Here is a 57,671-nt window from a genome sequence, read left to right on the forward strand (position 1 = left end):
AAAATTAATTCCTCTTCTAACAATTCCTTGGCGGGAATTATATGTTGATGGTAGTGAGGCTAGTCATAGACCTTAATTGAGTTTCCACTCAACTCAACAAGTTTAGGGAAAAAGTTTGTATTTGTCAACATTTTCCGTAAATAGTCTTCTGTTGTAAATATATTTGATCGAACTTATTGACTGGGAGTATAGAAAGCCGATGCTACAACGCAAGATATATCAACTTTGTTGTGATGGTCGTGAAGTCTGTATTTTTTTGCGAGATCAGCAGCGTTGGATTGAAAAAGCAAAGATATTAGATATAGAGGGAGATTTAGTCACTATACGCTATGAAACAGATGAAGATGATGAAATCTGTTCTTGGGAAGAAATGGTACGCTTAGAAAGTATAGGGGCGATTACCCAAAAATTAGCATCTGTACCAAGGAGTAATATTGACCCTTTAGTATCTGAAGATTGTCCAGAAGCTGAACAAATTCGCGATCGCAACCCAGAATCAAATCAGTAGGAATAACGAAGTTAGAAGTCAGAAGTCAGAAGCGGTGCGACCCCGCGACAACGTCAGCTCGCTTGCGGAACGCGCCCCAAGAGAGTCAGAAGTGATTTTTGTAACGGGGATTTGAGCTTCGCTCCAAAAGTATTTCGCCATTTCCGGGCGGAGTGGCGCGACCCAATCCTGTTTGATAATATTTCAGCAGATCATATTAATATATATTTATTTAAACTGGTTTCCGGTCATTAAATACAATACTATATATATAATTTAGCTTGATGAATTAATCATTTCATTCTATTTCTTCAGTAGAAGGAAAATGAAGGGACTTAAACATAGGACAGTACCCATCAGATGTTACCCTAAATCCATATAGAGCTGAAGTAGGGTTTGAGCAACGCTGTCCTCGATAATATAAACAATTACCGCAACAATCTAACTCAGGAGAAATAAAGCGATCGCCAGTCTGATAAAGAAGTTGTCGTTGAGAAACTCCTCTCATAACCAACTCCTCTCCTTGCCAACGAACTTCCACAATACCTGTATCAGCAAAAATTGGCCAACGACTATCATTTGTAATACTCTGAGGTAAAGAAACTATTACCTCTGTGTCCAACTCAGTTAATTCTCCCTCATAATTAGTTTCAGGTAATGTCGGTACTATGAATGTATCACCAATTGGCAGCTCTACCAAAACACCATTACTTGGAGAGTGGAGTTGATAACGGTTGCGTAACTCTTCAAGATTAGTAAGGTCAGCTAAATAACTAGGACTGCCATGAACAAAAACTATATGTTGAGGACGTAGGTTGTGAATTAACTGTGTTGTTCCCAGTCCATCACAATGATCGGTCAGAAGATATGTTTCTGTATGAACAAAATTCAACTCTTGTGAAATTTTCCCTGGTGTTTCAGGTACTAACACAACAAAAGAATTATCTCGACCAATAATATATTGACTCAAATCAGTATCCCGGTCCGCAATAAGAATATAAGGCTTTTCTCCAGAAGGAAATTTTCCTGGTAACTGCCTCAGCACGCGCGGTCTTACCTTTTCGTCCCAAAATAAAGGTTGATGTTGAGCAAAATTTTTAACTGCTGGAGGAAATTCGGATAATAGTTGTAAATAAAGGTCACAAACATGGGCAACTTGTTCCTCTACCCAAATATCCAGATCGCGACCTGTGAAATAGTGATGACTGCGCAGAAGCATTAACAATTCTTGTGCTAACCCCAAAGCAGGAGTGGGCAAAATAACCGACATTCCAGAAGTAATAGCTTGATATATTCTTTCTGCAAGGTGATTTTCTAACTGTCGCCGATGTGGATAACGAGCTGTACCATAACTACCCTCAATTATTAACACATCTGGCCTTAGTCCTCGTAAATCTTCTAGAGGCAAACCTTCGACCAAACGACTATTGGATAAAAATAAATCTCCTGTGTATAAAAGCTTATAGGTTCGATGATCTTCAGCAGTATAAGTCAGAAGAAAAACTGTTGCTCCAGGTAAATGACCAGCAGGAAAAAGCTCTACAGTTAGACCAGTACAAAGTTCTATTGGTGAGTGCCAAGGCAAAGGTTGACAGAAGTCAGGGATTTCAGAGACAGGAAATTTGGACCAATTGAGAGGCAAAAGCTTCGTTGTTGCTTCACTAGCATATATATTGGTAACTGTGGAAAAGCTTGATTAAGTGCAAGTAGTCCTTGAGCATGGTCTGAATGTGCGTGAGTACATAGGACAATATCTGCTGGGACAACTTGTTTATTTTCATTAGTATTAGTTAATAATGAAATATCTGCAATACCACAATCTAATAAAATCCGGTGTGGACCTATCCGGGCGAGCAGACATATTCCATCATCTCCATGACCTACACTGTAAGCGAAACATTCTAAATTCATGACAAGGTTAACTGCTTACACTCAAGAATATTTTGATTATCAAGAATTTGAAAATTTGATTATCTTGAGCTGCAAGACTTATCAGTAGAGTACTTTATCAATACAAGCTAAATTAGCTTCGTCCTCAAGTCTTGTAGAGGAAATCATCAATAATTTTTATTGACTATTTTACTATAAAAAGCCTTTAAATATAGCTATATTTATTTTTATTTGAGGCAAATTAAAGAAAGAAAAAAAAGGCTTTTAGATATAGCTATATTTATTTTTATTTGAGGCAAATTCAATACATTTAAGATAAATTAGAGTTGAACTTGGCACGATATTGGCGAACATATAATCAGAATATTTTTTGACTTGATAATTGAAAAAAGTTTCTACAATAATCTATATTTTCACAAGTTTTTAAATATTGCATCGCCAAAAATCTAATACTTAAAAAGTTTTGATATATTTTCCTGAACATTTTTTGATGTTACAGCATTTTGAGGAAGCATGAAGTACAGTTATAAGACTATATTATTTCTGTATTCCCTGTTCCCTAAAACGATAAACTTTGTACCTCATCAACTCGATAATTGCTGTAATTGCTAGCTTAACTTTAATGAGAAAAATCTACTATATATTTCTATATATTTACAAAAGTTGATAATTCTTTATAATTAAAAGCTTCCTAGCAGTGTATATTCCAAAAAGTACAAAACTAAAAGAAATAAGCTCATAAGTTTATACAATCTAAGTTCCTGCTTCAGGAATAGATTGTAGCAATGAGTCAAAATTTTTCAGTTTTGTAACTAAAAATACATTTTTCAGCAAACCTAATTTTACCTAGGAGATAGTTCAAATGGTTTTTGGACCAGCATCTCAATTAGGGGTTAGCCTTTTTGAAGATACAGAACCTGTAGAACTTTGGCCTGGACGCTCATCAGAAGAAGTAGAATCTGTGATTCGAGCTGTCTATAGACAAGTTCTTGGTAATGCCTACGTCATGGAGAGTGAAAGACTCACTGTGCCTGAGTCCAAACTCAAAGAAGGCGAAATTACTGTCCGTGAATTTGTACGTCAAGTTGGAAAGTCTGACTTGTATCGTTCTCGGTTCTTTGAAAGTTGCCCCCGCTATCGTGCAATTGAATTAAACTTTAAGCACTTTTTAGGTCGAGCTCCCGATGGCTACGATGATATGAAGTTTCACAGCAATATCCTTGATGAAGGAAGTTTTGAAGCTGATATTGATTCCTACATTGATAGTGAGGAATATGATAGTGCTTATGGGGAAAATATAGTTCCTTATTATCGAGGCTATAAAACCCAAACAGGCAAAAAAATGGTTGGTTTTACTCATATGTTCCAACTATTGCGAGGTGCTTCCAGCAGCGATTTAAAAGGAAGTTTGTCTGGAAAAAGCCCTGCTTTGAATAAATATGTGATTCAAGAAACACCTTTAGCTGTAGTTCCTCCTTCTGGTGGTTCAGATGGTTGGTCATTCCAAGATACACCTTTAGGTGCCAGAAGTAGACATGGAGTAGGAGCTAGTTCTGATGGCAAAGTTTACCGCATTGAAGTAACAGCTTACCGCTCAAAAGTAGTAAATCGTGTTTCCAGATTCCGCCGTAGTAATCAAGTATTTTTGGTGCCTTTTGATAAACTTTCCCAAGAGTACCAAAGGATTCATCAGCAGGGTGGTGTAATTTCTAGTATTACTCCTGTAAGCTAGGGTAAAAATTAGAAAATTGTTTGCTCTTTTCCATGAATAGCTTTAGTAGCGAGATTCCTAATAAATAAAGTTTAAATTATCACAACTTTATTGTGTTAATTTAGCAATATATTAAGGATAAATAAAGGGCAAAAATTTTCAAATATTTTGCAGTAATTCATGGTTGATGGTTATGATGTTTGTACTTATTCAACTAATGGCTATCAACTATGAAAACTGCAATCATATAAATAGAAAAAATTAAAATCTTTTAATGAGAGGAATTTAAGAATGTCACTTTGGGTAGACACAATAGATCCAATAGAACTACGTTCTAATTCTACAGAAGATGAATTACAAGCAGTAATTAGAGCTGTTTATAAGCAAGTTTTGGGAAATATCCATGTAATGGAAAGTCAACGTCTAACTAGCGGGGAATCATTACTCAGAAATGGAGATATTTCTGTCCGTCAATTTGTGAGTATGGTTGCTAAGTCAGACCTATATTTCTCCTTGTTTTTTGAATCATCTTCTCCTTATGGATTCATAGAACTAAACTTTAAGCATTTATTAGGTCGCTCTCCTGAAGACCAAGCAGAAATTTCTGAACATATCCTTGTGTACAATGAACAAGGATATGAGGCAGAAATTGATTCCTATATAGACAGCGAAGAGTATACCCAAAACTTTGGGGAAAACATTGTTCCATACCCACGGGGTAATAGCACTCTAGTTGGAATGAAGAATGTCACATTCAATCGGACATTTGCTCTGGAAAGAGGATATGCTACAAGTGACAGAAATAAATCTTCCCGACTAACTTCAGATTTAGCTACTAACCTTGCTACGGAAATTGTTCCACCTCCATATTTAAGTGGACCTTATAGCAATACAGCCAAACGTTTCCAAATCTTAGTTACTAAGACTGGTATTGGTCCTACTGTAAAACTGAGTAAAACAAGTTATACAGTATCTTACGAGCAGCTAACTTCAAAAATTAACAGCATTCAGAGAACAGGTGGTAAAATTCTGAAAATTACTGAAGTTGGTTAACAAGCTATCAGTTATCAGCTATCAGTTAAAATCGGCGGGTTCGACGTCCCCCACGCTTATTTGAAAAATTAGTGGTGTGCGTGTTCTGGGGGTTTGTAGACGCGGAGTGGCAACTCTAGAGTATCTCCCATAATACGCCTTTAGAGCTGGCCGCTGACCGCTGACTGCTAACTGCTATTTTAAGAGGGACCTGTTTTAAACTAACAGGTTCCTGATTAAATATTATTCAAGATAGGAATAATGGATGTTGTAGAATTTGTTGAACGCTCTATAGGACGCTGGCGATCGCAACGTAGTGGCCATAATTTAGCATTTAGTCATTTTGAGGAAGTCCGGTCCACGATAGATATTGTCTCTTTACCAAAAACGGCTCCAGAAGTTATAGAATTGTGTAAGTCTAGTGAAGTAGATATTGCTCAAGCTGTTTCTCCTTTTCAGATGAGTTGGAAAGGAGAATCTGACTGGGATGATGATGAAGTTATTGAAGGTAGTTGTGTATTAGTGCCAATACCTGATGTAGATAATCTCAAAAAAGGAAAGTTATTACGTTCCCAAGGTTATGCAGAAACTATTGCTGCGGTGGGAGAATATCAAATTACTGAAGATGGTACTTTTATTCTACATACAGAATATGACCGTGCTGCTGCAGAAGAAAAAATTTGGTTTGGTACTCCCAATCTTAGGTTTCGAGTATCCTTGATTAAAACGAGTGATGGTAAAGGTGTATTAACTGCCTCTTTTTCATCAGAAATTCGTTCGTTGTCAAAGGAAGAAGAATCATGAGTCTTATCTATCACAGTTAAGTGGGGTTTGCGCTCAAAAGTCTTTTTGTTGAGGTAGGGAGTAGGGAGTAGTAAAGAATCAGGAAAATTTGAGATTTGCCAAAAAGTCATTTGTAATTCAATTTCCCCAAATACTTAATATTTGATATCTATACCAAGATTATACATACTCTAAAAAATATAATTTTACTCCTAAAAAATATAATTTTACCTAAATAACACGGGAGCATGAAAGCCATCGTCTTTTAAGCGATGGATGAAAGGCGAGGAGTCGGATTTTAATCCGATGTATTTGATTTTACCGAATAGAACAGGTAATAATTGGTGTGTGAATGCAGACTGTAATGGGGCTGCAAATATAATTGCAAAAGTAAGCCGCAAAGCTGTAGGGGCGTTAACGATAGTTATGCGCAAGCTTTCGGCCGTTCGCCTCTACTTAAGCCAACTGTGTAGGGGCACTTTGACTTGTCCCCAAAGAATATATCTTTGGTCAGCTAAGAACAGACGGAGCAACACGGATTTATCCTGTTGCGTAGTATCTGCGCTTGTTTCCCCGTGACTGACCTCCGGGGAGTAGTCAATTAGTTATTCAAGATTGGCGATCGAATAAAAAAAAGAATTATGAATCAAAAAAAGGGAAGGTAAAATATGACCGAAAATTTCTGGTCTTAAGCCTCCCCTTGTTAAGGGGATATCTGAAAAGTTTTTTGATACTGAATTTTGCCCCCTCACCCCCAACTTTGGGGGGACAAGAGTCAATTTGCTTGCTCTAGTCCCCCTTTTATCCCCCTCCCGTCCCCCTTTTTTATCCCCCTCCCGTCCCCCTTTTTATCCCCCTCCCGTCCCCCTTGGAAAGGGGAAGCCAGATGTTGCTGCGCTTTTTGTTGAATGGGGGAAGCCAGATGTTGCTGCGCTTTTTGTTGAATGGGGAAGCCAAATGTTGCTTCGCTGTTTGTTGAATGGGGGAAGCCAAATGTTGCTTCGCTGTTTGTTGCAAGGGGATGCGCGGGGGCTTGGATGTAGCAAATTGGACTTCTCAGACAACCTCTAAGGGGATAAAAAGCGGTCGAGAGATGGCGGAGCGCGGAGTGGCTCTGATAAGAGCAGATTTCGGAGCTATATCTAATCGACCAAGAGAAAATGGAACTCCGTATTTCAAGCCTTCTGTTTTCCTAGGTGATGCTGCGCAAACAGACTTGAGGTACTGATAACTGATAACTGATAACTGATAACTGAAATGACTATTTCCCATACAGAAAATCAGACAAAATCAAAAGACCTTATTACTCTAGCTAGTTGGATGGCAGGAGGCTTTAGTAACCAAAAACAAGCTTCTGCCAATCTAGTTCTTTATGCTCATATTAATATTTATTTCCGACCTTTGCCATATCAATTTTTTTCTGGCATAGGTTTTTATTCAGAGCAAGTTTATGACCATGACCTTTGGAGTCCATATCGTCAAGGAGTCCATCAACTTATAGATAAAGGCGACCATATTTACATAGAAAATTACAGTCTCAAAGACCCTATTCTCTATGCAGGTGCAGCAAGAGAACTTGATATTTTACATACTATTACTCCAGAAAATATAGAACGTCGTTATAATTGCTCAATGGTTTTTAAACGAGATGGAGAAAAATTTTTAGGGAGTGTTGAACCTGGAAATAAATGTTTAATTAATAAGAGAGGATGTGAGACTTATCTAGTTAGTGAAGTAGAATTAACTGAGCAAACATGGGAAAGTTTAGATAAAGGGATGGATATTAATACACACAAACAGGTTTGGGGTTCTACAGCAGGACGTTTAAAGTTTGAAAAAAAAATAAGTTTTGCTGATGAATTACCAATAAAAAATTGAAGGCAACAAATTATGGAAAAGTCTTGAAGGAGGACTAATAGAAAATGTTGCCACCAGTAGCAGAAAAAAAAATGCAAAGCTGGATTAGAACCAGACATTTAATCTGTTCAGGAAACTTTTTCTTGTTTGAGACAGTAGAATATTCTACAGTTGATAGGTTCACAGAATGTGTTGAAACATTGGGCGGGAGTTTGATATCTGTCAAAACTATTAAGAAAATTTGGATTGGTAATCATAGAAAAGTAGTTCTTTATCAAGCAAAAGCAAGTCTCCATACACCTCACCACGATTTGAAACAATACTGGGTCAAGAATGGCGGTTTCTATACAAGATTTGATGAGCGGGGCTAGGTTAAACAATTAATAATTAATAATTAATAATTAATAATTAATTATTACCTCTCCTTTAAAACAGATAGGATTGACTAATAATGAAAATTTTTCTTTTCTTGGTCGATGGTTGGCCAGCGCAGGTTTCCTCGCCATCCCACCCTAAGGGAAGCTCTGCTTTTTCCTAGGTCATACTGCGCAAAAATGACGGTGAATGCCGTTAGCGGAGCTTTGCGAAGTGCAAAACGACCGCTTTTTATCCTCTAGTTGACTATCCATAAGCAATTTTTCCTTCTGACTTCTGACTTCTGACTTCTGACTTCGTTAAGGGAATACCATTCAACGGTATACTAGAAGCAGTATGGTGGCCAAGGAGATTTGTAATGGCAAAAAAACGTAGTGGTGCCACCTCATATTCAGAAAGCAAGGTTAAAGTCGGTGTGTCTCTGACTCCCACTAGCGCTGAAAGGCTAAAGGACGTAGCAACTGAACTTGGTTTATCCAGGTCTGAGTTAATTGAGCGCATTGCTAGAGGAGACCTTGCAATTTTGAGAGAGGCGGCACAAATTCAAGCAAATTTGGACAATCAATCAGAGACAGTAAATAATGCTCTGAAGACAAATGAAGTATCTGATGAAAAATTGGATATAGTAACAGTCCCAGAACCATTAGTTGAGTCTGTAGAAACACAAAATCAGTTATCGGAAAGTTATCAAGCTTTACAACAAGAGCTGGAGTCTCAGATGGCACAGGTTAAACATTTGGAAGAGCAAATGACTGCCATGGTGTCAAGAGAAAGTTACGAGACTTTACAGAAGCAATTAGAAGAGGATAAAAAAGCAGTCTTAGAGTTTCAAGGACAACTAGCTCAACTCAAGCAATTAGAAGAGCAAGTTGCTTTGATGGTATCTCAGGAAAGTTATAAAACTCTCGAGCAAGAATCTCAAGGACAACTAGCTCAATTAAAAGAACTAGAAGAGCAAATTGCTTTGATGGTATCTAGGGAAGTTTATGATTCTTTGCAAGACCAATCACAGGAGCAAATTGCTCAAGTTGAGCAACTAGAATCTCAGATAGCTTCAATGGTGTCAAAGGAAGTTTATGAGAATCTTCAGCAAGAGTCACAAGAGCAAATGGCTCAATTAAAAGAGCAAATTGCTTTGATGGTATCTAGGGAAGTACATGATTCTTTGCAAGACCAATCACAGGAGCAAATTGCTCAAGTTGAGCAACTAGAATCTCAGATAGCTTCAATGGTGTCAAAGGAAGTTTATGAGAATCTTCAGCAAGAGTCACAAGAGCAAATGGCTCAATTAAAAGAGCAAATTGCTTTGATGGTATCAAGGGAAGTTTATGATTCTTTGCAAGACCAATCACAGGAGCAAATTGCTCAACTTGAGCAACTAAAATCTCAGATAGCTTCAATGGTGTCAAAGGAAGTTTATGAGAATCTTCAGCAAGAGTCACAAGAACAGCAAATTAAACTTCAAAAACTAGAGTCTCAGATAGCTTCAATGGTATTGCGGGAAAGTTATGAGACTTTGCAAAATCAGTCAGAAGAACAACAAGATAAGTTGCGAAATCTAGAAGCACAAATTACCACAATGGTTTCTAGAGAAGCTTATGAGACTTTGCAAAATCAGTCAGAAGAACAGCAAAATAAGTTGCAAAGTTTTGAAGAACAGACTGATTTAATGGTGTCAAAAGAAAATTATGAAGCTTTGCAGCACCAGTTACAGGAACAACTCAATAAGTTACAATATCTTGAATCTATAGTTGGTTCAATGGTATCAAAAGAAAATTATGAAGCTTTGGAAAAACAGTCAGAACTTCAGAAACAAATAATTGCAGATTACCAAAATAAACTGACTAAATTGCAACAAGAATTTCACAATCAAGTAGAGACAATACAGGCTTCAAGAAAGCAAATTTCTGAGTTGCAAACTACATCTATGATGGCAGAAAATCAGATTCTTAATAGATGGCAAAATCGTACTTTTTCCAGATAAAATCAAAGAAATTTAATTCTTTTGATAAATTCCAAAATTTGAAATTTTCAGTTGGGAAAATTCAGAGCAAATCAGGGAGAAGAAGGTAATTATTTATTTCCCAAGCGACAAATACTCTCCGCTAATTACCAATTGATGAATGTAGAGATTAAATCTTTAATATTCTACAAGGAAGAGCGGAGAGAACCTAAGTCGCATTATGGTTGATCGAGTCGGGTATAGCATCAGGAAGAATGTTTTAGTTGTCTAGGGGATTAGTTATACTATTTCTCAAAAACTTTTCAACCCTTATCTTGAGCAGGGGAGTAGGGAAGTGGAGGAGTGGGGGATCGAGGGAGTCAGGGGGAAGTAAACATAATAATTAATGCGCTCCTAGGGTGCTAATTATCAAAAATGCGATCCTGTTTGTGTTAATTAGTTAATAATCTGGAGTGCTGCCTAAGTTAAGCATTAATTTATGGTAATTGCTATGATCTAGGATAGAAGGAAAAATTTTGCTTTGTCTGGGTTTTAAGCTTTTGATATGTCCGCACCCTTTCCTTCGACTTCTATTCTATAAATAGTGAAATATTTAAAATGAAAAAAAAGGTATCAAAAAATAGATATAAATATTAAATACAGTTTGCTCGACTAATTATCTAGATGCCTAAATCATCTCTAGGCAGAAATCTTGACTTTCGTTTTTGAATATTATTTTAGTAAAGTGAATTTCTTACCGAAAAATTGTGGTATAAAGCCTCTCCTTTTAAGGGGATAAAAAGAAAAAATTTCCTTTGAGTCAATCCTCTTCCTTTAAAGGAGAGGTAATTCTAAATTCTTAATTCTTAATTCTAAATTATTGAAGATATGCCACCCAAAATAATTATCGAAAATCTAATTAAAATTTATGGCAAAAAACATCTTGCTGCTCTTAAGTTGTTTCGGGAAGGTAAAACAAGAGATTATATACTGCAATCTACAGGTAATGTATTAGGATTGGCCGATATATCTCTTGAGATTAATCAAGGGGAAATATTTGTATTAATGGGGTTATCCGGCTCAGGAAAATCTACCCTGGCTCGATGTATTAATCGTTTGATTCATCCCACTAGCGGACATATTTATATTGATGATGAAGATGTTGCTCATGCTAATGAGACACGAATGCGAGAAATACGACTGAATAAAGTCTCAATGGTATTTCAACGTTTTGGGTTGTTTCCTCACAAAACAGTTGTTGAAAATGTAGAGTATGGACTAAAGGTGCGGGGAGTTGAACGAATTAATCGTCGCCAGAAAGCACTAGAAACATTAGAAGTTGTGGGTTTAGATAAATGGGCAGATTATAAACCGACCTCTTTGAGTGGGGGAATGCAGCAACGAGTGGGTTTGGCCCGTGCTTTGGCTACTGATGCAGAAATTTTATTAATGGACGAAGCTTTTAGTGCCCTTGACCCATTGACTAGAGGAGAGATGCAGGATGAATTGTTGCGACTCCAGAAAGAATTACACAAAACTATTGTATTTATTAGTCATGATATTCAAGAGGCTTTGAAACTGGGCGATCGTATTGCTGTTATGAAAGATGGGGCAATTGTCCAATTGGGGACTCCTGAAGAATTAGTTACTAATCCTAAAAATGATTATGTTAAGGCTTTTATTGAAGAGGTAAATTCAGCTCAAGTTATTACAGTAGGGTCAATTATTAGTAAAAGAGTTTCCCTGAAAATTGGTCAATATTCTGTTAGCTCTGCTCTGGAGCAAATGTTAAACCAGAATCTCCAAGTTATGTATGTAGTCGATGAGTACAATAAACCTATTGGTTTAGTGAAAAAACAACGTTTGGAAGAGAGTCTCAAACAGAGAGAGGAAGATACTACGGTGACTATGGAAACTGACTTTCCGATAGTTGATAGTTATACTCACCTAGAGGATATTTTTGACCTTTACAAAAAAGGGTTTCCCCTAGCAGTAGTTAACCACAAAAAAGAATTTCAAGGTATGGTAGATGCAGTTGATGTATTAACAAGTTTAGGGCAACCAAATAGAAATTCTAATTAGACTAAGAGCTGATTTATAAAGTAAATATTAAGAGGATAAATGCTTTACAGTGTAAGGGTTCGACACTATCTAAGCCCCCAGGGCATAATTTTCCGCAAACCCACCCCGGGACAAAAATACCGATAAGCCAAGCTATTTGGCTGTGTCCGTGTGGTTTGGAATGATAGTCTAGCTTGCTGCCAACAGAAGTATAAATCAGGAGAAAAGAAACCTGACTTATCAGAACTACAAAAGCTTTTTATTACTCAAGCTAAAAAAACTGAATACAGAGAATGTGTCAGAGGTTTCTAACATACCATTGCAGCAATCTTTGAATGATTTAAACCAGGCTTATCAAAATTTCTTTACTTCAACCAAAGGTAAGAGAAAAGGTAGACCTGTCAAACCTCCGCGATTCAAAATTAGAAAGTCAAAACAAACAGCTAGGTTTACAAAAGGTGGATTTAAAGTTGGTCAGCATAAAGTCTATTTAGCTAAGATTGGAAAGCTGAAAATTGTTTGGTCAAGAAAACCACCTAATGTTCCATCATCAGTAACAGTAATCAAAGATGTAGGGGCGAACGGCCGTTCCCCCCTACATAGATATTTTCTGAGTTTCGTAGTAGAAACTTGTGCCAAAGTGTTGCCTAAAACTGATAATTCAGTAGGTATAGATTTAGGAATTAAAACTTTTGCTACTTTGAGTAATGGTCAAAAAATTGATGCTCCTAAACCTTTAAAGAAAAGGATTAAGAAGTATCGTAAGTTAAGTAAATCATTATCTAATAAAACTCAAGGGTCTAAGAGGTATGAAAAAGCTAGATTGAGAGTAGCTAAATTTAATGCCAAATTGAAAGATACAAGGACAGATTTTCTACATAAATTATCCACTAAAATAATTCGTGAAAACCAAACAATTGTTTTAGAAGTATGACAATGTATCTGGAATGGTTAAAAACCGTAAATTATCCAGAGCAATTAGTGATTTAGGTTGGCAAAAATTCCGAACACTTCTAGAAGGTAAAGCAGAAAAATACGGTCGTGATTTTAGAGTAATTAGTCGTTGGGAGCCAACGTCTCAAACTTGCTCATGTTGTGGATTTAAAGGTGGAAAATTAGACCTTCAGGTGCGAGAGTGGGAGTGTCTCAACTGTGGTGCCAAACATGATAGAGACGAGAACGCAGCAATAAACATATTAGTCGCGGGCGGGCAGTCCGAGACAAAAAACGGACGTGGAGGCAAGCGTAACCCACCCCCATCCCCTCCCGGGAGGGAGCAAGAGGGTGGGTGCAGCAGCCAATGAAAGGTCAACTCACCGAGGAGCTACGGCTCGGTAGGAATCCCCGCGCCTAAAGGCCGGGGAGGATGTCAAAGTTGGTTATGCTATACCAAATTCAGAAGACCCTAGAGAAGGTGAAGGTCTTTTTAATGATACTTATAGTGCATTTAGCCAGTTTAAGATTGACCCAAATGATAGGCTAGCTTTTCATGTAGGTTATGTGCGTAACTACTACGCCAAAGGAAATGTAAACCTGACTGGAAATACAGGTAGTTTTGAAGGCACAGACCCTTTTGATGGAGAACCAAGTAGCGCAGATCATATTAACATTGAAGCTCAATGGCGGATTACTGATAACTTTCAATTAGGTGGTTGGTTTGGTTCCACCTTTGCTCGTACTGAAGGTGATAGTGATGAAGATGTTACTCTTGTTTTTGGTGCTTTGACTTTAGCTTTTCCAGACCTAGTGAAAGAAGGTAGTTTGGGAGGTATTGTTTTTGGTGTGCCACCAGTTATTACTAATAGTAATGCTGGGGTGGATGATGATGATACTTCTATTCTTTTCGAGGTATTTTATCGCTTCCAAATGAACAATAATATTGCCATTACTCCTGGTTTATTCTTCGTTACTAATCCTAATCACGATAGTGATAATGATACTATCTGGGTTGGCCGCGTCAGAACTCAATTTAGGTTCTAGTGCCGCTACGCGGAAGTCAAAAGTATTGATTGGCAAGGCTTTTAGGATGGGTGCATCTCATATTTGCCAAAATACTTTTTTCCTATATATTCTCTGTTCCCTGTTCCCTGTTCCCTGTTCCCTAAAAGCGATAAATTTTTGGCTTGATTCAAAATAGAGATGCACCCTTTAGGATTTTGGGCATTGGTAATTTGAGGTATGATACCATGTCTGGATAAGAGCGCGATAGAACTATGTCACCTTTACGCGACCAAAAAACTTTCTCCTTCTACTCGGGGTTTCTTCTTCTTTCTCCCCTCCACCGGAGGGGTTGGGGGTGGGTTGATATCATGTCCGCACTTTATTGTTTGTGTAAAACCAAGGGTGAATATCTACAGGAAATTTAAGTTGTTTCAAGCTTTTAAGCCTTCTTCCCTCTTCCTTCTTCCTTCTTCCTTACTTTCGCTATACAATACCGATGCTACCGGACATGATATGACTCCTGACTCCTGAGTTCCCCTCCCCTCCACGGTCGGGGGAGGGGCGAGGGGTGGGTTGACTCCTAAAGAATTAAGATTAATATCATACACGCGCTTTACCAACGCCGGATTTTGTAACTGGTCACTTATTTCTGCCATCCTGCACTAGGTAAAAATTTGGATTAAACCAACATTACTAGGAGATAGTCAAGTTGATTTTGAATTATTTATTTCACTACTTCATAGCTGAAACTCAAGGAGGATTAGAAATTTTATTTAACCCATTTGAATCTTATACTTTACCCTTAGATGAATGGATTAATAATGTAGTTAACTTTCTGGTTGACAATTTTCGTCCTATATTTCAAACTATCAGCTCACCAATTAGCGGAACTCTAGAAATAGTAAAATCGACTTTTCTAGCAATTCCGCCCTTAATTTTTCTGATCGTCATCGGTGTTCTGGTTTGGCAACTAGCAGGCAGAAAAATAGCTATCTATAGTGTTATAGCTTTTTGTATTATTGGTCTTTGTGGCGCTTGGGAAGCAGCAATGGTTTCCCTATCTTTAATACTGACTGCCGTAGTATTCTGTATGCTGGTCGGTATTCCTTTAGGTATTGCTTGTGCAGTGAGCGATCGCTTTAATCAAGTATTGCGACCTCTCCTAGATGCTATGCAAACTCTTCCGACCTTTGTTTACTTAGTACCTGTAGTAATGTTGTTTGGAATTGGAGAAGTTTCTGGTATAATAGCAACTTTTGTTTTTGCAGTTCCTCCTCTAATTCGTCTGACTAACTTGGGTATTAGGCAAGTATCCCCAGAAGTGGTAGAAGCTGCACTTGCTTTTGGTTCAACTCGCCAACAAGTTTTATTGGAAGTGCAAATTCCTCTAGCTTTACCTACTATACTTGCTGGCACAAACCAAGCCATTTTATTAGCTTTATCAATGTCAGTTGTTACCTCAATGATTGGGGTAGAAGGATTAGGACAAATGGTATTGCAAGGTTTAGGTCGTTTAAATGTTGGACTAGCTGCGGTAGGGGGGTTAGGTATTGTTTTAATTGCTGTAATGCTTGACCGTATCACTCAAGGAGTTAGTCAAGGTAGTCTTCAGTCTTGGCAAGAGCGTGGTGTGATTGGATGGTGGCGGTCTCGTAAACCTTCCAAACGTAATGGTATAGCTTTAGGGATAGCTATCGTGCTTGCTTTGCTAGTAGGTGTGACAGGTTGGCAATTAATGTCTCAAACAAATACCAACTTAACAGAAGAACCATTGCCAGGGAAAGGAATAGTAGTTCATCCAGCTTCTAGTTTGTCAACCTATAGTGTATTTATCACAGACATTGTGAGTATGGGACTGGAAAAATTAGGCTATGAGCTCAAAGATCAAAAACAACTGAATTTTGCAGCAATGTACATCGCTCTTAGTAATGGAGATTTAGATTTTACTGCAGCTCATTGGGAAGTTGCCCACCAAGGTTTTTTCGACGACAATGGTGGGGAAGAAAAATTAGAACGGTTAGGAACTCTGATTTCTAATTCTACTCAGGGGTATCAAATAGATAAAAAAACTGCTGAGGAATACAACATTACTAATTTATCACAACTTCAAGACCCAGAAATTGCTAAACTTTTTGATTCGGATGGTGATGGTAAAGCAAATTTAATTGGTTGTACTTCTGGTTGGGTATGTGAAAAAACTATCACTCATCATTTACAGGTTTACGGACTTGAGGATACTGTTGAGCAAGTTCGAGGAGATTATTCTGCGATATTAGCAGATACTGTAGCTCGTTATCGTCAAGGAGAACCAATTCTATTTTTTGCCTGGAAACCCCATTGGTCTGCCTCTATTTTAAGAGAAGGAGAAGATGTAGAATGGTTGAATGTTCCTTTTACATCCTTATTAGGAACTATGGAAAATTTCACGGAAGAAGAGACTTCATGGGATGGTAAAAATCTTGGTTTTGCTATTGATAATATCAGGATATTAGCTAATAAGGAATTTTTGCAGGCTAACCCAGTTGCTCAACGTTTATTAGAACAAATTGAGATTCCTATGGAGGATGTTAATATTCAACAGGAAAAAGTTAAAAATGGGGAAAATAAACCTGAAGATATTCGTCGTCATGCTGAAGAATGGGTGACAAATCATCAAGAATTATTTGATAATTGGTTGTCAGTAGCAAAAAGTTAGGCGTTCAACAATTAATAATTAATAATTAATAATTAATAATTACCTATGTGTAAACCCAAGGGTGAATATCTACAGGAAATTTAGATTTTTTTCTTGCGAGGGTAGCCTTCTTCCCTCTTCTTTCCTCTTCCCTCTTCCCTCTTCCCTCTTCCCACTTCGGTCTTCCTTACCTTTGCTATACAATACCGATGCTACCGGACATGATATTACAAGTTTGGGAAAATTGAATAAAAATTATGATGAAACTGATAGTAAACACTTATATTTGGTAAGCATTTCCTAGGTCATGCTGCGCAAACAGCAGTCAGCCATCAGCTAGCCTCATAAGGTCGTAACTACGTTATCAGCTATGTGTTATACCAAATTGATAAATGTTTGCTACAAATAGTTAGGGTATTTATTCTAATTTATAATTTATAATTTAGAATGCACTTGGGGATAGATTTAATACCATTTTTGATATTGCCAATTACCTTTTTCGTGAAACAGACTTTATCTGAAAGTATTTTTATGGTGCTTATTATTCGTAACATTCTTTTTTCACGCTTGGTATTATAAACGTAAGCATTCAGCCGTCAGCAATCAGCTAGCCTCCTCCGGAGGAACTGCGAACTTCAGCTATTGCTTTTAGTTGACGATAAAAGCTTTATTAATTATATTACTAGAAAAGTTGGCTCCCTTGCCCTTAAAGTCTATATTAATTTAAACACTGCCCTTAAGGAGAAAGTATTGTTGCTGAGAGCTGACAGCTAATAGCTGAATGCTTACTTATAAACTCATTATCATACTAGAAGGGAATTATCCACCAAGGAGAATTAAAGTTCATTAATTAAATTGCCCATAACCTAACCTCAGTTATTGTTTGAATATTTTCATGCATCTGATTGCTGTTTGCGGACCATGACAAACGGAAATGCGAGCTAGCTCAATGCTTACTATATTTGCCTAAAGAATATTTTTGTTTGACTTTTATAAAGAAGGTTTCCCCTAGCAGTGGTTAAGCACAAAAAAAGAATTTCAAGTTATGGTAGAAGCAGTTGATATTCTTACAAGTTTGGGGCAACCAAATCAAAATTTGGATTAAACCAACATTACTAGGAGATAGTCGATTTTGTTGATTTTGAATTATTTGCCTCACCACTTCATAGCTGAAACTCAAGGAGGATTAGAAATTTTATTTAACCCATTTGAATCTTATACTTTACCCCTAGACGAATGGGTTAACACTGCCGTTAATTTTCTAGTTGATAACTTTCGTTTCCTATTTCAAGAGATCAGTTCACCCATAAAAGATACTCTGGAAATAATTAAATCTGGTTTTCTAGCTCTTCCTCCCTTAATCTTTCTCATAATTATCGGCCTGCTGGTCTGGCAAGTAGCAGGAAGGAAACTAGCCATTTACAGCATCATCGCTCTTTGTATAATTGGTTTTTGTGGAGCTTGGGAGGAAGCAATGGTTTCCCTGGCCCTGGTTCTAACCGCCGTAATATTTTGTATGTTAGTGGGTATTCCTCTAGGTATTCTTAGTGCCATTAGCGATCGCTTCAACAAAATATTACGTCCCCTCCTAGATGCTATGCAAACTCTTCCGAGTTTCGTCTACCTAGTACCTGTAGTAATGTTATTTGGAATTGGAGAAGTTTCCGGCATTATTGCCACATTTGTTTTTGCAGTCCCCCCTCTAATTCGTCTGACAAATCTGGGCATTAGGCAAGTATCTCCAGAAGCAGTAGAAGCAGCTTTAGCTTTTGGCTCAACTCGCCAACAAGTTTTATTGGAAGTGCAAATTCCTTTAGCTTTGCCTACTATTTTGGCTGGCACAAACCAAGCAATTTTATTGGCCTTATCAATGTCAGTTGTCACCTCAATGATTGGGGTAGAGGGATTAGGACAAATGGTATTACAAGGTCTGGGTCGTTTAAATGTTGGACTAGCTGCTGTAGGTGGTTTGGGTATTGTTTTAATTGCGGTGATGCTCGACCGTATCACTCAAGCTATTAGTCAGGGAAAAGTTCTTTCTTGGCAAGAGCGAGGTTTAATTGGATGGTGGCGGTCTCGTGGCTTTTCCAAACAGAAAGGTACAACTCTAGGGATAAGTATTTTGGTTGCTTTGCTGGTTGGTGTTACTGGCTGGCAATTAATGTCTCAAACTACTATAAATTCAAAAAATGAAGCATTGCCAGGGAATGGAATAATTGTCCGGTCTACTTCTGGCCTGGAAACATCCGGTATATTTATTACAGAGATTGTGAATATTGGGCTGGAGAAATTAGGCTATCAGGTGAAAGGACCAAAGCAATTGAATGTTCCAGCTATGCATATTGCTGTGAGTAATGATGATGTGGACTTTACTGGTGTCCATTGGCAAATTGCCCACAAAGAATTTTTTGACAAGAATGGTGGGGAAGATAAGTTAGAACGAGTTGGAACGCTTATTTCTGATTGTCAAGCGGGGTATCAGATAGATAAACAGACTGCTGAGAAATATAATATTACTGATTTATCGCAACTCAAAGATCCAAAAATTGCTAAACTTTTTGATTCAGATGGTGATGGTAAGGCAAATTTAATCGGTTGTACTGCTGGTTGGGTGTGTGAAAGAGTAATAAATCATCATTTACAGGTTTACGGACTTGAGGATACTGTTGAGCAAATTGAAGGAGATTATTCTTCTTTAATGGTAGATACTTTGACCCGTTATCGGCAAGGTAAACCTATTCTTTATTTTACTTGGACTCCTCATTGGTTAGCTTCGATTTTAAAAGTTGAGGAGGATGTGGAATGGTTGAGTGTTCCTTTTACATCCTTATTAGAAGCTCAGGGAAATTTCACTGAAAAAGATACTTCAGTTAATGGAAAAAAATCTTGGTATTCCAGTCGATCGAGTTCGGATATTAGCTAATAAGAATTTTTTTGCAGGATAATCCAGTTGTTCAAAGTTTATTTGAACAGATTGAAATTCCTCTAGAGGATGTCAACCTCCAACAGGAAAAAGTTAAAAATGGGGAGAATAAACCTGTAGATATTCGCCGTCATGCTGAAGAATGGGTTGCCGATCATCAAGATTTATTTGATAGTTGGTTGTCAGTAGCTTTGAATTGACATCCTCCCCGCGTTGAATCAATAGATAAAACCGGGATTCTTAACAATCACGGGTTAGGCTTTCTGCTGCCTCTTACAGAAGAGCTGCCCTAACAATGCACCTACCCTCCGGCAATTACCGAATTATTAATTATTAATAATTCGCCCCTTGAAGCCTCCCCTTTTAAGGGGAAAAAAGCGGTCGAGAGATGGCGAGGTCTCCTCGCTGTCCGACCATCGACCAAGAAAAGAAGGCGTTGCTGAATTGAAGTATGAATGCACGATTGCTTGGTTCTGCTCAAGCCCCCGCGCATCCCCCACGCATTGGGGGACTTTTAGAGTTTTATTCCCCCCAATTTTGGGGGGTTAGGGGCAAGGCTAATTCTTTGTCGTCAGAGAATATTCATAAGAAATACAAAAAATTATGCAAATATACAAATCTCTCCATCTCCCCATCCCCCCATCTCCCCATAAATTTTTCTAAGCGTGACAATAAATAGACCCTGGGGGTTAGGGTAGCTCTGCATCATACCCATAATCAGCAACGCCGAAAAGAAATAATATTTCCTTATATTCAATTCCGTAGCGGTTTTAAGCAGAGGTAATTATCAATTATCAATTAATCAGGACTTACGCAGAACCACCACATCTAGTAGGGGCGTTAACGATAGTTATGCGCAAGCTTTCGGCCGTTTGCCCCTACAAATGCTGTATAATATCATGTCCGTTTATATCGTTTGTATAAACCCAAGGGTGAATATCTACAGGAAATAATGGTTTTTTTCTTGCGAGGGTAGCCTTCGGACCTCTTTCCTGTTCTCTCTTCCAACTTCGGTCTTCCAACTTCGGTCTTCCTTATCTTTGCCATACAATACTGATGCTACCGGACATGATATGAATTAATAGCTGATAGCTGAATGCTGATAGCTGAATACTTACAAATTAATTTTGTTAAAATTTATACAAAAAGCGTTGGTAAATCAAAAGATGAAACCTTAAAGTTCATTCCTCTGTGATAGTTCTAAATATTCAACAAGAGTAGACAAGGGGTGTTGCCTCTAACAGAAAATCATCTTAGGAATTACCAGTCACCTACAAAGGTATCTTCTTAATAGTCGCAGTTTTATAGCAGTTTTTGATTATATCAATATGATTTACAATAATTATGAATAGTATTAGTTATTATGATTATGTCATTTTTCTAGATCTATATAGAATCTAGTAAAGTCTTCACAAACTTCATATATTTAGATGCTTTAAGAGGAGTTAAGATTTACTAAAAATGGAGCTTTATTGTTGCTATTTTTTTTGCTTAAGACTACTCTGAGTATGTAGAGTTACTTAGTTAAAAGTTTTTGAAACAAATAACATAGCTAACTCTAAATGGGTGATGAATCAGATCTCCCTTATTACCCTTTTTTTGAAAACTATCTATATCTAAGGATTCAACGATGAATTTACCGAACTTATTACAAAAGCTAGCTCCTGTTGGAGTAGCAGCTATCGGCGCGATCGCTATAACTGGCATTTCTACTGCTCCTGTTCAAGCTGGTGGAATATCTACTCTAGAATGGGATAATGGAGCAAGTAACTTCAATCAGGAAATGAAAGATGTTTTGGGTGCTGGTATGGGTAGTTTTGATGTTACCTTCAGTCCCCTAGAGTTGGGAGGATCGGCAGCTAGTTTTATCGCTACCAATCACTTTGCACCCTTCTTCGATACTCCTGGATTATTTGATATAATACCTGGTGATTCTGTCGTAGGAACTTTTGAACTGGATTCTATGGTTACTATTAACCCAAGTCCTGGTGTTGCTCTTGCGGGAATGTTCGAACTTACAAACGATCTGAAATTCACCTTTGATAATGATGGGAGTGGTGATGTTAGCGAAGGTGATGTAATGGCTACCATGAAAGCAGGAGCGATGTTCTTAGGTGAAGAGCTAGACAGTGGTGCTGTTGAAGTAGTTCTCACTGAAGGAGACTGGTGGTTCGACATACCTGAATCTGAAGACAAACCAGCCCTGACGATCAAATCAATCGACAGTGTACTTGTATTTGGAGATCTTGAGGGTCCTGATGGAGGAACCTATGCTGCACAAGGTGAAATAGTCAAAGCACCCGAACCTGCTTCGATGTTAGGTATTCTGGCCTTTGGTGGCTTGGGTTTGTCCATGGTTAAGCGCAAGCAAGAAACAAAATAGTTACCAGGGTCTGCCAAACACTGATAACTTGATATATTTTGATTTAGCAATTTTTAGTTTTGCTTAAGAGCTAAAGCTTATTTAAAATATTTTAAACAAGCAAAATCGCTCACTATAAATGGGTGATGAATCAGATCTCCCTTATTACCGTTGTCTTGAAAAGTATCTATATCTAAGGATTCAACGATGAATTTACCGAACTTCTTACAAAAGCTAGCTCCTGTTGGAGTAGCAGCTATCGGCGCGATCGCTATAACTGGCATTTCTACTGCTCCTGTTCAAGCTACTCCAGGTGAAGTATCTACCCTAGAATGGAGTAATGGAGCAACTAACTTCAATCAGGAAATGAAAGATGTTTTTGATGCTGGTATGGGTAATAGTTTTGATGTTACCTTCAGTCCCCTATCTTTGGGAGAACAAGCAGCTGTTTTTATCGCTACCAATCACTTTGCACCCTTCTTCGATACTCCTGGATTGTATGATATAATACCGTCTGATTCTGCCATGGGAACTTTTGAACTGGATTCTATGGTTACTATTAACCCAGGTCCTGGTGTTGATCGTGCGGGAATGTTTGAACTTACAAAGGATCTGAAATTCACCTTTGATACTGATGAGAACGGTGTCGTTAGCGATGGTGATGTAATGGCTACCATGAAAGCAGGAGCGATGTTCTTAGGTGAAGAGCTAGACAGTGGTGCTGTTGAAGTAGCTCTCACTCAAGGAGACTGGTGGTTCGACATACCTGAATCTGAAGACAAACCAGCCCTGACGATCAAATCACAGGACAGTGTACTTGCATTTGGAGATCTTGAGGGTCCTGATGGAGGAACCTATGCTGCTGAAGGTGAAATAGTCAAAACACCTGAACCTGCTTCGATGTTGGGTGTTCTTGCCTTTGGTGGCTTGGGTTTGTCCATGGTTAAGCGCAAGCAAGAAACAAAATAGTTACCAGGGTCTGCCAAACACTGATAACTTGATATAGTTTGATTTAGTCATTTTAGTGGGGTTAAGATTATAATGTTAACACAATCTTAACCTTACTATTTTAATCATACCACGACGATCAATATTAATTGAATAGGTCTGGATTACTAGACAACCCACTAAAACCGATAAAAGGTTGGAATAGTGGAGATTTAGCGTTGAATATTGAAACAGGGGAAGTAGGTAGAGTTAATCCTCGGTCAAAATCAAATAGTTTTAATTTCACAGTGCCAGGACACAAAGCAAAAAGTGTTCATGTAAGTAAATTAAAAGTTGTACATAAAAAAGACGGTTATACCTATACATTTTGTCCACAGTTGTCCATAAATGTCGAGGAAAATGCCGTCTAAAACTTAACAGTGCAAAGTTCTTGGAATAACTATTGCTAGCTAAGGCTTTCAGCGATCTAAGAGTTAAAAACTCATAATTCAAAGCTGTAAGTACTGTAAGCGTTTTCCAGTAATACTTTCAGCCTTTTAAGCAAATAGTTTTTTGGCATAACTTTGTACTCTCCAGCTGGATTATTTAAACCTATTAACTTAAACTTCTCGATTGACATCCTCCCGACGCTGCTCTACGACACAGCGCGGGATTCCTTAACATCACTCATCGGGGCTTTCTGTTTCTTAGCACCCGCCTTCCGGGATTTATTCCCTTCCGGTCTTACCGAATAATTAATAATTAAACAATATTTATGTCCATTTTTGTCTACCTTAAACCATCTATCAAAGGCAAGTTTTACCCGTTTTATGCAATCTTGGCATACCTGAGAATGAATTAGCTTGTAGGAAGGAAACTTGTCTTTGTTAGGTATTCTTGCCCTTGGTGGCTTGGGTTTGTCCATGATTAAGCGCAAGCAAGAAAAAAAATAGTTACCAGGGTCTGCCAAACACTGATAACTTGATATAGTTTGATTTAGTCATTTTAGTGAGGTTAAGATTATACTGTTGACACAATCTTAACCTTACTATCTTCATAATACCATGACGATCGATATTAATTCAATAGATTGGATTATTTCAGCATATTAACTGAAATCTAAAAAGCGTCCGGAGGAAGTACGCAGCGCCCGTTTTAACGGCTGGTTGAATAACGACACGCGGGTAATAAAGGGAATTAAAAGTCTGCTATACTAGATGAATAAGGAACAAGGTTTGTCGCCATGACATGACCGTGCTTTGCGGTGAAATTCCGGTGGACAGGAGACGGGGAATTAACTTCCTACGACGGCTGTTAGCTCCGCATTCGGCACCGAAAAGCAAGTAGGCAGCTAGAGCAGCGAGAAGATTGCTCCAACCAGTGCGAGTAAAACCACTCGTGAAAGCTAACAAAAAAAAAGTAAACTCACAGCTAGATTTCCGTCTATGCCGAGGAGTTTAGGAGTCTGGCCTTCAGGCTTTAAGCAAATGTGGATTTATGAGGGGCTGCGTGCGGAATTTACTTCCGCACATTTATTCGCCCCGTCCCAAATGGGGGTGGACTAACCACAGAATCCAGGGTGTTTCAACCCCTGGAGATGTCAATTCCAGCCATATTCTTCTCAATCATTGCTTCTAATTGTTTGCGAGTAATACAACGACGTTCGGAACAATAGGCCATCAAATTAACACCATTCATCATTCGCACTGTACTAACTCTGACTCGAAAATCATCTGTCAGAAACCAACAACGTTCTTGTCCTTGGTTTCTTTCATATTCTGTGTCAATTGTCAAGACTCCATCTGTGGCAAAATGATATCTACCCACTACAGGAATACCTTCAACATAGCCACGATTACGCAAAAATTTTCCAGTTAAGCCTATTTCTGAATCAGGAATATCTACTAAAATAGCAGCATAATTTGGATTAGGTTCATCATCATCTAAATTATCTTGCCAGTTAAAACTTGCACCACCTGTTGCTAAAGCTGGATTGACATTTTGTTGTTGGCAAACTTCCAAAACTTTAGGGTCATCTTTTGTTAAAACTTTGACGATCAAATTAGATTTCCCTGACTCATCTTGAACAGAATCAAAATGATGGACAGTACGTTGAGAAAACCATATTCCCTCACTTTTAAGAAAAAAATCCATCATTGTCATTGGTGGTGTGAATTTCATTTTTTTTGCCCCTAAAGTTTTGTTAACATCTAAAAGATTTTTAGCTAGAGCGTCGATTCATCTCACACCATAATTGAAAATTTGGTGTGAGATGAATCGACGGTAAATTCATGGGAGGAGATGTCCCATGAATTTACAAATTTTATGTTATGATAGACTCAAGTTGGTTTGAGTTAACAACCGCCAGCGATCAACCATGAAAATCAAATAAGATCAAATAAGATATGGGGTGATATCCCATCCATCCTAGTAATCCGTTGGGAATGTCAAATCTGATGGCGGCCCTAGGTGATCAGCTTTTTGATTGGCCAAAGGGCGGCGGGGCATCCCGTCCTTAAAGCACGCGCTTGTCCGACGGGATACCGGGACTGCGAAACGAGAAGCCCACACTATAGCTTTAGCTTAGTGTGGGAGTTTGTCACTTAAGAAAAATCAATAAAAATTATATTGAGAGTCTTAACAAAGTCAGAAGTCAGAAGTCAGTAGGGGCGTTAACGATAGTTATGCGAAGCAAACGGCCGTTCGCCCATACAGAAGTTAACCCACCCCTCGCCCCTCCTCCCAGGAGGGGAAGTAGGGCATTTGAGCAAGCCTCCAAAATATTTCGCCTTAAAAGGCGGGGTTGCGCGACCCAATTATTTTGATAAAATTTTCACACTCCCGACATCAAATCAAAGATTATAACGGGAGTCCTCTTTAAAGATTTTTTGATAGAATAGCTCAAATATATACTTTAATAGCGAACTCCCTTCAAACAAAATGCAGTTTCAATCAGCCACAGAAATTATTCAAGCTTATCAGCAAAACAAAAATCTGACAGGTAGTAACCTACAAAATATAGATATCAGTCAAATTGAACTATATCAAGTCAATCTGAGTCAAAGCAATTTACAACAGGCCAATCTAAATAATACAATCTTAATTGGAGCTAACTTGAGTGAAGCAAACTTAAGTGGAGCAAATCTCAAAGGCACCGATCTACGAGGAGCAAATCTTCAGGGAGCAAATTTGAGTGGAGCAGATTTAACTGATGCCTATCTTAATAGAGCTGAACTACAAAGGGCTAATTTGACTAATGCTAATTTGGCAGGAGCTAAATTACAAGTAGCTTACTATAATAGCGAAACAATTTGGCCCGAAGGATTTGCTTATAAAAAATCAGGAGCAGTTGGACCAGGAGCTGATTTAAGTGGAGCTTTCTTAAATACAGCTTACCTCCGAGGAGCTGACCTTCAAGGGGCAAATCTTCGGGGTTCTTATCTGAGTGGCACTGACTTGACAGGTGCTAACTTGCAAGGTGCAGCTCTCAGTGGTTCTAATATGAAGGGAGTTTTTTTAGTAGGTGCTAATTTGCGTGATGCTCGACTCAATGGGGTAGAGTTAGAGGGAGCTGATTTACGAGCTGCTGATTTAACAGGGGCGAGTTTAGATAATATTCCTAGTATTGCTGGAGTTGATTTTACTTTGGTGCAGGGATTAAGTGACTCTACTAGAGCTATGTTATGTGGATATTCTGGCAAAGATTTGGGAACCTGGAATTCTTTTACTCGTACTAATACTAAGAGTAGTTTATTCTCTAATTTGACTGATATTTGACTGAGAATAATTTGTATCGCAGAAGAAAGAGGAAAGAAGGAAGAAGAAAAAATCTGGCTTTGTATGTGAGGTACAAGTATTAATATTCAAACTTCAGTAGTGCGAGTATCTTGCTCGCTAGTAGTTTACCTAAGTGAGATGAAATTCACTATAAGTTTTTATATAATCTTGTTTTTGGCCAAAATTTTTTCATAAAATTAGTTTCAGGAGCGATCGCTACCTGGGAATTAGTATTTAATACTTGTTGTAACAAAGTTGTTCCGGAGCGCGGAGTACCGACTAATGAGTCAATCCTCTTCATTTTAAAGGAGAGGTAATTCTAAATTCGCGCATTCTAAATTCTAAATTCTTGAATTCTTTGGCACAACAAATCTCATTCCTCCCTTGACTCCTAAGCTATCTTCCTGATACCGAGGAATGACATGAATATTTGTGTGCATCATTTTTTGTCCTCCGGCACGATTAACATTTATCCCTACATTAAACCCATCCGGATTATACTTTTCCTGTAAAAGTTTCTGCACTTGATTTACCATTAACCAACATTCTAATTGTTCATCTACAGGTAACTCAAAATAATTTGCTAGATGACGCTTTGGTATAACTAAAGTATGCCCTTTTGTAACTGGATAGCCATCAAGTATTGCATAAATTTTTGCTGACTCTGTAATTAATTGTAAATTTTTACGCGGGTTACAAAATAAGCAATTGTTTGTCGAATTTTTTTGCTGATTATAATGAATATATTCATATATTTCACACAACTCATCTGTGTGGATAGATTTAAAAGGTAAGTTAACTAAACACTGATAAGTTGGTTTTTTGTGTATATAATGTTCTCGAAAACCCTCACGTTTCAAACCTCTTCTAACAGCATAATAAGCTTTACCTCCAGGTTTTAATAATTGTGAAACTTCCATCAAAACCTGAGTTTGTACTTGTTCAAATAAAACATTTAAAACATAAAAACAGAGAATAGTATCAAATTTTGCTTGGGGATATTTTGGAAAATAATAAGGGTCATAACCAGTGACTGAAAAGTTTTTTTGTAGTAGTAGTTTAACATCGTTTCCCAACCCACAGCCAAAGTCGAGAATTTTACCAACTAGCAGATTTTTATCTAGCAATAATTGAGCTGGAAATGAAATAAATTTACGTTCTTTAGCAGTAAGGTGGCTATATTGATTTAGTTGTTTATTGGTAAACAAGGAACTTTTGTGATGGATTAATGCAGAATACAATAATTGTAATTGGTAATGGGTAATTTCAGTTATCAGTTATCAGTTATCAGTTATCAGTTATCAGTTATCAGTTATCAGTAAATTTTGCAGCAAAAAGGTTTGAATGATGGAAAATGTTTAATTAATTTTGTGTAAGTTCTATGAATAATTGTCCTCAACTAAAAAATACAAATAACTTCTGAATGAATAAAAATTAATAACTAATTTTAATACTAACTTATACAGCAGATTCCACTTTAATGGTATAAATTAATCGCGGGCAAGATGCCCGCACTTGTATTCATTTAATTGTTAATCTCTATACTTCTTTATGCGAGTAATTTGGAGGTTGTCAAAGGATTGCCACAACCCCTATTCCAAAAGCTTATTCTATTCACTTAAAGCATTTATTACTAATCTATTGCTTTACTATTCCTGTTAAATTTTTTGCTAAATTAAGTTGGTGGACTATTCCTGTGGCAGGTATTATTTATTAGTTTTGCTTTATTAGGAAACGATCTTCCTTCCTATAGATAATATTGGCACGAAAATGACAGAGCATATTTTAGAACTAATCAACTCTGGTTCCTTCAATAATTCTGAATTATGGCAAAGTTGGATAAGTTTATAGGAAATAAGTTATACCAAATTCAAGAAAGATTGTTACAGTAAAATATAGATGCTTAACGGAATTGAAAAATCTTCACTTTTTATTTCTTATACCTACCACCTACCACCTAACACCTTGAATCGCCAATGTAGCAATATTTTTTGAAAATGGTATTAGATGATTTATTTGTAGGGAACAAGGAACGAAGATTTAATTTTTACATTTGGATAATAGTTAAAGACCAGAATCATTATTTTGCATAAAATGATGTAGCCATAACTACTAAAAACCTCATAAATAAAATTAACATAAATCGGAAACATCAGGATTTTAGGCTGGAGAGAGTGAAGTAAAATATAATTAATAACTCCCATACCAACTTAATTTGTGATTGGTTTTAGGAGTCAGGCAAAAAACAGTATTTATTATAGTTATTAATCACAGGTTAAGCCATGACTAACATCGTAAAATCTTCTCTAAACAAAGAACAAACTACTACCTGGTTAAGAGGACTAATGACCGTTGCTTATGCTGATGGAGAATTAGATGCTACAGAGAAAGATTTATTTGACCATTTTAGTCACGAAGAGTTTGCTTCTAAAATTGAAATATCAGAATTACAACCTATTAATCCAGATGATTTAGCTAGGGTACTTGGAGAAAATCCTACCATAGCAGAAAATTTTATGAGAACTGCTGTGATGGTAGCTTTGGCAGATGGAATTTATTCTATTACTGAAGATGACATACTTCATAGATATTGTGATGCTTTAGGACTAAAGGTTAAAGCTTTAGATGCACTGAGAAAAAATTTGGAAAAAGCTAAGGAACAAGCAAGAGAAGATGACTTAGACAGTTGGATTGAAGAAACTGAACATACTGGTACTTTCATTATTCCCCACGACCCCGAACATCATCAAACTGTACTTGCTCCCATTAAAGACTGGTTGGATGGATGGGATATCCATGACCCAAAAGTGGCTCACATGGTATGTAAGATGATTCCCCCTCAATGTCCATTTGAGCGAGATATTGTGATTTTTGGTAAGAAGGTAGCTCACATTCCAGCTATGTGCAAACTTAACCCACTGTACGACCAATTGGTTGGTATACGTTTCCGTGCTTTATCTTATTTGGCAGATGAATGTCAGGAGGATATTTCTAAATATTGTTAGGGAGTAGGGAGTAGGGAGTAGGGAAGAGTTGAGGATTAGAAGTTAAGTTAGAATGTCACATATTAATGACTTTTGAAAATGTCGGCTACTAATGATTTTTAAAGATTTAAAAATTTGGCAAAAAAGAATGGATATTGCTGAAAAATTCTACTTCCTGCACAAGAAACTCAGATGATTATTAGTCTTATTCTGTTCTTAGTTATCGTAAACCTTGGCTTTTGAGAAATCAAAAAATCAGGGTTTCCCCAATTCTCATTGTGTGAAGCTAAAAAAAAACAGTGGTATATTGTCTTGCAACCCCAAAAAAATGGTGATACAACCTACATTCCGCACTTCAAGAGCGTAATATTAAAAGTAGTATATAAATTCGTAGCTTGGTAGGTATTTATACTATGCAAATCATCTCATTTTCGTCGATCAAATTCCGAGTAAAAAGTTTACGCATAAATACTTGCTTGATTTGTTACTCAATTACAGCACCTATGGTTTTCTCCCAAATTCTGTCTCCTGACTCCTGAGTTCTGACTCCTTCTTCGGTTGCTACATTTTGTTGTGCGGAATGTGGGATACAATATAAGCGTTAGGGGTTGTTCGCTCCTAAGCATGACTTTTTATTCAATACAAAGACAGCATTTGCGCTCAATGATTATATATGAAGCGATCGCTCAACTGACAAACCAGCTCAGTTAAATCTCATTGTATGAAGCTCAAAAAAAATCGGTGATATATTGTGTTGCAACCCAAAAAAATTGCGATACAATATAAGCATTAGGGGTTGTTCGCCCCTACGCATGACTTTTTATTCAACGCAAGAACAGTATTTGCGATAAATGATTAATAGATATACAGAAGCGATCGCTAAACTGACAAACCAGCTCAGTTAAATCTCATTGTGTGAAGCTCAAAAAAAATCGGTGATATATTGTGTTGCATCTCCAAAAAAATTGCGATACAATATAATCATTAGGAGTTGTTCGCCCCTACGCATGACTTTTTATTCAACGCAAAAACAGTATTTGCGATAAATGATTAATAGATATAGAGAAGCGATCGCTAAACTGACAAACCAGCTTAGTTAAATCTCATTGTGTGAAGCTAAAAAAAAATCGGTGATATATTGTGTTGCAACCCCAAAAAAATTGCGATACAATATAAGCATTAGGGGTTGTTCGCCCCTACGCATGACTTTTTATTCAACGCAAAAACAGCATTTGCGATAAATGATTAATAGAGATAATGATTAATAGATATACAGAAGCGATCGCTAAACTGACAAACCAGCTCAGTCAAATCTCATTGTGTGAAGCTAAAAAAAAAACGGTGATATATTGTGTTGCATCTCCAAAAAAATTGCGATACAATATAAGCATTAGGAGTTGTTCGCCCCTACGCATGACTTTTTATTCAACTAAAAAAGAGCAGCATAGCACTAAATAGATATATAGTCATTCTGAATAAGACTGGAAAACTTTTTTAGCTGAAACTCTTTCAAGACAAGAAACCCTTGTCTCAATCTTGACTGGAATGAGTATATATGAAACGATCACTCAACCGACAAATCAAAAAAACTCATTGTGTGAAGCTCAAAAAAATTGGTGGAATTTTGTGTTGCATCTCCAAAAAAATTGCGATAGGATGTAATCATTGGGAGTTGTTCGCCCCTACACATGACTTTTTATTCAACTAAAAAAGAGCAGCATTTCGGATAAATATGCAATTTATTGACCAAGCAGAAATTCAAGTAGAAGCTGGTAAAGGTGGCGACGGTATGGTTGCCTTTCGCCGAGAAAAATATGTGCCTGCCGGAGGCCCATCTGGTGGAAATGGTGGCCGTGGTGGCTCCGTGATTTTAGTGGCAGTTGAAAATCTTCAAACTTTGCTCGATTTTAGATTTCAACGTATTTTTAAAGCAGAAAATGGTAAGCGTGGCGGTCCAAAAAATATGACTGGCGCTTCAGGGAGCGATCGCTTAATTGAAGTGCCCCCTGGTACGATGATTTATGATGCGGAAACTGAGGAATTATTGGGAGATTTAGTTACACCGGGACAAAGTTTTTGTGTTGCAAAAGGTGGCAAAGGTGGGTTAGGAAATAAACATTTTCTCAGTAATAGTAACCGCGCTCCTGAATATGCTTTGCCTGGGTTGGAGGGTGAGACTCGAATGTTAAGATTGGAGTTGAAACTGTTAGCTGAAGTGGGAATTATTGGGTTACCAAATGCGGGAAAATCTACTTTAATTGCTGCTCTTTCTGCTGCTCGTCCGAAAATTGCTGATTATCCTTTTACTACTTTAGTTCCAAATTTAGGAGTTGTCAGAAAACCTACGGGAGATGGTACTGTTTTTGCTGATATTCCAGGATTAATAGAGGGTGCTTCTGCTGGTTTGGGTTTGGGGCATGAATTTTTAAGGCATATTGAACGGACTAAATTATTATTGCATTTGGTCGATATTACAGATATTAATCCGGTGGAGAATTATCAGACTATTCAAAATGAGTTGAAAGTTTATGGGCGAAACTTGGAAGATAAAAAGCAAATTTTAGCTTTGAATAAGGTTGATGCTGTAGATTTAGAAAGTTCAGAAATTCAAGAGTTGATTAGTAGGTTTAGGGAGATTAATGAGGGAAAACTTTTCCTGATTTCTGCTGTTGCTGGTATTGGTTTGAAAGAGTTGATGGAAGAAGTTTGGCAGGTGTTGGAATTGGAAGAAAGTGTTATTCAATAATTAATAATTAACAATTAAGTGCCTATGCAAAATTAATTACATAAAGCCCTAATTAATGTTGGGTTTCGCTTCTCTCAACCCAACCTACAAATTTTAATAACTGGGGGGAACAAGAATCATTAGCTGGTAAAAGTCCCCCAAAATTAGGGGATTTAGGAGGCGTGTGATGTAGCAAATGGGACTTATCAGATAGCCTCTTAATCCTTTGGTAATGTAGGTTGGGTAGAACGGTAGTGAAACCCAACAATTTATCCGTCGGGTAAGCTGCGCTAACGTTGATTTTCTCAACCCAACCTACCATTTTAATAGCAATATTTCCCCGTACTTTTCTCGGCCTTTTCATGATCTTGTCCTGTTCGCATAGCTCCAAGCAGAGTGGAAATAATCACGCATCTTTTGGGTTTGTCTTGGTTCTGGTGCTTTATAGCAATACGCCCTTTTGCTTGCAAGCTAGTTTGGGTACATTGATTAGTTGGGTTGTAAACTGGGCAACCTTTATAGTTAAAAAGGGCACGATAGATGGGGTCTGTTTTGTTTTTAGTAACTGTATTGGTATCGGGTTTAACTATCCGGAGAGTAGTTTCATAGTTGCCTTTGTCATTTGTCCCGTTGTCGTCTATCTCAATACCAGGTTCTAGATATTTCCAACTTGAGGTTGGTAAGTCTTTGGGAGCGATCGCTGGTTTATGTAGCGCATATCTAATGACGGGTTGACCAAAAATATTGGTGGTTTCTTGGAAACTTGCTTGCCAAGCTGTTTTATCCCGCATAGCGTTGCGACGAGCTGTAAACATCGCTTGATATATTCTGTCAGTTGAGGTACGGAGACGATAGTTGTTGGTGAAAGCTAGCCATCCAGGAGTAGCGATCGCTGCCAGAATACCCACAACCAAAACAATTAATGTTAATTCTGTGAGGCTATATCCTGCTTCTTTTTGTTTAAGTAATTTTTCTGATAATTTTTTTGCAGTAATTTTAATAATAGTTGATTTTACGGACTTTGATACTTTATTTGATACTTTTACGTTCATTTAAACCCTAATTTCGTGTTTTATAGCAGTTTTCATTAACATAGAATACATAAATTTTAGCTTAAAAGCAGATGGCAGAAATCTTTTAGTCTACATGAGTGAAAACCGTTATACAAATTTGGTAAATGTTTGTTACAAATGGTAGGGACGTTGCATACAACGTCCGTATGAAAGAAGGAACAGGGAAGAAGGAAGAAGAAATGAATATTTAAAAAAATGGGAAAACGATAGAAATAATAATCTAAAATGAATTGGAATAGCTATTTTTCAGCATATCCGGTCAACACCTACCTTTTTGTAGCATTCTTTTTTCAAATTGGTATTATAGGGTCAAATAGAGTAAGACATCTCCAAAAATCAAAAAGACAATCAATTATTATCCAGAAATTATCAATTGTTCTTCCCTATTCCCTATTCCCTCTTTTCTGGAGATGTCTAGTGATATTTTTTAGCACAAAAAATATGCCCTGTCGTTAACCTGGAGTTAGTTTGACAGGGCAGTTATTTTATGGTAATGCATCAGGCTAGAATTAGTTTATGGGCAATCAGCTCCTTCTGCTGTTCTCATTCCACCTAAAAGGGTTTGTACAATTACGCATCGTTTGAGTCCATCATCTGGTGTGGAAACTGTGACTGCAAAGGGTAGAGTTTGTGTACTATCTACTTCATCTAGGTGTACTGCGCCTAGATAGTTAAATCTAACTGAGTTGGTAGTATCACTGGTGACAAGTTTAATCATTCCTGCTTTTATTTCTCCATTAACATTTAATTCTTCTTGAGGTAAGTTTTCTATTTGTACTTCTGGTATGACTGTAGGTGGGTCTCCAGTAGGAGTGAATGTAACAATTACATATTCCTTTTTCAACTTAGCCTCACTTTGTGCTTTCTGTAAAGCTTGCAATACTTGACTATTAACAGTACGAGTACGCTGTCTTGTGACAAAAGCATCCCAGGAAGGGGCGGCGATCGCCGATAAAATTCCGATTATTAGAACTACTACTATTAACTCTATTAAACTAAATCCTGCATTAGAGCTAGTACGTTTAGTTGATAGTTGCTTGGAATAGGTACATAATAATTTTAATATTGTAAATTCCATATAATTTTCCTATTTTTACTATATTCGTATTTAGTTTTAAATTTATTGACCGCCAAACAAGCTACGCCCTTGGACTGTAATACTTCCAGTGGGACAATAAGCCGAATTGGCAGTACAAGTAGGGGTATTATTTTGAATTCTGGCTAAACCATTACCTCGAATAAATACTTTTGCTAAAGTTCTTGATGAGTCTACACAGGCGTAGAAACCACTATTGGCAGTTCCTATTAACTGTGCATCAGGGGAAACATTTGTGCAATCAACAGTACCTGTAGCTGTACCCTGGTCAACGTAATCAATTAAAACTTCTGGATTGCGACCGCCAAAGTCGCCACTGTTTTCCCAGCTATTCATCTGTTCTTCAAGAGTGCCAGTACCACCAATTGGTATATCATTAAAACCTGGATATGCAGCTTCAATAGTATAGTTGGGGTCATCATTATCTAGCCAAAGATTCACTACCGCATCCCTAAGTTCAAACCTTTCAATTCTTACCTGATTAGACCAGATACCATTGGGGTTATTTGTACTGAGGTAATAAGCTATCAAGGAGTAAACATGAGTATCATCAGGAAGCTCAGTATCATCACCAGGAACAGGAATTACACCAGGAACAAACTGTCGTTTCCAAAAGACTAAAATAGGAGTTCTATTGGGAAAAGCTACTTCATTCCCAATATCTGCAGTCACTACTCCATCGTTATCATAAATATATAATGCTTGACTGAGGTCTTGCTCAATATAATCAAGTGCTGTTTGAACTTCTTGCTCTGTATTTGCTTTGGCTTCTTCTTTGACATCTGTATTTAAGATATCAACTACAAAACTGAGCAGAGGTATAGTTATTAAAAAAGCAATAATTGTTCCTACCAGTAGCTCTATCATTGTGAAACCATTAGCACCCTTAGACTTATTGAGCGCTTTACTTTTAATTAGTAGCCTTAGTACATATTTCATCTAAAAATCTTCCTTTTCTACAGTCGTATATTAACTATATTGAAAACTATTTAAGTTAGTTACAAGTTTTAGCTCCACCATCAATAGAAGGAATCCGATCGCATAAATTCTTAAAAGAGTCTTCTGTTGGAGTAACCTCGGTATTGATAGATATCAAAGGGGCTTTGCTATTTCCTATAGCATTTGTCACGATAGTTGAGGGTAGCTCTTTTTTGAGTTCCCCCGATTCTTTAAAAGCATCAGCTCTATATACCCAGATACCTAACTGGTAGCCTTCTGCGTAATTAGGATCGGTAGAGCCCACAGTAAACATACTTGGGTTAAAACTTCCTACATGAAGTACCATATCTGTAAGACTTCCTACTTGACAACCTGAAGTTTCATCACCGTTAACACAAAAAAGCTGGCCATTTCCATTACCAAGGTCATCGCTACAATATTGTCCGTCACTTGAGCAGCTAAGACCTCCAGTAATGGATATAGGAGTTAAGCTTGAAGGGCTAATGTTAAATGTTTTGGGATGAGAAATTACTCCAGAATTGACTCCATCTATATAACTTCTTGCTGCTTGTGTCGCTATTTCTAACCTTCGCGCTTGAACCCGAGTCCCCACAGATAGGGCTATCACAGGTGCCACAGCACTCATTAATACCGCTACTACAACCATCGCAACTAAACTTTCCATGATGGTGTAGCCAGATTCACTTGCTTTTCGGTATTTGTCCCAAATTTTCAGTAATTTCATAATTTCTACCTCCCAATTTTCTGTTTATTAATTAATAGACCTCTTGCACCAAAATTGTACAAGAAGTCTAATCATTAGTTATCCCCTATTCTGGAGCTGAATAAGAATTTGTTGCACACCACTCATCAGGGCGTACATAACCTGCAAGAGCTGGTTGGTCATTATCTTGTCTCTTTGCACAGAGCAAAACTCTCACCCAATCATCATCTGAACTAATTTCTCGGAAATACTCGTTAGGATCATCAACAGGTTCTCCTGTAAACCTTTGAGCGAATAAGTCAGGAGTCTGAGATAAAAGACCTACATCAAAACCCCAAGAACGTGCTGACGGCCAGTAGAACGGAGACCTTTGAGAGAATGCACCACCTCTGTAGGGAAAACCATTGTCGTTATTGTTCCATCGATAAACAGCTCTACCACTACCATTAAGTTCGTAGAATAAACCTGCTGCTGTGTTCTGATCCTTGTCCGCTGGCTGCATAGGTGCTGTAGCATACTTTGTTTGTCCAGACTGAATTAAATTACCCCTAATATTGATTGTCCGTTGTGGAATCTGGTCAATGTCAGGATCGCCCCACATTTCTAGAGTCCGAACAAAGTTATGCAGACCACCACTTGTCTCACTTGGGTTTGGTCTTGATGGTGTGTTACCGCTGACAAATGTTATGTTGTAAAATGTTGAATCATTCGGACCGTCATCGTCTGCTACTTGAAGCCATCGTCGTTGCAAGGCAGTTTGTTTATCTTGGCCTGTACCTCCGAAAGGTGTATTACCAGTACCTGGTGTTCCTGTAGCTGAATGAATTTGCAGCATAGGAGCTAACAATGGCTGACCTTCAGGAGCATAAGTTCCACCAGAAATAGGCATTTGCTTGATGAATAGGGAGTTGGTGGCATTGTAAGTTATGTTTGATGATTCAGTAGGATTAGCTGCATCACTCGTTGTCTGAAACCAAAGTGAGCCTGCTACGCTAGCAGGTGGAGAACCAGTGAGTGGAAACCTCTGAATTGTTCCTCCTGTAATATTTCCTACTGTACCAATTCCGCCGTTAATTCCAATGGGGACTAAATCTTGAGCATCGCTAATATCAGTAATTGCATTTCCACCATTATCTGCTAGCTGATTACCATTTCTGAAAAAAGCAACTCTGCGTGCATAACCTTGAAAGGCTGGATCTGCAGGTCGAGCTGTTGTGCCTGCCCTGTGTATTGCAGGATCAAATGTTGCAGTAATGACGTTAGAAGCTTTCAAATTTAAATCTGGATCAACATTCCAATCATCAGGCGTACATTCAGAAACAGGTAGTTTTGTACACACTTCCATCAAATATTCTGGAAAATTTACCCGTCGCTGAATCGGAGTAATACCATTAGCTAGATAAGAATTCATATAGTTCTGTTCCTCAGTCTTATCTGGGTCAGTATCCGCAACAGTATTAGGCCAAACGCCACCATCACTCCCATCATCAGCCCACTGAGAAGTGGTAACAAAGTTGTTGAACAGGAAGCCATTTTGCAGGAAAGCTGCTGCTGCATCATTCCCAAGATTATTCCGCAAATCATAATCTCCTTGATTGCGATAACCATCTTCCCAATCATTAGAAAGTAACGTTATCGAATCAGCAATCACTGTTGCCGGACGCCACTGGTCGCCTCCATCTCCACATCCTGGTTGACCGCTACGACAGGCAAAACCAGTATTAAAGCCTTCATCACCACGAGTATAAAAGTTCCCCCAATCAGCATCTAATGTTTTATTAAATTCTTCCCTGGGAGTTTCTGTACCTGGTTTCTTATGGAGGTTAAATCCAGGAATACCATCTTCTGTTTCTGCTGCTGCTTTGATATAAACAGGCACGTTTGATACTAAAATCAAACCCTTTTCTACCGCCACATCTCCATCATTAGCATCAGTTCGAGATAAGTTTGTACCATTGACTAAGCGAATGCCATTCGGACGACGAGATGGGTCAAGCTTAAAGTCTGATGTACTTAGAAGTTCTTCTTCTACAGTGGGGTCGTTGATATCTCCATCTTTATCCACAGCACTAATATCTGGCAAAGCATCATCACGGCTGGCATAAATTACTCCACTATTAGGTAGTAAATATTCGCCTGTACCTATTGTTGCACCTGACTCTCGAAGTTGACTCAAGTCTATCTCTGTGACTCGAATTTCTAGAGGTTGCCTTTGCTCTAAAGGCAAATTATACCTTGTCGGGTTATCAGCAGGGTTGTCTGAATTTGGTTGCAAGTTTTCTAATTCTGCTATTTCCAGCCATTCAGGTAGTGTTTCATCAGTGCTAAGGCGATTAAGTGATTTAACTTCCCTGGCATCTAGGAATGTTGCTTCTCTGATTGCTCCATGAGGAATTGCTGTTGAATAATCAGTTGGGCTGTCCAATATATGCAAAGCACATTGCGCCGCGTGTATTGCTGAGTAATGCTGTAGTAGTCGATCGCCTGCTGCTGTCTCTAAAGCTGTTTTCAGGGGTAGATTTACATAGCGTCCATTAGGGTATTTTAATTCTGCCTGAACTGTTAGTCTGGCATTAGATTCACTTACTGCGACATAATTATAAACAATGCCATTATTTGAGCGGCCATCTACATCCTCATTCCATGGTAGTCCATCCTGATTAAGAGCACTGATGTCATCTGTTGGATCGTAGTAATTGCTAATACAAGCAAAAGGAGTTTGTGCTGTATTATCGGGGTTGCCAGCTTCTTGTGTATCTTCTTCTGCATAATGATACACTGCTGTTGCCCGCATCCTTAGATAAGGAATTTGAGCAGCTTCCGGATCTAATGTACCATCATTATCCGCGTCTAACAATATAATATCATCACGAATACCATCACTATTTGAATCCTCAGCAGCTATAGGTTCTAATGCCATTGGCAAAGCATCAGACCAAACATTTTCCTTCTGCCAGTCATCAGAGTTTGGAGCATTAGCCAAATAAATTCCTGCACCAGTAACTACTCGCAACCCTCCTGAGTTTTCAAATGCTTCCGGTATATTTGCTGCTTCTTTTTCCCAAAACAGACCCCGACCAGTGTCACCTAAGTCTGGTATATCTTCTATTTGGGTTTTACGTTTTCTAAGACTATCTTCAACTGACTGGTCAGCTACACCAGGTTGATTCCATTCTATAGAATCACCTGGAAAATTTGCTTCTTCTTCATTGATAGCTGGCAAACCATAACCTACAGAAATGCGATCGCCTATTAGTAACTCTGCTTGATCTGTATTTGCCAAATCTGGATCGCTTGTAGGTAAATACGCTATATTCCCATCAGTATTAATATCACCTAAATCATTAACTGTATCAATCCCTCCAAAAGTTATTCTTGGGGTTATCGAGCGATAGTAATCCACCAGTAAATCTTCCAGTAGTTCTAAATTATCTTCGTATTCACCCGCTCTTTGATTATAACTTATTTGTACTGCCTCTGGCAAACTTCCACAATTTTCACAATTTTTACCAGGAGCATCTGCTGGTGCGTCATCCAAAGCATCTGTTACAAGATTTGCTATTTCTGTATTGTAAGCATTGATATCGTATGCTACATCTAAGCCACCTTGTTTATTCGTTGTTATATTCGTCTCGTCGATTTGATTTTGCTGTTCGTTTGCATTTGTATTAGGTGCTGCACCTTGTATGTATCTGTGGACTACAACATTTTCTCCATTAGGAGCACTAGACTGATTTACATCACCATTTGCTACATTACCACCCACAAGAATCTTGGCATTTTCAGCTTCATAATAACAAGATTGGGGGTCACTTACTTGGTAGAAGGTTATTGGACCATTAAAACCAGCTCTTGTCATCAGGTTTCCATTTGTTTGTACCCTACCATTTAGTCTAAAGTTAGAAACACGACCCAACTCCAAATCATCTTCAAACCATACCGCGTTGTTATTTAACGGGATGCGGAGACGGTCTTGCTGGTATTCGAGAGCGGAGGAACCTGTTTTCCCTATCTCATAACTACTATCATCAAGTGTAGCTAATTGTTCTTGTGTAATTGGTACATTAGTTGTGTATACAAAGAAACTCTTACTTAATTGACTACTATTTTTATACCAATCTGAATCTCCTACTATACCTGTAGTTGTACCAAAGGCATTTTGACATTGCGGTGAAATTGTTTCTACAGCCGCCATTGGTGGCGTTCTTGCTTCTAAAGGGTTTCTGGTACGGTCAAATTCTCCATCATTATTGCGACTGGGGCTACGGAATAAAATACTATATAAAGTGTAGGTATCGTATTTTCTATTATTATCTGTATCTACAGGAAACATCCAGGCAGTTTCCGTTTCTTCATTATCTTCTAGTCTCAGGTCATCTGGATCTTCTGAACCATTTTCTTGAATACTATTATCGTCGATAAAGTCAAATGCTATTTTGAGGGCTATTTCGTCCCCAAATCTGTATCTTCCATCAGCATTTTCACCAATTACTTGGTATAAAGAATAATCTGTAGGAGTAGAGCGGGGTAAGGCACTGTCATTAAACAGCCGATCTATTTTAGCTTTAGCCCTATCTAGAGCTGGTGTTGCTGCTGCCAAAGTTGCTTGATCTACTCTAACATTTCTGGCAACTTCTGCCCTGTTAAAAGAACGAAGCAGGATAGCAATACTAAGTAAAACTACTACCAAAATCACCATTGTTACAGTAGGCAAAACAAATCCAGAGTTAGCGAACCTAATACGACGATTGATGATTTTTGTCACTCTTAGTAGTAATCTGTCTGTATGCCTAATAAAAAGCGGTACCAGTACCCCTACCTGTTTAATTAAATATTGGATACTCCTGACTAACTTGTGTTTGGACATAATACCTTCCCAAGGTGTATTATTAATGGATAATTTAAAATAGACTTTTAGTTTTTCTAGCAGTATCTATTACTATTTCTATGCTAGCATTGCCGACTGGTCACGCCCACTTCCTAGCTCAGATATCTATTGAAGTTGTTATTGATTAGGCAGATGACCCAATGCTGTTTTTATCTATAGAAATAAAAAAAACCAAAATTAGTTAATTAAGTAAAGCCAAATAGCGTAGCTACGAAATTGAGATAACAGATATTCTAGTGTATATTATTGCCAATTTTTTTAAAAATCGATCTAGTCAGCTAAACTTCTAAAGCTAAAGTAGATCAATCCCACATTCAGAACCACAAAATGTAGTAGCGCGTCAAGCTGAAAATGATGTATTAAATTTTCTAGTATAATTCTTGTTATGACTAAGGTTTGGAGAATTTTCCTAAAACACTATTTCAAGCTTGACACGCCAGTAGTATAAAATAGGAGATAGAATTTTAGCAGAAAATCATAGCTACTGTGATTGAGTAATCAATCAAGCAAGTATTTATGCGTAAATTATTGACTCGGAATTTGAGCGACGAAAAAAGTAATTGAGATGATTTGCATAGTATAAATACTTACCAAGTTAGGGATTTATATACTACTTGTTCATGATACAAATTGAAGTGCGGAATGTGGTATGCATATTTTGTGAAGAGTAAATCACTTTAATCAATATATCAAAATTAGTGAAGTTTAAGATATCTTAACTATGGCTATCTAAAATTAAGTCGTGTAGATTCTGTCCACTCTCCATGAGCCAACGCCATATCTGCCAATAAAATAGAATTTCTATATCATCAGACAATTTCTTGGGATTGGCCTTAATTAATCTCTGGATACGGAGAACTCCATCAGGGTTAAGGTCTGGATGTTCTGGGTTGATCATAGCAATTACTTGATTTATGAATTTGCTACGGTTAAAAAATTGATGATGAAGTGGTACTCTCAAAAGTCTTAGTAAACCACGTCCCAGTTTTACTTTGGCAAGGGAAGACTGAAGCTTGTAGGTTGTATTAAAAAAATCATACCAGGGGGAAAATGCTTGAGGAGGTACTAATTTGCCCCCAGAAACAAATGGAATTGTGAGTAGTTCAGGAAAATGATTCTGGAATATTTGAAGATATAACCGATAGTTACCTTTTACTTCAAATGGTAGGGAGGCAACTATATTACAAAAATCTTTACTAAGTCCAGGTGTAAAATTAGGTAATACATTGGTATAAACTTGGAGAGGATTAGGCGCAATTCTGTGACGTATTCGATTACGCATGATAAATTCGGCTACACCATAGGTATTGTTTTGATAAAGGGATTTTTCATTTTCTAGAGTATTAATAAAATTATCGTATATATTTTGAGCCAGTCTTGGGGAAAAAATACGTTTAACAGCTTGCCATTTTGAGGACTCAGGAGGCTTTATCCAATTGTTTAAATATTCACTGAAACCACCTAATGGTTGACTACTTTTTAAGTTTGTTCCCAGATAACATCCCTCCCACACAGCACCCATATTAGGCTCCAAATGCTGTAATACCTGAGAAATAAACAAAAACAAACTGGGTGTCGCCACCTCATTCATGACTAAATAATCCAAATAACCCTGAGAGGAGAAAAAATCTGGGTCGGAAGACATCCTTTTTACCGACACCCCTACCTTCTTAGCCACCCACTCCGCATAAATACCATCAGCGCCAAAAAATTCATCCTCATGGGTCAGAATAACTGCCTGAGCATCAATACCCATTTTATCAAGCAAGGCCAACAACAACCGAGAATCAAATCCACCACTCAATAATATTGTTCCTGGTTGGTGATAAGCCAGATAACCTTTGATATTCTGTTCCAATAGCTCAATTATCTGTCCCGTATCTACATCAGCCAAAGTTTTTTCGGGTTGAGGTTCGGGCCAATGCCAATAATGCTTTTCTTCCAGGCGATCGCTACGATGGTCATAAATCAAAATGGCACCGGGAGGTACACGCTTAACTTTATCAAGAGTAGTATCATTGCCCAGAGTATGACCAAAGGTGACAAAAGCACCCCAGGCACCAGGGTTGATTTCTAAATCTATTAACTCACTAGCAGCGATCGCTTTAATTTCACTGGCCACCAACAATTTACCAGATACTCTGGCCATATACAAAGGCTGCATCCCCAGAATATCTGTGACAATGGCTAATTTATTTGCTTTCTGGTCCCAATATAAAGCTGCAAAAGCTCCATCAAGTTCTGTTAATGCTTCAGCAGCAGTCTGATAATCTGACTCAACAATTTGATTTAATTTTTGTTCTAAATTCCCATTAGTAAAAATAGGTATTCCGGCAATAATTAACTGATTATTAGTAGTACCTGTTCGATGCAGAGAGATATTACCAGTAGTTCCTGTAGCAGTGGTAATTTTTGCTAAAAAACCACCAGAAATTTTGAATATTTCTGACTTATTTAACTGCGCTCTAATTTGAGCATTAGCCATTGATGTTATTGTCTTTTTCTGACAATTTTCTCCAAAGATTCCTGCTATTTTCATTGTTCAAATTTCTACCAAACTACGAGTATAAAGTAGTTTCCCTTGGGGTGTTCTGGGTACTTCTTCTACCTGATGCCATTTTATCTCACATTTTTCACCCATAGCCTGTTTAATTTTATCGCAGATTTCTGCCATTTCATTCTCCACAGGTTGACCTATAGGTACATAATAAATATCTATTTTTTCAAAGTCTGTTTGTAATACTTGAAATTCATCTATCCAATTTATGAAATAAAATTGACGAGTAAAATATCCCCCATCTACTAGGGTTCCTTCTCTGGTAAGAAAATGGTCTTTGACTCTACCAGTAATTTTTTCTAAAGTTGGTAATTTACTACCACAATTACAAGGTTTGCCTAAAATTGCTGTATCGCCAATTTCATAACGAATTAAAGGCATAGAATAATTATGTAAAGTTGTGATTAAAATTCTGCCTTCTTCTCCAGGTTGTACGGGTTTATTATTTTTATCAACAACTTCTAAGTAATTATTAAAATTAAAAATGTGGATTTTTCCTTTGCACATTCACCAGCGATCGCTCCTACCTCTCTAGAACCATAAAAATCGTAAATTTTGCAGTTAAAAACATCTTCTATTAGTTCTCGCATGAATTGTCGTAAAGTTTCAGCAGAAGTATGTATTCTTTTTGGGCTGTGAATTGATAAATTATTTTCTTTAACAAATTTGGCTAACTGATATAGAGAACCTGCATAGGATTTAATTAATTTTGGCTTTTTCTGATTAATTACTTCTACATATCTATGCAAATCCTTTTAGTCATCTTGAAAGAATTTAAAAAGGTTTTTTGAGGCTGAATGATATTTAATAACTTTTGTCTAGTTGTCAAATTCTTTTTCTTAGTTTGCTGCTGAATATCGGTTGTAGAACCCCACAAAATAACTTCAGAAGTAACCACTGGTTCAATATCTAAAAATTGGCGATAAAAAAATAGTTCTGTAGCTTCTCGCCATTCCTCATATTCAGCATCTTGAATTACTTGTAATGGTTTTCCTGTAGAGCCACCAGAACTATTAAAATAATAACGACGACTTGCCAATTCATCTGACTTGAGATTGTCAAAATTTTCCCTAATAATTGATTTAGTTAAAATCGGCAATTCAGAAAAGTTAGAACTATTGTAGCTGTGACTAGAGATTAAATTTTTGTAGTAGGGAATATGTGCTGTGGCATATTCTAGTAATGCAGATAAATAATTATTTGTTCTTTCTGGAGAATCATTAATTATTTGCTCATACAATATTTCCCTTAAACCTAGATTTTTAGAGGTAAATTTTCTATAAATTTGGCGTGCCGAAATATAGAGTTGACTACGAATATCCATAATTTTTTTCAAACAGAAAAATTGCTGCAAAGTTGCTATTATCCTGACTTGGAAATATATAGCTAAGAAAGAATTGGTTAGGAAAATTACTGATGATGAATCTCAGACTAGGAAATGTTTTTCCCACTGTTCCCTGTTCCCTGTTCCCTGCTATAGCCTAATTTAACCCTAAAAATTCCAGATATTGTTGAGCAACATTTTCTACTCTAAATTGTTCTAGCCAAGCCGAATCAACTTGCCGAGAATTACCTGATAATATATCTAAAATTTCCTTTGCTATAGCCTCATCATCTCCCACAGGTACAAGGGAACCATATCTACCACCATCAAGAATTTCTTCAGGGCCACAAGGACAATTAGTAGAAATTACAGGAGTTCCTAAAGCTAATGCTTCTATCAATACATTTGGTAACCCTTCCCAAAGAGAAGATAGTACAAATACTGCTGCTTTTTTGAGGTATGGATAAGGGTTATTAGTAAATCCTGGTAAAGCCACATCATTTTCTAAATCTAGTTCCTTAATTAAAGCTTGAAGTTGTACTGTTTCGCGCCCCCTACCCAAAATCATCAGACGACATGGTTTTGTCTGACGTACTTTAGCAAAAGCTTTAATTAGAGTTGAAAAGTTTTTTTGTGGGTCTAATCTTCCGACCCCAAGTACTACAGGTGGCTGTCCTAGCTGAAACCAAGGATGGTCTAAAGTTTGTTGCGATTTTTCAAATATACCAGGAGTAATAGTGGGGTTATAAATAACTTTGATGCGCTTTGGAGAAATACCAGTAATATTAGCTAAATCTTGAGCTACACCATTAGAGTTGGCGAGAATGCCATCTGCCAGAGGGTATAAAAGCTTTGTACTAATAGCTGACCACTTTTCACTACTGGGTTCATTTCCAGCGTGCATTGATAAAGCATTACGTTCTGAAACTATGACTCTTGTATTTACAAAGGCCAGATACTTTGCCAAAATAGCCATCTCATTAGGATAATGCAAAAAGGAAAGCAAAACTTTTGGCCGCTCCTGCCGTAGATAACGCACTAACTTGGGAAGACCTGCTAAAGTTTTTTTAGTCTTAAGGTCAATAATTCTAACTTCTGGCGGTACTTCTGGTAAATATGGTCCTTCTGCCATATTCATCACTAAATCTACTTTTACCCCTTGTTTAATAAAAGCTGGCATTAAATTTACAAGCACACGCTCTGCACCACCACCATATAAGAAGCGGATATGTATAGCTAGATCGGTTTGAGTTGTGGACATAATTTAGCCTCTACTGTGGAGAGAACGATTTGTCTTTTTTCATCGTAACTTCCTTGCTTCTTGTTACCGCTCAACTAAACTTACTCAAACTTACTCAAAAGCCTGAAACCTTAGTTTAACGCAAGTGGATCGACCACTACAGGGTTAAACGGCAAACCCTTTATTCCTTGGTCCAAGACATATTTACCAATGGATAATTGATAATTGATAATTGATAATTAGAGATAATTTTCATTATTCATTATCCATTAATGAAATATGCATTTAATAATTTATTTTCTCTGGTTTTATACAACCCTCTTGTTACTATTTTTCCACTAAATTTCGGTTTTTGTTCTCCATATTTTGGTAAATCATCCCCATCTAAACAGCTTGATTGAGATGTATAGGATTCTTCTGTTATTATTACTTTTATTCCTCTTAGTTGGGCTTTATATCTTAACATCTCTATTAACTTATAGTGAGGGATGTTCACAAATTGTTGATTGTTCTTTTTCCTAATTTTATTTCTTGTTTCCAAGTCTGATTCTGCCCAATAATTAAGGTTCCTATTTCATGGTTGATACACCAATCTATTACTCTTTTACTTGCTGTATGGAGATAGTTTTCTACTCGACAATTTCGTTTCGGCTAAGAGCCGACATGAATGTGAGTTAATTTTTTTAACCGATGAGAATTAGTTTGATTGTGGTTAGTTTTTAATTGAGATTGTAAATAAGAGCGTTGTTTATTATAAAAGGTGTTAATTGCTTTTAATGGTCTGCCTTTAATCAACAGAGGTGATAGTTCCTGTTTGATTTGTCGTTACAGCTATTAAGTTATTTACTCCTAAATCTACTCCTGCTATTTGTTGATTTTCTGTTGTTTCCTCCTGTTTTTCATAGACTATCTCTATTATGTAACAGCTACTTTTGGGGATAATTCTGGTTTCTATTATTTCTGTCTGTGAAGTGGGGATTTTTATTTCACTCATCGACAGATGACAAATTCCTTTTTTAAGGTTTTTTTGTAAATTGATTCATGAGGATAGGGCAGAATATTTCGGCATGCATGCTTTATGTTTATATTTGGGAATTTTTGGTCTCCCTAAAAATTTATTGGGCTGTTTTTGCCACTCTCTTAAGGCTGAAAAATAACTACTCCAAGCTGAGTCTAATCTTCTGATTATCTGTTTGCTAACTTTGGTAGGTAAAGCTTGATAATCGTCACTTTTAGATACCTTGTGATACAGTTGATTAAAGCTTAGTTTCTTTTTGTTTTCAAAGAAATATTGGCGACTGGATAGTAATTGGCTAAATTGAACAGATTTTTCGACAAAAAAGCCTTGTGGTCTATTTCTGACCACAAATAATGTGATTTGGTAATAACATGACGTTCAACTAGCTTCATACCTTAATTGTAGCTGATAACGACTCAATGGATAGACAACTGAACAAACTTACTCATTTTAGTTTGATAGCTATAGTTATGAGTAAGTTTGATGAACTTTAGATAAGTTTTTGCTTTCTGTATTTACCCGTATTTTTTAAATAATAAAAAGTACTAAGCAAGCTTCCCCAGAAAAATTCAAATTTGAATGCTACAACTAATTTTGTTTTCACCTGAAACCTGTACTTAATTAAGAGTAATAAAATTCGCTTAATATTTCCTAGTATAGTCTTAAGAAAAATCACAGGTATCTGCCAACTTTTAGTATTTATTGTTCGTAGTTGAAAAGTTGCTAAACCTATCCCTTTTGCTAAAGGAATTAGATATTCTTTTTCTAAGCGTTGCTTGGGAATTTTATGGTGAATACACATAGTTGGATTGTACCAAATTTTCCATCCTCCTTTGTGTAAATAAAGTAAAGCCTCATAGTCTTCACCGGCAACTATTGAATTTCCAACTCTTCCTATCAAAGCTAACCTAGTAGGGACATTTTCAGACCATGCTTGCTTTCTAACTACTAATCCAGCACCAGGAGGAAGTCTTAATTTTTCTGGTTCAAATAAACAGGTTTTAGAACCATGTTCTCTAATAGCTAAAAAAGCTTGAATCGTATCAAAATTTTCTGGAGGATTAACTTCAAAATCACCTATTATTTTACCACTATATGCACCTGCTGTTTGATGTTCTTGACCAAATTTAACTGCTTCAATCACCCAATCTGCTTCTGGCAAGTTATCATCGTCAAGAAAACCGATAAAATTACCATTAGCTTCTTCAATTGCTTTTTGTCTAGCAAATGCTAACCCTTGCTGTGCTTCAAAACAATATCTCAGTGGTATGTTATCTGGCCATTCAGAGCGAAAACTATTAACAACTTGAGTAACATTATCGCTGCTATTATTGTCAACTATAATTACTTCCCAAGAAATATTCTCTGTATTAATTTGCGATCGCAGCTTCTCTAACACCAAAGGTAATCTATTTGCCCCATTGTAAGTTGGTATAGCAACAGTAAAGTCTAGCATGATGTTTTAGTCTCGACATTGCTTATACTTCCATTCAATATTACTAAGTTAATCTTGAGAAAGTACATAAGTAAAGTCTAGCATGATGTTTTAGTATCGACAATTGCTTATACTTCCATTCAATATTATAAGTTAATCTTGAGAAAGTACATAATTATTTATTTTATTCAATCATTTCTAAATTTTTCAGACTATAGCCAAATCTATTAATTCTCTGCTCAAATCTCGACTCCACATAACTAGCATATAAATTTTTGATGTTGTTGCTTTTCAACTTATGCCAACGAGAGAAGTATTTATCATTTATATTAGAAAAACTTCCATATTAAGAGGAAAATTTTCTAATTCTACAAAAGAGTAGATTTTACTTAAAATAATTTGAGGATTTGCCACAAAACTCTCATACTTAAATGCAAAAACATTCTGCAAATTCCCTCGATCTAATTCAAATTTTTCGTAACATCTCAGCAAATGTTCTACTAAGGAGTGAAGGGGATTTTTGCACCATCTTTTAGTCGCATAATAAACTGCTATAGGATGCCTAAGCACAATAATAAAAAATGAATTGGGAAATAACTTTTGCAAGAAGCGAGTTCGCACTAGATTTGGCGGAGATTTTTCGAGCAAAACTGGCTTTTGAATATCCCAATATTTTTCCCATTGGTGAAACAATTTTTCTGAATTTTCTGAAGTTGCTAATTCAGAATTTTCATCCATAAACGATGCTTGATTAAAGCCAAAACGTCCAGTTCCACCAAAAGTTTTTGCTGGAGAATAAACTGACTGTAGATGTTGTCCTTCATCTTCCCAAGCTTTTGTATTTTTAAAACCACTAATTTGAGGATGTTCTCGCAAACATTGAAACAGTAAAGATGTTCCACTTCTGTGTAAGCCACCAATAAAAATAAATTTGTGATTTTGCATAATAACTATATAGGGAATAGGGAATAAGGAAGAATAAAGACAATTTTACTTCAGGAGTCTGAGAAACTCTATATATCTAAATTAAATTCTGAAATACTATCTAATACTAAATTGATAAATGTTTGCTACAAATAGTTAGGATATTTCTTAGGAGTTAACCCACCCCTAACCCCGACCGTGGAGGGGAACTCAGGAGGACCGAGTCCTATGGGAATGGCTTTAATAGCAGTTTTTAGGTCTAAATTTATCTTTTTAGCCCAAAAGACATCTCCTATAAAGTATTTTAATTGCCCTGATTATTCGTAACATTCTTTAGACAAATGTACTTCAGGAGTCTGAGAAACTCTATATATCTAGATTAAATCCTGAAATACTATCTAAAATATACTGTTTTTGAGATTCATTAAATATTTGATTAAATTTATCAGAATTAGGTTTTTTATTTCCTGACTTACTGTTCTTCCGCCTTTTTCTAAACTCAGATATTGAGCTGCTTTTCCATAATCTTGCAGCATTGTTTCATCAAATTCTACATTAATAAATTCACAAAATTTTTTCATCACATTAGATGTTTCTGCTACAAGTTGCTCATAATTCACTAGAATATGATTAGATTTGTGTGAATGTTTCAAACTAATTTCGATTGATTCTTTCCATCGTTCTAAACAGCGGTCTATATCCCACGCTCCATACCATCCTTTAGGATATTTATGAGAACCTTACTAATAGGGTACTGCCAGAACGTCCCCTACCAAAAATTACAAATTTATTTGGTGGTAAAGATGGTTTTTGCCACAGATATACTCCATAGTCAGTTATTTCTTTCAGGGTACGTTTTCCTATAGGTAAATTCATATTTCCACTATCGTGTTCGGTAGTCCTTAATAATTTTTGATAAAATTCTATAGTCTGCTGACTTAAATTTGACCATCCTAAATGCTCTAGATTAGCTTGTGGCGATCGCCGTTCTTTTACTGCCCACTCTAACCCAGATTCTAAGATTTCTGTAGTTAACTCTTCCTGATACAACTTTACCCAATCTTGCCCCACTTGTTCCTGTAACTCTCCCATTGCTCCTTTCTCAGGCACTAATACGAGACAATCAAAAGAGAGAATAATGCACTGCCTGAATTTAAAATGTCTTTAAACGGTAATACGACCAAATTAGCAGCCCGGAAATATTCCTGCAATTTTTCATCTCGTACAAACCCAAATTTTAATTTAATCCTAGAATCATTTGCTGCTACTTGCGATATCTGAGTACCAAGTTTGGGAACTATTAATTTACCTGCTACTAACAATATCCAGTTAGGGGGAGCTAACTCTTTAAAAACTTGGACTAAATGAGGCACATTTTTATAGTTATCAATATTACCTAAAAATAAAAGTACATCAGACCCAGAAGGTATATCTAAACTTTTCCTAGCTGCCTCACGATTTACATTGTCAGGATAAACCTGTCTATAATGACCATGAAGAATAACTTTATGAGGGCGATTGCTCAAAATCGGAAAAGTTAAATCTGCCCACTCTCGACTTACTTGACAATGACTTATGCACCCATCAACTCGCTTGATGAACTCTGACTGAAACCAAGTACCCAATTTAGGATGTAATATTGAGTGAGGGTGTTTATCATGAAGAGTCCAAATTAGTTTTGTTCCCCTAGCCCGAGCAAAATCAATAGCTAATAGCATATTTATTCCTCGTAAACCAGCTATAAAGGGGTTGGGGTGACGGACGATGGTTTCTACTGGCCAGTGAACGTGAAAAATATCATAGTGTTTTAACAGTAGTTTACTCAAAGAAAACTCTGTCACACTTATTCCTTGTAGCTCCATAGAGGAATATAACAAATAGCCATAGGGATTTTGATACTTCGTCTTAAATGCTGGCCAAGCAATAATTCTCATGGAAATTATTTAAGATTTGAATAATTTTACGGAAATTACTTGAGATTCTACATCTGAATTATTATTTTGTGTAGCTCCTGTTAAATAACCATTTTTCCACAAATAAAAAGGACTGATTAAACTATTGATATATAATTCCAATTCACAAGCTGCGATTACATCTGTTCTTAACTTCAGACCATATTTAAGTAAATGGCGAATAATTTTACGAGTATCATTTGCCATATAGACTAACAAAGCTAATGGTTTTAACCATGGTTTTACATTTAACATTCGAGTTACATAACGACTCAAACCAATGCCACGGAAAAATTTAATTAGATATTTTTTTGTGTTCGATGTTGAGGAATTTTGTGAATTACTTCCATTGCTGGATTATACCAAATTTCCCAGCCTGCTTTTTGAATATAACTAATAGTTTCTGTATCTTCACCAGTTAACATTGAACCTGGTACTCTACCACTTAATATGCATTTATCTGGAACACTTTCTAACCATGCTTCTTGACGAACTACTAATCCAGCAGAAGGAGGTATTACCCTAGTTGCAGGTTGATATAATAATGGATAGTCTCCTCTTTCGGTGATGGCAAAAAATGGTTTAATTCGGTCAAAATTAGGTGGTAATTCTCCGGCAAAATCTCCATGAATTTGACTAGCATAAGCTCCTGCTTTTGGATATTTTTGAGCAAATTCATAAGCTGCTACTACCCAATTTTCTGCTGGGATATTATCATCATCTAGGAAACCAATTAATGGAGAATTTGCTACTTTTACTGCTTTTTTTCTGGCGAATCCTGCTCCTTGTTGTGCTTCATTACAGTATATTAATGGCATTTTATCTTGCCAGTTTTCTTGATATCTACTAATAATTTCTTTTGTATTGTCTGTACTATTATTGTCTACAACAATAATTTCCCAAGATATTCCTTCTAATCTGATTTGATTCCGTAATTTACTTATAACTAATGGTAATTTTTTCGCTCCATTATAAGTAGGAATTGCTACAGTAAAATCAGTCATAGTGATGCACTTATTTTATAAATTTTTATCTATCAAAATATACTAAAATCTATCTAATATTTTCGCAATTAGGCAACAATTTTTTTCGTAATTTATGTAAGCATTCAGCTATTAGCATTTCCTAGGTCATGCTCCGCAAACAGCAATCAGATGTATGAACATATTAAAGTAATAACTGAGGTTAGGTTATAGCCAATTTTACTAATTAATTTTAATTATACTTGGTGGACAATTCTCCTCTAGTATGATAATGAGTTAATAACAAATAGCTGATAGCTGATAACGCAGTTCCGACCATAGGAGGCTGGCTGACTGATTAATTACTATTCTGGCTGCTTTATTAATACCGTCACGGATTTGGCGGTTACGCTTTTCTGTAATTGCAGCTAGTTTATTTGACCAAAATCCTTGAGGTCGATTTTCTTTAATGGTTGATACTTGTTTATTGTACCAACGATTCATTGATTTTATCTTTTTCCCATCTACAACCCGCGCTCGTACCTACATTGGATACACAGGTCAACCAATTATTTACACCATGGTCTATTCCTAATACATTGTCTTGGTTTAATTGAGGTTTAACTACTATTTCTTTTTCATAGACACGCTTCCCAATAAAAACATTTGTTCCTCGGTAATATTCTCAGTTCTTTAATAGATAAAAATTCGAGATTACTCGGAATAGGAATATAAAAAATCTAGACCAAACCAGCGCTTACAGGTATTACAAGCGTGTTACTCTAATTTGATTATCTTTAAGCTTTAATGCTTGTTTGGGGTAACTAACTGTAGCCATTCCCCCTTTTTTTCTGTAGTTAGGAATCCTTGGTCTGTCTGAGATTTTACCTTCATTGTAGGCTTTCATTAGACCATAATAAGAGCGTATGGGATTCAGCTACAGTTCTCAATATTTGTTGTGCGGCTTGAGAATATAAAACTTTGTAATGATAGTTGTGTTTATAAACTTTTTCCTGCGTCAAACTTGCCATGAGTTTTGTGAGACTTAAAATATAATTGCCGACCATAATATATTCCCATGTTAGTGAGCTTGTGAGACTGTTCAAACAAGAATGTTAAAATAGCAATAATATCGGGATTTTTACTTACTAAAACTTGCTGACAACTGTACATTTCAAACAGGGGCTGGAAAATTTATTGTGGTTAATAATAGCACAAGACCACTTTAGTTATCTAGTCTAAACGACTCGGTTGTTTCCATCCCCCGGTTAAAACACGGGGGCCTTCAACGTGGCTCTTCGGTAAAATAAAATACATCTCCTTAAAATCCGACTCCTCACCTTTCATCCATCGCTTAAAAGACGATGGCTTTCATGCTCCCGTGTTATTTAGGTAAATCAAGAGATGAAACCTTAAGAGTCATCTGTTTTTGATACCTCTAATATATTGTACCATAGTAAGTGATGGGTCTCACCCCTAGTAAAAAATCATCTTACCTTCAATTTGGCAGTTGAAAGCCATCAGGCTTCAGCCAATAAGCGTCCTTTTTGCCCTGAGAGAATATTTGGTTCAACGTCGCTTAAAAACCTAAAAAATGACGGGAGTAAGTACGCAGCGCCCGTTTTAACGGCTGGTTGAATAACGACACGCGGGTTTTAACCCGTAGTAAAAATATGCTATACTTAGCAATAGTGGAATAGCAAGTAAGAACAAGGTTTGTCGCTATGACCTTTAGCTAGTGCGGTGAGATTCCGGCGGACAGGAGACGGGGACGATGCTTCCTACGACGGCTGTTTGCGCAGCATTCGGCACCGAAAAGCAAGCAGGCAGCTAGAGCAGCGATTTATTGCTCGCTCCTTGAGTAAAACCACTCATGAAAGCTATTCAAAAAAAAAGTAAACTCACAGCTAGATTTCATTCTATGCCGAGGAGTATAGGAGTCTGTTGATAGGCTTGAAGCAAATGTGGATTTATGAGGGGCTGCGTGCGGAAGTAAATTCCGCACATTTATTCGCCCCGTCCCATTTGCGGTGGACTAACCACAGAATCCAGGGTGTTTCAACCCCTGGAGATGTCAACTCCATCCCCGTGTCTGGTGTGTCACCGCGTCCCCGTGTCTATGGAGAATAAAACAGCCCTGCCTCCTGGGGGTGGTTATGAGTGGGTATGCATATCTTTTCAAATAGATCTCAAATGGGTTCTATAGAACCCCTGAGTGGATCTATTTAAAAATATAGGGAGAGTGTGGGAGGTGTGGGGAGTGTGAGGAGATGGAAGCAAATTTCAACTTGCTAGGGTTGCCAGCAGATGCGACTAACGTCGTCGCGGAGTCGCATATGCTTGCCTCCCTATTCTCGTTCCTGAATTTCGCTCTTCACTCCTCAGTCGTCGGGTCGGACTTCTGCCAAAAGCACATACCGCGTATAAAGATACGATCGGGGATTCTATAAAAAGAATTAGGAAAAAACCAGAAAAAAAATAGCCCTGTCCTCATCAAGTGTAGGGCAGGGTCATTTCAATTATCAGTACCTCTCGCTGTTTGTGCAGCATGACCTAGGAAAGCATTGGGATTGAAATAAGGAATATTCTCTTTTTTTATACCCTTAAAAGGGGAGGCGCATACCCACAATTTCTCGGTTAAATTAGAGGAGTATAAAGAAAAATAGCGTTGTTGACATCCTCCCCGGCCTAAAGGCACGGGGATTCCTACCGAGCCGTAGCTCCTCAGCGAGTTGACGTCTCACAGGCTGCTGCTACCAGATGCGGTAGTCTTACACTTGCCTCCACGTCCGCGCACGAGTCTCAGAATGCCCTCCCGCGACTTATCAAGAATTCTTATGGATGCTGATCTGTGCCTCCAAGTTTAAGCTGCTCATTGACCTGAAAGCTTCCCTTGTTCAGCTCTCAACTGAAGGAATCTCGACCTAATCTTCTTTTCTACAGTATTTATGAGACAAGGCGGGTATATAACCAATTTCATTATAGCATAGTATAGAAAGTCGCCCGCTTATGGGCGAGGCCTTAAACCCAATTTTTCGGTAAAGCGCGTGTATGATATTAATCATAATTACTTAGGAGTCAACCCACCCCTAACCCCTCCGGTGGAGGGGAAGTCAGGAGGACCGAGTCAGGAGGAAAGAAGAAGAAACCCCAAGTAGAAGGAGAAAGTTTTTTGGTCGCGTAAAGGTCATGGAGTTCTATCGTGCTCTTATCCGGACATGATATCATACCTAAAATTACCAACGCCAGAAAAATATATCAGCACTTATTCAAGTTAATACCAGCAGCCTTGGCCATAGCTTGTATGCCTTTGCTTTCTAAAGTTTTAATTGCTTTAGTCGATAGTCGTAGTTTTACCCAACGATTACCTTGAGGCCACCAAACTCTTTTCCATTGGAGATTTGCTTGCTGTAACTTGTGGGTGCGGATATGAGAGTGGGAAACTGCATAGCCATTATTAGCTTTCTTTCCAGTCAATTGACATTTACGACCCATGATTTGTCTACCTAGATTTTTTTCACAACCTATTTATTATATAGCTAAGTAGGGCTTACCTATCTAATCTCAAAGCATTGGTAAATAAAGGTATTGGCCTTTTGAGAATCGAAAAAACTGTGCCTGTTTCAATTCACTTACCCTCAAAAAGTGAGAATTTTGGGGTGAGAGGGGCACAAAAGTCTCTCGAATAATTATTCCTCCTACATTCCCCTCCTGGGAGGGGTTAGGTGGGTCCCTACATTCCCCTCCTGGGAGGGGTTAGGTGGGTCCCCACACGAACCACACTTTCTTGACGCACAACCGAAATTTTTAGGCGAGTACTTTTGTCAATTTTTGTAAAAGGAAGGAAGAAGTAAGAGTTAATTTGAATCAGCTACTTTGGCAAAGTCAAAAGTAAAGAAAAAAGTTAATCAACCTTCTTCCTTCAAGTTAATTCGATCAAATTACTTTTTCAGTTAACTGAGTCAAGACCTGATTAGACCTTTCGACAAATTCTTTCATACCCTCAGCGTCAAAACCTTTTTGTGCCATTAAAGCTAAATCATAAACATGATGACAGATTTGTTTGGCCAATTCTGCTGATGGAGACTCCCCACTGCCCTGAATAATACTACCTTGACTAAGATTGGCCAGATTCTGAATCAGTGGGTGAGCTGTATTTACCACTAAGACATGGTCTTCTGGAAATTCTGCTTTTTCCTGCTGCAACATAGCAGTCATATCTCTTAAGCGTCGCATAGCTTCTGGCAACAATACCATTGCTGGTGGGGTAGTTTTGGCATCTTCTGATTTTAATGCTTGAGCTTTAACGTTTATTTTGGGTTTATTCAGCGCTTTTTCAAATAGTTCTTTTATTTGTTCGCTGCGAGTTTTATTGGTAGTTGGATCGACTATTTCTGATTGATTTTCTTGATCAATTAATGTCTCATCTAGATCGGAATCTACCCTAGAGAATTTAACATCTTGATATTCTCTTTCTAGAAAACTAATAAAGTGAGTATCTATGAAAGAGTCGAGGAATAAAACTTCTAATCCTTGGTTTTTGTGCAGCTCTACATAAGTTGCTTGAGATGCTGGTTCAGTACAATAATAAACCCGATTTTCGTGACGTTCTTTATTACGTTCTAAATACTCTTTGAGAGTGGTGTAATAAAAACCTTGTTCATCAGTGTTTTTAGCATCAGAAGTTTCTGGAGTTACTTCTTGCCAAACATCTTCTCCTTCTGCTTGTACTTCTACTGCTGGTTTTGCTTCAGTTTCAGTTGTTTCAGTTGGGTTAAGTTTGGCTGTAGTGCGGAAAATTATGATATCTTCTACTTGCTTTTAAACTTATCGTCATTCAAGGCACCAAACTTAACAAATGTACCTACGTCTTGCCAACAACTGATATATTTATCTTTTTCATCGCGATAAATTTCTTTCAGGCGATCGCCTACTTTTTTTGCTATATAATCGGCTATTCTTCTGACAGTTCGATTACTTAATAGAGAACTACGAGAGACGTTGAGAGGAATATCTGTACTATCAATTACTCCTCGTAAAGGCATTAAAAATTTAGGAATAATTTCTTCACAATGGTCGGTGACAAAT

General features: G+C 37.3%; 48 protein-coding genes and 4 pseudogenes (1 of these 52 running past the window's edge). 22 read left to right on the top strand and 30 right to left on the bottom strand.

Annotated elements, in window-relative coordinates; genetic code table 11:
- Positions 1–199: 199 nt before the first annotated feature.
- Entirely contained in the window at positions 200–508 is a 309-nt protein-coding gene (locus tag SAGCYANO_RS30245; RefSeq protein WP_202223450.1) for a DUF6679 family protein, read from the top strand.
- Between the two features lie 277 nt (positions 509–785).
- Here the strand turns inward: SAGCYANO_RS30245 and SAGCYANO_RS30250 are convergent.
- Positions 786–2,398 (bottom strand): annotated as a pseudogene (locus SAGCYANO_RS30250) (MBL fold metallo-hydrolase).
- A gap of 841 nt (positions 2,399–3,239) precedes the next feature.
- Between SAGCYANO_RS30250 and SAGCYANO_RS30255 the strand changes: the two are divergent.
- From SAGCYANO_RS30255 to SAGCYANO_RS30295, 10 genes and pseudogenes are all read left to right on the top strand, one after another.
- Positions 3,240–4,109, top strand: coding sequence for a phycobilisome linker polypeptide (locus SAGCYANO_RS30255; RefSeq protein ID WP_202223451.1), 870 nt, complete (start codon positions 3,240–3,242; stop codon positions 4,107–4,109).
- A gap of 270 nt (positions 4,110–4,379) precedes the next feature.
- A complete protein-coding gene (locus SAGCYANO_RS30260) occupies positions 4,380–5,141 on the top strand; it encodes a phycobilisome rod-core linker polypeptide (protein ID WP_202223452.1) in 762 nt (253 codons plus the stop codon).
- 240 nt (positions 5,142–5,381) lie between these two features.
- The gene (locus tag SAGCYANO_RS30265; protein ID WP_202223453.1) at positions 5,382–5,924 is read left to right on the top strand and encodes a phycobiliprotein lyase; all 543 of its coding nucleotides are present in this window, start codon (positions 5,382–5,384) and stop codon (positions 5,922–5,924) included.
- Positions 5,925–7,160: 1,236 nt separating this feature from the next.
- Positions 7,161–7,781 carry a chromophore lyase CpcT/CpeT gene (locus tag SAGCYANO_RS30270; protein ID WP_202223454.1) on the top strand — a complete coding sequence of 207 codons (621 nt, stop codon included), beginning with the start codon at positions 7,161–7,163 and terminating at the stop codon, positions 7,779–7,781.
- A 44-nt stretch (positions 7,782–7,825) separates the two neighbouring features.
- Entirely contained in the window at positions 7,826–8,131 is a 306-nt protein-coding gene (locus SAGCYANO_RS30275; protein WP_202223455.1) for a CpeR family transcriptional regulator, read from the top strand.
- 362 nt (positions 8,132–8,493) lie between these two features.
- On the top strand, positions 8,494–10,119 hold the full coding sequence (locus tag SAGCYANO_RS30280) for a hypothetical protein (protein ID WP_202223456.1): 1,626 nt from the start codon (positions 8,494–8,496) through the stop codon (positions 10,117–10,119).
- Between the two features lie 846 nt (positions 10,120–10,965).
- Entirely contained in the window at positions 10,966–12,159 is a 1,194-nt protein-coding gene (locus SAGCYANO_RS30285) for a glycine betaine/L-proline ABC transporter ATP-binding protein (RefSeq protein WP_202223457.1), read from the top strand.
- 211 nt (positions 12,160–12,370) lie between these two features.
- Positions 12,371–13,072, top strand: coding sequence for a transposase (locus SAGCYANO_RS48220; RefSeq protein ID WP_255502760.1), 702 nt, complete (start codon positions 12,371–12,373; stop codon positions 13,070–13,072).
- 13 nt (positions 13,073–13,085) lie between these two features.
- Entirely contained in the window at positions 13,086–13,442 is a 357-nt protein-coding gene (locus SAGCYANO_RS48225; RefSeq protein ID WP_255502758.1) for a transposase, read from the top strand.
- Positions 13,443–13,515: 73 nt separating this feature from the next.
- Positions 13,516–14,118: pseudogene (locus SAGCYANO_RS30295) on the top strand (iron uptake porin); the annotation flags it as partial.
- A 392-nt stretch (positions 14,119–14,510) separates the two neighbouring features.
- Here the strand turns inward: SAGCYANO_RS30295 and SAGCYANO_RS30300 are convergent.
- Complete coding sequence (locus tag SAGCYANO_RS30300) at positions 14,511–14,735, bottom strand: hypothetical protein (RefSeq protein ID WP_202223458.1); 225 nt, start codon at positions 14,733–14,735, stop codon at positions 14,511–14,513.
- A 59-nt stretch (positions 14,736–14,794) separates the two neighbouring features.
- On the opposite strand from SAGCYANO_RS30300, the gene proX (SAGCYANO_RS30305) reads away from it, so the two are divergent.
- The 3 genes from proX (SAGCYANO_RS30305) (at position 14,795) to SAGCYANO_RS46000 (ending at position 19,876) form a co-directional block, all read left to right on the top strand.
- Positions 14,795–16,774 (top strand): glycine betaine/L-proline ABC transporter substrate-binding protein ProX, encoded by a 1,980-nt coding sequence (gene proX, locus SAGCYANO_RS30305; RefSeq protein WP_237396855.1) that lies wholly within the window; start codon positions 14,795–14,797, stop codon positions 16,772–16,774.
- Positions 16,775–17,885: 1,111 nt separating this feature from the next.
- Positions 17,886–19,676, top strand: a complete 1,791-nt coding sequence (proX, locus tag SAGCYANO_RS30310) for a glycine betaine/L-proline ABC transporter substrate-binding protein ProX (protein ID WP_237396856.1) — start codon at positions 17,886–17,888, stop codon at positions 19,674–19,676.
- 11 nt (positions 19,677–19,687) lie between these two features.
- Positions 19,688–19,876, top strand: a complete 189-nt coding sequence (locus SAGCYANO_RS46000) for a hypothetical protein (RefSeq protein ID WP_237396857.1) — start codon at positions 19,688–19,690, stop codon at positions 19,874–19,876.
- Between the two features lie 678 nt (positions 19,877–20,554).
- On the opposite strand, the gene SAGCYANO_RS30315 is transcribed toward SAGCYANO_RS46000, so the two are convergent.
- Positions 20,555–20,698 carry a hypothetical protein gene (locus tag SAGCYANO_RS30315; RefSeq protein ID WP_202223460.1) on the bottom strand — a complete coding sequence of 48 codons (144 nt, stop codon included), beginning with the start codon at positions 20,696–20,698 and terminating at the stop codon, positions 20,555–20,557.
- A 608-nt stretch (positions 20,699–21,306) separates the two neighbouring features.
- Here SAGCYANO_RS30315 and SAGCYANO_RS30320 point away from each other — a divergent pair.
- The 4 genes from SAGCYANO_RS30320 (at position 21,307) to SAGCYANO_RS50800 (ending at position 23,918) form a co-directional block, all read left to right on the top strand.
- Complete coding sequence (locus SAGCYANO_RS30320; RefSeq protein ID WP_202223461.1) at positions 21,307–22,059, top strand: PEP-CTERM sorting domain-containing protein; 753 nt, start codon at positions 21,307–21,309, stop codon at positions 22,057–22,059.
- Positions 22,060–22,245: 186 nt separating this feature from the next.
- Positions 22,246–23,007: a hypothetical protein gene (locus SAGCYANO_RS30325; protein WP_202223462.1), complete on the top strand. Its 762-nt coding sequence runs from the start codon at positions 22,246–22,248 to the stop codon at positions 23,005–23,007.
- Positions 23,008–23,135: 128 nt separating this feature from the next.
- Entirely contained in the window at positions 23,136–23,396 is a 261-nt protein-coding gene (locus SAGCYANO_RS30330) for a hypothetical protein (RefSeq protein WP_202223463.1), read from the top strand.
- A 453-nt stretch (positions 23,397–23,849) separates the two neighbouring features.
- Positions 23,850–23,918, top strand: a complete 69-nt coding sequence (locus tag SAGCYANO_RS50800) for a hypothetical protein (protein WP_375340021.1) — start codon at positions 23,850–23,852, stop codon at positions 23,916–23,918.
- Positions 23,919–24,549: 631 nt separating this feature from the next.
- Here the strand turns inward: SAGCYANO_RS50800 and SAGCYANO_RS30340 are convergent.
- Entirely contained in the window at positions 24,550–25,146 is a 597-nt protein-coding gene (locus SAGCYANO_RS30340; RefSeq protein WP_202223465.1) for a phycobiliprotein lyase, read from the bottom strand.
- 759 nt (positions 25,147–25,905) lie between these two features.
- Here SAGCYANO_RS30340 and SAGCYANO_RS30345 point away from each other — a divergent pair.
- A complete protein-coding gene (locus SAGCYANO_RS30345; protein WP_202223466.1) occupies positions 25,906–26,742 on the top strand; it encodes a pentapeptide repeat-containing protein in 837 nt (278 codons plus the stop codon).
- 148 nt (positions 26,743–26,890) lie between these two features.
- Here the strand turns inward: SAGCYANO_RS30345 and SAGCYANO_RS30350 are convergent, their stop codons facing one another.
- Positions 26,891–27,043, bottom strand: coding sequence for a sulfotransferase (locus SAGCYANO_RS30350; protein ID WP_202223467.1), 153 nt, complete (start codon positions 27,041–27,043; stop codon positions 26,891–26,893).
- A gap of 40 nt (positions 27,044–27,083) precedes the next feature.
- Positions 27,084–27,950, bottom strand: coding sequence for an HIT family protein (locus tag SAGCYANO_RS30355; protein ID WP_202223496.1), 867 nt, complete (start codon positions 27,948–27,950; stop codon positions 27,084–27,086).
- Positions 27,951–28,318: 368 nt separating this feature from the next.
- On the opposite strand from SAGCYANO_RS30355, the pseudogene SAGCYANO_RS50805 reads away from it, so the two are divergent.
- The 3 genes and pseudogenes from SAGCYANO_RS50805 to obgE all read left to right on the top strand — a co-directional run.
- Positions 28,319–28,459 (top strand): annotated as a pseudogene (locus SAGCYANO_RS50805) (bestrophin family ion channel); the annotation flags it as partial.
- Between the two features lie 565 nt (positions 28,460–29,024).
- Positions 29,025–29,747 carry a Mo-dependent nitrogenase C-terminal domain-containing protein gene (locus SAGCYANO_RS30365; protein ID WP_202223468.1) on the top strand — a complete coding sequence of 241 codons (723 nt, stop codon included), beginning with the start codon at positions 29,025–29,027 and terminating at the stop codon, positions 29,745–29,747.
- 1,711 nt (positions 29,748–31,458) lie between these two features.
- A complete protein-coding gene (obgE, locus tag SAGCYANO_RS30370; protein WP_202223469.1) occupies positions 31,459–32,472 on the top strand; it encodes a GTPase ObgE in 1,014 nt (337 codons plus the stop codon).
- 302 nt (positions 32,473–32,774) lie between these two features.
- Here the strand turns inward: obgE and SAGCYANO_RS30375 are convergent, their stop codons facing one another.
- From SAGCYANO_RS30375 to htpG, 24 genes and pseudogenes are all read right to left on the bottom strand, one after another.
- Positions 32,775–33,503, bottom strand: coding sequence for a Tfp pilus assembly protein FimT/FimU (locus tag SAGCYANO_RS30375; protein WP_202223470.1), 729 nt, complete (start codon positions 33,501–33,503; stop codon positions 32,775–32,777).
- Between the two features lie 535 nt (positions 33,504–34,038).
- A complete protein-coding gene (locus SAGCYANO_RS48850; protein WP_202223471.1) occupies positions 34,039–34,602 on the bottom strand; it encodes a Tfp pilus assembly protein FimT/FimU in 564 nt (187 codons plus the stop codon).
- 42 nt (positions 34,603–34,644) lie between these two features.
- Complete coding sequence (hpsC, locus tag SAGCYANO_RS30385; protein WP_202223472.1) at positions 34,645–35,559, bottom strand: hormogonium polysaccharide secretion pseudopilin HpsC; 915 nt, start codon at positions 35,557–35,559, stop codon at positions 34,645–34,647.
- 55 nt (positions 35,560–35,614) lie between these two features.
- The gene (hpsB, locus tag SAGCYANO_RS30390) at positions 35,615–36,304 is read right to left on the bottom strand and encodes a hormogonium polysaccharide secretion pseudopilin HpsB (RefSeq protein WP_202223473.1); all 690 of its coding nucleotides are present in this window, start codon (positions 36,302–36,304) and stop codon (positions 35,615–35,617) included.
- An 85-nt stretch (positions 36,305–36,389) separates the two neighbouring features.
- Positions 36,390–41,150: a hormogonium polysaccharide biosynthesis protein HpsA gene (gene hpsA / locus SAGCYANO_RS30395; RefSeq protein WP_202223474.1), complete on the bottom strand. Its 4,761-nt coding sequence runs from the start codon at positions 41,148–41,150 to the stop codon at positions 36,390–36,392.
- 736 nt (positions 41,151–41,886) lie between these two features.
- Positions 41,887–43,710 (bottom strand): hypothetical protein, encoded by a 1,824-nt coding sequence (locus SAGCYANO_RS30400; protein WP_202223475.1) that lies wholly within the window; start codon positions 43,708–43,710, stop codon positions 41,887–41,889.
- Between the two features lie 3 nt (positions 43,711–43,713).
- On the bottom strand, positions 43,714–44,235 hold the full coding sequence (locus SAGCYANO_RS30405; protein ID WP_202223476.1) for a hypothetical protein: 522 nt from the start codon (positions 44,233–44,235) through the stop codon (positions 43,714–43,716).
- The gene (locus SAGCYANO_RS30410) at positions 44,190–44,477 is read right to left on the bottom strand and encodes a hypothetical protein (RefSeq protein WP_202223477.1); all 288 of its coding nucleotides are present in this window, start codon (positions 44,475–44,477) and stop codon (positions 44,190–44,192) included. Before SAGCYANO_RS30410 ends, SAGCYANO_RS30405 begins: the two co-directional genes overlap by 46 nt.
- Positions 44,462–45,052 (bottom strand): hypothetical protein, encoded by a 591-nt coding sequence (locus SAGCYANO_RS30415; protein WP_202223478.1) that lies wholly within the window; start codon positions 45,050–45,052, stop codon positions 44,462–44,464. Before SAGCYANO_RS30415 ends, SAGCYANO_RS30410 begins: the two co-directional genes overlap by 16 nt.
- Positions 45,053–45,209: 157 nt before the next feature.
- Positions 45,210–46,313 (bottom strand): glycosyltransferase, encoded by a 1,104-nt coding sequence (locus tag SAGCYANO_RS30420; protein WP_202223479.1) that lies wholly within the window; start codon positions 46,311–46,313, stop codon positions 45,210–45,212.
- A 241-nt stretch (positions 46,314–46,554) separates the two neighbouring features.
- Positions 46,555–46,833, bottom strand: coding sequence for an IS200/IS605 family accessory protein TnpB-related protein (locus tag SAGCYANO_RS30425; RefSeq protein ID WP_202223480.1), 279 nt, complete (start codon positions 46,831–46,833; stop codon positions 46,555–46,557).
- A 246-nt stretch (positions 46,834–47,079) separates the two neighbouring features.
- Positions 47,080–47,286 carry a hypothetical protein gene (locus SAGCYANO_RS30430; RefSeq protein WP_202223481.1) on the bottom strand — a complete coding sequence of 69 codons (207 nt, stop codon included), beginning with the start codon at positions 47,284–47,286 and terminating at the stop codon, positions 47,080–47,082.
- 269 nt (positions 47,287–47,555) lie between these two features.
- Entirely contained in the window at positions 47,556–47,702 is a 147-nt protein-coding gene (locus SAGCYANO_RS30435; RefSeq protein ID WP_202223482.1) for a hypothetical protein, read from the bottom strand.
- A gap of 98 nt (positions 47,703–47,800) precedes the next feature.
- Complete coding sequence (gene hpsE, locus SAGCYANO_RS30440) at positions 47,801–48,766, bottom strand: hormogonium polysaccharide biosynthesis glycosyltransferase HpsE (RefSeq protein WP_202223483.1); 966 nt, start codon at positions 48,764–48,766, stop codon at positions 47,801–47,803.
- 303 nt (positions 48,767–49,069) lie between these two features.
- Positions 49,070–49,690: a sulfotransferase gene (locus tag SAGCYANO_RS30445; protein WP_202223484.1), complete on the bottom strand. Its 621-nt coding sequence runs from the start codon at positions 49,688–49,690 to the stop codon at positions 49,070–49,072.
- A gap of 377 nt (positions 49,691–50,067) precedes the next feature.
- A complete protein-coding gene (locus SAGCYANO_RS30450; protein WP_202223485.1) occupies positions 50,068–50,322 on the bottom strand; it encodes a sulfotransferase domain-containing protein in 255 nt (84 codons plus the stop codon).
- Positions 50,323–50,398: 76 nt separating this feature from the next.
- Positions 50,399–50,761, bottom strand: a complete 363-nt coding sequence (locus tag SAGCYANO_RS30455; RefSeq protein ID WP_202223486.1) for a hypothetical protein — start codon at positions 50,759–50,761, stop codon at positions 50,399–50,401.
- A 17-nt stretch (positions 50,762–50,778) separates the two neighbouring features.
- On the bottom strand, positions 50,779–51,603 hold the full coding sequence (locus SAGCYANO_RS30460) for a glycosyltransferase (RefSeq protein WP_202223487.1): 825 nt from the start codon (positions 51,601–51,603) through the stop codon (positions 50,779–50,781).
- 9 nt (positions 51,604–51,612) lie between these two features.
- Positions 51,613–51,897 (bottom strand): hypothetical protein, encoded by a 285-nt coding sequence (locus tag SAGCYANO_RS49575; RefSeq protein WP_307786010.1) that lies wholly within the window; start codon positions 51,895–51,897, stop codon positions 51,613–51,615.
- A gap of 23 nt (positions 51,898–51,920) precedes the next feature.
- Entirely contained in the window at positions 51,921–52,625 is a 705-nt protein-coding gene (gene hpsE, locus SAGCYANO_RS30465; protein WP_307786011.1) for a hormogonium polysaccharide biosynthesis glycosyltransferase HpsE, read from the bottom strand.
- 255 nt (positions 52,626–52,880) lie between these two features.
- Positions 52,881–53,087: a hypothetical protein gene (locus SAGCYANO_RS30470; RefSeq protein WP_202223488.1), complete on the bottom strand. Its 207-nt coding sequence runs from the start codon at positions 53,085–53,087 to the stop codon at positions 52,881–52,883.
- A gap of 495 nt (positions 53,088–53,582) precedes the next feature.
- Positions 53,583–53,756 carry a hypothetical protein gene (locus SAGCYANO_RS30475; RefSeq protein ID WP_202223489.1) on the bottom strand — a complete coding sequence of 58 codons (174 nt, stop codon included), beginning with the start codon at positions 53,754–53,756 and terminating at the stop codon, positions 53,583–53,585.
- Between the two features lie 2,085 nt (positions 53,757–55,841).
- Positions 55,842–56,078, bottom strand: a complete 237-nt coding sequence (gene rpmB, locus SAGCYANO_RS30480) for a 50S ribosomal protein L28 (RefSeq protein WP_202223490.1) — start codon at positions 56,076–56,078, stop codon at positions 55,842–55,844.
- A gap of 441 nt (positions 56,079–56,519) precedes the next feature.
- Positions 56,520–57,671, bottom strand: a pseudogene (htpG, locus tag SAGCYANO_RS30485) (molecular chaperone HtpG); it runs 868 nt beyond the window's last position.

The organism is Okeania sp. KiyG1 (assembly GCF_014132355.1).
In the GTDB taxonomy this organism is placed as follows: Bacteria; Cyanobacteriota; Cyanobacteriia; order Cyanobacteriales; family Microcoleaceae; genus Okeania.

Coding starts and splice junctions, on each gene's coding strand:
- SAGCYANO_RS30245 (WP_202223450.1), top strand. CDS start 200: ATGCTACAACGCAAGATATATCAACTTTGTTGTGATGGTCGTGAAGTC.
- SAGCYANO_RS30255 (WP_202223451.1), top strand. CDS start 3,240: ATGGTTTTTGGACCAGCATCTCAATTAGGGGTTAGCCTTTTTGAAGAT.
- SAGCYANO_RS30260 (WP_202223452.1), top strand. CDS start 4,380: ATGTCACTTTGGGTAGACACAATAGATCCAATAGAACTACGTTCTAAT.
- SAGCYANO_RS30265 (WP_202223453.1), top strand. CDS start 5,382: ATGGATGTTGTAGAATTTGTTGAACGCTCTATAGGACGCTGGCGATCG.
- SAGCYANO_RS30270 (WP_202223454.1), top strand. CDS start 7,161: ATGACTATTTCCCATACAGAAAATCAGACAAAATCAAAAGACCTTATT.
- SAGCYANO_RS30275 (WP_202223455.1), top strand. CDS start 7,826: ATGTTGCCACCAGTAGCAGAAAAAAAAATGCAAAGCTGGATTAGAACC.
- SAGCYANO_RS30280 (WP_202223456.1), top strand. CDS start 8,494: ATGGCAAAAAAACGTAGTGGTGCCACCTCATATTCAGAAAGCAAGGTT.
- SAGCYANO_RS30285 (WP_202223457.1), top strand. CDS start 10,966: ATGCCACCCAAAATAATTATCGAAAATCTAATTAAAATTTATGGCAAA.
- SAGCYANO_RS48225 (WP_255502758.1), top strand. CDS start 13,086: ATGGTTAAAAACCGTAAATTATCCAGAGCAATTAGTGATTTAGGTTGG.
- SAGCYANO_RS30300 (WP_202223458.1), bottom strand. CDS start 14,735: ATGGCAGAAATAAGTGACCAGTTACAAAATCCGGCGTTGGTAAAGCGC.
- SAGCYANO_RS30320 (WP_202223461.1), top strand. CDS start 21,307: ATGAATTTACCGAACTTATTACAAAAGCTAGCTCCTGTTGGAGTAGCA.
- SAGCYANO_RS30325 (WP_202223462.1), top strand. CDS start 22,246: ATGAATTTACCGAACTTCTTACAAAAGCTAGCTCCTGTTGGAGTAGCA.
- SAGCYANO_RS30340 (WP_202223465.1), bottom strand. CDS start 25,146: ATGAAATTCACACCACCAATGACAATGATGGATTTTTTTCTTAAAAGT.
- SAGCYANO_RS30345 (WP_202223466.1), top strand. CDS start 25,906: ATGCAGTTTCAATCAGCCACAGAAATTATTCAAGCTTATCAGCAAAAC.
- SAGCYANO_RS30350 (WP_202223467.1), bottom strand. CDS start 27,043: ATGAAGAGGATTGACTCATTAGTCGGTACTCCGCGCTCCGGAACAACT.
- SAGCYANO_RS30365 (WP_202223468.1), top strand. CDS start 29,025: ATGACTAACATCGTAAAATCTTCTCTAAACAAAGAACAAACTACTACC.
- obgE (WP_202223469.1), top strand. CDS start 31,459: ATGCAATTTATTGACCAAGCAGAAATTCAAGTAGAAGCTGGTAAAGGT.
- SAGCYANO_RS30375 (WP_202223470.1), bottom strand. CDS start 33,503: ATGAACGTAAAAGTATCAAATAAAGTATCAAAGTCCGTAAAATCAACT.
- SAGCYANO_RS48850 (WP_202223471.1), bottom strand. CDS start 34,602: ATGGAATTTACAATATTAAAATTATTATGTACCTATTCCAAGCAACTA.
- hpsC (WP_202223472.1), bottom strand. CDS start 35,559: ATGAAATATGTACTAAGGCTACTAATTAAAAGTAAAGCGCTCAATAAG.
- hpsB (WP_202223473.1), bottom strand. CDS start 36,304: ATGAAATTACTGAAAATTTGGGACAAATACCGAAAAGCAAGTGAATCT.
- hpsA (WP_202223474.1), bottom strand. CDS start 41,150: ATGTCCAAACACAAGTTAGTCAGGAGTATCCAATATTTAATTAAACAG.
- SAGCYANO_RS30400 (WP_202223475.1), bottom strand. CDS start 43,710: ATGAAAATAGCAGGAATCTTTGGAGAAAATTGTCAGAAAAAGACAATA.
- SAGCYANO_RS30405 (WP_202223476.1), bottom strand. CDS start 44,235: ATGTGCAAAGGAAAAATCCACATTTTTAATTTTAATAATTACTTAGAA.
- SAGCYANO_RS30415 (WP_202223478.1), bottom strand. CDS start 45,052: ATGGATATTCGTAGTCAACTCTATATTTCGGCACGCCAAATTTATAGA.
- SAGCYANO_RS30420 (WP_202223479.1), bottom strand. CDS start 46,313: ATGTCCACAACTCAAACCGATCTAGCTATACATATCCGCTTCTTATAT.
- SAGCYANO_RS30430 (WP_202223481.1), bottom strand. CDS start 47,286: ATGAGTGAAATAAAAATCCCCACTTCACAGACAGAAATAATAGAAACC.
- SAGCYANO_RS30435 (WP_202223482.1), bottom strand. CDS start 47,702: ATGAAGCTAGTTGAACGTCATGTTATTACCAAATCACATTATTTGTGG.
- hpsE (WP_202223483.1), bottom strand. CDS start 48,766: ATGCTAGACTTTACTGTTGCTATACCAACTTACAATGGGGCAAATAGA.
- SAGCYANO_RS30445 (WP_202223484.1), bottom strand. CDS start 49,690: ATGCAAAATCACAAATTTATTTTTATTGGTGGCTTACACAGAAGTGGA.
- SAGCYANO_RS30455 (WP_202223486.1), bottom strand. CDS start 50,761: ATGGGAGAGTTACAGGAACAAGTGGGGCAAGATTGGGTAAAGTTGTAT.
- SAGCYANO_RS30460 (WP_202223487.1), bottom strand. CDS start 51,603: ATGAGAATTATTGCTTGGCCAGCATTTAAGACGAAGTATCAAAATCCC.
- hpsE (WP_307786011.1), bottom strand. CDS start 52,625: ATGACTGATTTTACTGTAGCAATTCCTACTTATAATGGAGCGAAAAAA.
- SAGCYANO_RS30470 (WP_202223488.1), bottom strand. CDS start 53,087: ATGAATCGTTGGTACAATAAACAAGTATCAACCATTAAAGAAAATCGA.
- SAGCYANO_RS30475 (WP_202223489.1), bottom strand. CDS start 53,756: ATGTACAGTTGTCAGCAAGTTTTAGTAAGTAAAAATCCCGATATTATT.
- rpmB (WP_202223490.1), bottom strand. CDS start 56,078: ATGGGTCGTAAATGTCAATTGACTGGAAAGAAAGCTAATAATGGCTAT.